General features: G+C 44.7%; 52 protein-coding genes (2 of these 52 cut by a window edge). 34 read left to right on the forward strand and 18 right to left on the reverse strand.

Annotated features, from left to right (window positions below; all coding sequences use genetic code 11):
- Nucleotides 1-472, reverse strand: partial view of a cob(I)yrinic acid a,c-diamide adenosyltransferase gene (gene cobO / locus V1U08_RS17090; RefSeq protein WP_014232502.1) — the 5' portion only. Its footprint begins 134 nt before the window's first position; 472 of the gene's 606 nt are visible here — the first part of the coding sequence; it begins with the start codon at nt 470-472; its stop codon lies off the left edge, out of view.
- A 122-nt stretch (nt 473-594) separates the two neighbouring features.
- Between cobO and V1U08_RS17095 the strand changes: the two genes are divergently transcribed.
- Nucleotides 595-1,044, forward strand: a complete 450-nt coding sequence (locus V1U08_RS17095) for a low molecular weight protein-tyrosine-phosphatase (protein ID WP_330471072.1) — start codon at nt 595-597, stop codon at nt 1,042-1,044.
- Nucleotides 1,045-1,279: 235 nt separating this feature from the next.
- Here V1U08_RS17095 and V1U08_RS17100 read toward each other — a convergent pair whose 3' ends face one another.
- Both V1U08_RS17100 and rne read right to left on the reverse strand, forming a co-directional pair.
- Nucleotides 1,280-2,839, reverse strand: coding sequence for a SulP family inorganic anion transporter (locus V1U08_RS17100; protein WP_014232500.1), 1,560 nt, complete (start codon nt 2,837-2,839; stop codon nt 1,280-1,282).
- Nucleotides 2,840-3,162: 323 nt separating this feature from the next.
- Entirely contained in the window at nt 3,163-6,264 is a 3,102-nt protein-coding gene (rne, locus tag V1U08_RS17105; protein WP_330471073.1) for a ribonuclease E, read from the reverse strand.
- A gap of 640 nt (nt 6,265-6,904) precedes the next feature.
- Between rne and rluC the strand changes: the two genes are divergently transcribed.
- Nucleotides 6,905-7,849, forward strand: a complete 945-nt coding sequence (rluC, locus tag V1U08_RS17110) for a 23S rRNA pseudouridine(955/2504/2580) synthase RluC (RefSeq protein WP_065297085.1) — start codon at nt 6,905-6,907, stop codon at nt 7,847-7,849.
- 56 nt (nt 7,850-7,905) lie between these two features.
- On the opposite strand, the gene V1U08_RS17115 is transcribed toward rluC, so the two are convergent.
- Nucleotides 7,906-8,487: a Maf family protein gene (locus V1U08_RS17115; RefSeq protein ID WP_243974176.1), complete on the reverse strand. Its 582-nt coding sequence runs from the start codon at nt 8,485-8,487 to the stop codon at nt 7,906-7,908.
- Between the two features lie 149 nt (nt 8,488-8,636).
- Here V1U08_RS17115 and yceD point away from each other — a divergent pair, with 149 nt between their 5' ends.
- From yceD to V1U08_RS17200, 17 genes are all read left to right on the forward strand, one after another.
- A complete protein-coding gene (yceD, locus tag V1U08_RS17120) occupies nt 8,637-9,161 on the forward strand; it encodes a 23S rRNA accumulation protein YceD (RefSeq protein WP_014232496.1) in 525 nt (174 codons plus the stop codon).
- Between the two features lie 59 nt (nt 9,162-9,220).
- Nucleotides 9,221-9,391: a 50S ribosomal protein L32 gene (gene rpmF, locus V1U08_RS17125; RefSeq protein ID WP_014232495.1), complete on the forward strand. Its 171-nt coding sequence runs from the start codon at nt 9,221-9,223 to the stop codon at nt 9,389-9,391.
- Between the two features lie 10 nt (nt 9,392-9,401).
- Nucleotides 9,402-10,427 carry a phosphate acyltransferase PlsX gene (plsX, locus tag V1U08_RS17130; RefSeq protein ID WP_329350817.1) on the forward strand — a complete coding sequence of 342 codons (1,026 nt, stop codon included), beginning with the start codon at nt 9,402-9,404 and terminating at the stop codon, nt 10,425-10,427.
- 5 nt (nt 10,428-10,432) lie between these two features.
- On the forward strand, nt 10,433-11,383 hold the full coding sequence (locus tag V1U08_RS17135; protein ID WP_020335643.1) for a beta-ketoacyl-ACP synthase III: 951 nt from the start codon (nt 10,433-10,435) through the stop codon (nt 11,381-11,383).
- A 76-nt stretch (nt 11,384-11,459) separates the two neighbouring features.
- A complete protein-coding gene (gene fabD / locus V1U08_RS17140; RefSeq protein ID WP_020335642.1) occupies nt 11,460-12,383 on the forward strand; it encodes an ACP S-malonyltransferase in 924 nt (307 codons plus the stop codon).
- Nucleotides 12,384-12,424: 41 nt separating this feature from the next.
- A complete protein-coding gene (fabG, locus tag V1U08_RS17145) occupies nt 12,425-13,159 on the forward strand; it encodes a 3-oxoacyl-ACP reductase FabG (RefSeq protein WP_065297672.1) in 735 nt (244 codons plus the stop codon).
- Between the two features lie 247 nt (nt 13,160-13,406).
- On the forward strand, nt 13,407-13,640 hold the full coding sequence (gene acpP / locus V1U08_RS17150; protein WP_004406112.1) for an acyl carrier protein: 234 nt from the start codon (nt 13,407-13,409) through the stop codon (nt 13,638-13,640).
- Nucleotides 13,641-13,733: 93 nt separating this feature from the next.
- Nucleotides 13,734-14,984 carry a beta-ketoacyl-ACP synthase II gene (gene fabF, locus V1U08_RS17155; protein WP_014232490.1) on the forward strand — a complete coding sequence of 417 codons (1,251 nt, stop codon included), beginning with the start codon at nt 13,734-13,736 and terminating at the stop codon, nt 14,982-14,984.
- A gap of 125 nt (nt 14,985-15,109) precedes the next feature.
- Nucleotides 15,110-15,925, forward strand: coding sequence for an aminodeoxychorismate lyase (gene pabC, locus V1U08_RS17160; protein ID WP_330471074.1), 816 nt, complete (start codon nt 15,110-15,112; stop codon nt 15,923-15,925).
- Nucleotides 15,922-16,938 carry an endolytic transglycosylase MltG gene (mltG, locus tag V1U08_RS17165; protein WP_243974174.1) on the forward strand — a complete coding sequence of 339 codons (1,017 nt, stop codon included), beginning with the start codon at nt 15,922-15,924 and terminating at the stop codon, nt 16,936-16,938. The genes pabC and mltG overlap by 4 nt, the downstream gene beginning before the upstream one ends.
- Nucleotides 16,935-17,567, forward strand: coding sequence for a dTMP kinase (tmk, locus tag V1U08_RS17170; RefSeq protein WP_330471075.1), 633 nt, complete (start codon nt 16,935-16,937; stop codon nt 17,565-17,567). The genes mltG and tmk overlap by 4 nt, the downstream gene beginning before the upstream one ends.
- 25 nt (nt 17,568-17,592) lie before the next feature.
- Nucleotides 17,593-18,555 (forward strand): DNA polymerase III subunit delta', encoded by a 963-nt coding sequence (locus V1U08_RS17175; RefSeq protein WP_330471076.1) that lies wholly within the window; start codon nt 17,593-17,595, stop codon nt 18,553-18,555.
- Nucleotides 18,546-19,313 carry a TatD family hydrolase gene (locus V1U08_RS17180; protein ID WP_330471077.1) on the forward strand — a complete coding sequence of 256 codons (768 nt, stop codon included), beginning with the start codon at nt 18,546-18,548 and terminating at the stop codon, nt 19,311-19,313. The genes V1U08_RS17175 and V1U08_RS17180 overlap by 10 nt, the downstream gene beginning before the upstream one ends.
- A 446-nt stretch (nt 19,314-19,759) precedes the next feature.
- On the forward strand, nt 19,760-21,376 hold the full coding sequence (locus tag V1U08_RS17185) for a PTS transporter subunit EIIC (RefSeq protein WP_020335632.1): 1,617 nt from the start codon (nt 19,760-19,762) through the stop codon (nt 21,374-21,376).
- On the forward strand, nt 21,376-21,834 hold the full coding sequence (locus V1U08_RS17190; RefSeq protein ID WP_014232483.1) for a hypothetical protein: 459 nt from the start codon (nt 21,376-21,378) through the stop codon (nt 21,832-21,834). Before V1U08_RS17185 ends, V1U08_RS17190 begins: the two co-directional genes overlap by 1 nt.
- Nucleotides 21,835-22,319: 485 nt before the next feature.
- Nucleotides 22,320-23,750, forward strand: coding sequence for a PTS glucose transporter subunit IIBC (ptsG, locus tag V1U08_RS17195; RefSeq protein WP_020335630.1), 1,431 nt, complete (start codon nt 22,320-22,322; stop codon nt 23,748-23,750).
- 265 nt (nt 23,751-24,015) lie between these two features.
- The gene (locus V1U08_RS17200) at nt 24,016-24,426 is read left to right on the forward strand and encodes a hypothetical protein (RefSeq protein WP_330471078.1); all 411 of its coding nucleotides are present in this window, start codon (nt 24,016-24,018) and stop codon (nt 24,424-24,426) included.
- Nucleotides 24,427-24,497: 71 nt separating this feature from the next.
- Here the strand turns inward: V1U08_RS17200 and V1U08_RS17205 are convergent, their stop codons facing one another.
- From V1U08_RS17205 to V1U08_RS17215, 3 genes are all read right to left on the reverse strand, one after another.
- Nucleotides 24,498-24,593 carry a MetS family NSS transporter small subunit gene (locus tag V1U08_RS17205; RefSeq protein WP_014232480.1) on the reverse strand — a complete coding sequence of 32 codons (96 nt, stop codon included), beginning with the start codon at nt 24,591-24,593 and terminating at the stop codon, nt 24,498-24,500.
- Nucleotides 24,590-26,056 (reverse strand): sodium-dependent transporter, encoded by a 1,467-nt coding sequence (locus V1U08_RS17210; protein ID WP_065302636.1) that lies wholly within the window; start codon nt 26,054-26,056, stop codon nt 24,590-24,592. The genes V1U08_RS17205 and V1U08_RS17210 overlap by 4 nt, the downstream gene beginning before the upstream one ends.
- A 467-nt stretch (nt 26,057-26,523) precedes the next feature.
- The gene (locus V1U08_RS17215) at nt 26,524-27,114 is read right to left on the reverse strand and encodes an outer membrane beta-barrel protein (RefSeq protein ID WP_014232478.1); all 591 of its coding nucleotides are present in this window, start codon (nt 27,112-27,114) and stop codon (nt 26,524-26,526) included.
- 127 nt (nt 27,115-27,241) lie between these two features.
- On the opposite strand from V1U08_RS17215, the gene cydH reads away from it, so the two are divergent.
- Nucleotides 27,242-27,334: a cytochrome bd-I oxidase subunit CydH gene (cydH, locus tag V1U08_RS17220; RefSeq protein ID WP_020335625.1), complete on the forward strand. Its 93-nt coding sequence runs from the start codon at nt 27,242-27,244 to the stop codon at nt 27,332-27,334.
- Between the two features lie 33 nt (nt 27,335-27,367).
- Nucleotides 27,368-28,525 (forward strand): patatin-like phospholipase family protein, encoded by a 1,158-nt coding sequence (locus V1U08_RS17225; RefSeq protein WP_330471079.1) that lies wholly within the window; start codon nt 27,368-27,370, stop codon nt 28,523-28,525.
- 69 nt (nt 28,526-28,594) lie between these two features.
- Here V1U08_RS17225 and pyk read toward each other — a convergent pair whose 3' ends face one another.
- Complete coding sequence (pyk, locus tag V1U08_RS17230; RefSeq protein ID WP_065297075.1) at nt 28,595-30,037, reverse strand: pyruvate kinase; 1,443 nt, start codon at nt 30,035-30,037, stop codon at nt 28,595-28,597.
- 360 nt (nt 30,038-30,397) lie between these two features.
- On the opposite strand from pyk, the gene mlc reads away from it, so the two are divergent.
- The gene (gene mlc / locus V1U08_RS17235) at nt 30,398-31,615 is read left to right on the forward strand and encodes a sugar metabolism global transcriptional regulator Mlc (protein ID WP_014232474.1); all 1,218 of its coding nucleotides are present in this window, start codon (nt 30,398-30,400) and stop codon (nt 31,613-31,615) included.
- Nucleotides 31,616-31,703: 88 nt separating this feature from the next.
- Here the strand turns inward: mlc and V1U08_RS17240 are convergent, their stop codons facing one another.
- From V1U08_RS17240 to V1U08_RS17255, 4 genes are all read right to left on the reverse strand, one after another.
- Nucleotides 31,704-34,778, reverse strand: a complete 3,075-nt coding sequence (locus tag V1U08_RS17240) for an error-prone DNA polymerase (RefSeq protein ID WP_330471080.1) — start codon at nt 34,776-34,778, stop codon at nt 31,704-31,706.
- A gap of 6 nt (nt 34,779-34,784) precedes the next feature.
- Nucleotides 34,785-36,188, reverse strand: coding sequence for a Y-family DNA polymerase (locus tag V1U08_RS17245; protein ID WP_330471081.1), 1,404 nt, complete (start codon nt 36,186-36,188; stop codon nt 34,785-34,787).
- A 7-nt stretch (nt 36,189-36,195) separates the two neighbouring features.
- A complete protein-coding gene (gene imuA / locus V1U08_RS17250; RefSeq protein ID WP_330471082.1) occupies nt 36,196-36,888 on the reverse strand; it encodes a translesion DNA synthesis-associated protein ImuA in 693 nt (230 codons plus the stop codon).
- A gap of 130 nt (nt 36,889-37,018) precedes the next feature.
- The gene (locus V1U08_RS17255) at nt 37,019-37,765 is read right to left on the reverse strand and encodes a YciK family oxidoreductase (RefSeq protein ID WP_065299925.1); all 747 of its coding nucleotides are present in this window, start codon (nt 37,763-37,765) and stop codon (nt 37,019-37,021) included.
- A gap of 255 nt (nt 37,766-38,020) precedes the next feature.
- Between V1U08_RS17255 and sohB the strand changes: the two genes are divergently transcribed.
- From sohB to V1U08_RS17295, 8 genes are all read left to right on the forward strand, one after another.
- A complete protein-coding gene (sohB, locus tag V1U08_RS17260; protein WP_065297071.1) occupies nt 38,021-39,082 on the forward strand; it encodes a protease SohB in 1,062 nt (353 codons plus the stop codon).
- Nucleotides 39,083-39,292: 210 nt separating this feature from the next.
- On the forward strand, nt 39,293-39,973 hold the full coding sequence (gene cmk, locus V1U08_RS17265) for a (d)CMP kinase (protein WP_065302632.1): 681 nt from the start codon (nt 39,293-39,295) through the stop codon (nt 39,971-39,973).
- Between the two features lie 110 nt (nt 39,974-40,083).
- Nucleotides 40,084-41,754 (forward strand): 30S ribosomal protein S1, encoded by a 1,671-nt coding sequence (gene rpsA / locus V1U08_RS17270; protein ID WP_014232467.1) that lies wholly within the window; start codon nt 40,084-40,086, stop codon nt 41,752-41,754.
- 213 nt (nt 41,755-41,967) lie between these two features.
- Nucleotides 41,968-42,249, forward strand: coding sequence for an integration host factor subunit beta (gene ihfB / locus V1U08_RS17275; protein ID WP_014232466.1), 282 nt, complete (start codon nt 41,968-41,970; stop codon nt 42,247-42,249).
- Nucleotides 42,250-42,687: 438 nt separating this feature from the next.
- Nucleotides 42,688-42,981 (forward strand): LapA family protein, encoded by a 294-nt coding sequence (locus V1U08_RS17280; protein WP_014232465.1) that lies wholly within the window; start codon nt 42,688-42,690, stop codon nt 42,979-42,981.
- Between the two features lie 18 nt (nt 42,982-42,999).
- Complete coding sequence (lapB, locus tag V1U08_RS17285; RefSeq protein WP_014232464.1) at nt 43,000-44,175, forward strand: lipopolysaccharide assembly protein LapB; 1,176 nt, start codon at nt 43,000-43,002, stop codon at nt 44,173-44,175.
- Nucleotides 44,176-44,244: 69 nt separating this feature from the next.
- A complete protein-coding gene (gene pyrF / locus V1U08_RS17290; protein ID WP_330471083.1) occupies nt 44,245-44,946 on the forward strand; it encodes an orotidine-5'-phosphate decarboxylase in 702 nt (233 codons plus the stop codon).
- Between the two features lie 462 nt (nt 44,947-45,408).
- The gene (locus V1U08_RS17295; protein WP_243974165.1) at nt 45,409-47,247 is read left to right on the forward strand and encodes an extracellular solute-binding protein; all 1,839 of its coding nucleotides are present in this window, start codon (nt 45,409-45,411) and stop codon (nt 47,245-47,247) included.
- A gap of 71 nt (nt 47,248-47,318) precedes the next feature.
- Here V1U08_RS17295 and V1U08_RS17300 read toward each other — a convergent pair whose 3' ends face one another.
- Nucleotides 47,319-47,558, reverse strand: coding sequence for a hypothetical protein (locus tag V1U08_RS17300; RefSeq protein ID WP_014232461.1), 240 nt, complete (start codon nt 47,556-47,558; stop codon nt 47,319-47,321).
- Between the two features lie 500 nt (nt 47,559-48,058).
- Here V1U08_RS17300 and V1U08_RS17305 point away from each other — a divergent pair, with 500 nt between their 5' ends.
- The 4 genes from V1U08_RS17305 to V1U08_RS17320 are packed head-to-tail and all read left to right on the forward strand — an operon-like array spanning nt 48,059 to nt 52,257.
- Nucleotides 48,059-49,063 carry an NAD-dependent epimerase gene (locus V1U08_RS17305; protein ID WP_330471084.1) on the forward strand — a complete coding sequence of 335 codons (1,005 nt, stop codon included), beginning with the start codon at nt 48,059-48,061 and terminating at the stop codon, nt 49,061-49,063.
- Between the two features lie 58 nt (nt 49,064-49,121).
- Nucleotides 49,122-49,871 (forward strand): glycosyltransferase family 2 protein, encoded by a 750-nt coding sequence (locus tag V1U08_RS17310; RefSeq protein ID WP_014232459.1) that lies wholly within the window; start codon nt 49,122-49,124, stop codon nt 49,869-49,871.
- Nucleotides 49,868-50,536: a TVP38/TMEM64 family protein gene (locus V1U08_RS17315; protein WP_243974163.1), complete on the forward strand. Its 669-nt coding sequence runs from the start codon at nt 49,868-49,870 to the stop codon at nt 50,534-50,536. Before V1U08_RS17310 ends, V1U08_RS17315 begins: the two co-directional genes overlap by 4 nt.
- The gene (locus tag V1U08_RS17320; RefSeq protein ID WP_330471085.1) at nt 50,533-52,257 is read left to right on the forward strand and encodes an ArnT family glycosyltransferase; all 1,725 of its coding nucleotides are present in this window, start codon (nt 50,533-50,535) and stop codon (nt 52,255-52,257) included. The genes V1U08_RS17315 and V1U08_RS17320 overlap by 4 nt, the downstream gene beginning before the upstream one ends.
- A gap of 65 nt (nt 52,258-52,322) precedes the next feature.
- On the opposite strand, the gene V1U08_RS17325 is transcribed toward V1U08_RS17320, so the two are convergent.
- The 5 genes from V1U08_RS17325 to V1U08_RS17345 form a co-directional block, all read right to left on the reverse strand.
- Nucleotides 52,323-52,892, reverse strand: a complete 570-nt coding sequence (locus V1U08_RS17325; protein WP_243974161.1) for a PqiC family protein — start codon at nt 52,890-52,892, stop codon at nt 52,323-52,325.
- A complete protein-coding gene (gene pqiB / locus V1U08_RS17330) occupies nt 52,892-54,538 on the reverse strand; it encodes an intermembrane transport protein PqiB (RefSeq protein ID WP_065297064.1) in 1,647 nt (548 codons plus the stop codon). Before pqiB ends, V1U08_RS17325 begins: the two co-directional genes overlap by 1 nt.
- On the reverse strand, nt 54,531-55,850 hold the full coding sequence (locus V1U08_RS17335) for a paraquat-inducible protein A (protein WP_330471086.1): 1,320 nt from the start codon (nt 55,848-55,850) through the stop codon (nt 54,531-54,533). The genes pqiB and V1U08_RS17335 overlap by 8 nt, the downstream gene beginning before the upstream one ends.
- Nucleotides 55,851-56,135: 285 nt before the next feature.
- Complete coding sequence (locus tag V1U08_RS17340) at nt 56,136-57,188, reverse strand: c-type cytochrome (protein ID WP_330471087.1); 1,053 nt, start codon at nt 57,186-57,188, stop codon at nt 56,136-56,138.
- 8 nt (nt 57,189-57,196) lie between these two features.
- Nucleotides 57,197-57,671: the 3' portion of a c-type cytochrome gene (locus V1U08_RS17345; protein WP_372378677.1), read on the reverse strand. 89 nt of this gene lie beyond the right edge of the window; only the last 475 of its 564 coding nucleotides appear in the window; its start codon lies off the right edge, out of view; it ends in the stop codon at nt 57,197-57,199.

Here is a 57,671-nt window from a genome sequence, read left to right on the forward strand (position 1 = left end):
TTTTAGGGCGATTGTTGAGTGCTTCTACTACCTCGTCTAAATCTATGTAGCCGTAACTCACCATGTAAGTCAGTTCGTCAAACAGAACGACATCGAGCGATTCGTCTTGCAGCATGCGCTTACACTCTTGCCAGACCAATTGCGCAGCTTCAGTGTCTGCCGCTTTGTTTTGCGTTTCCCAGGTAAAGCCTGTCGCCATAACTTGAAATTCAACACCTAATTTCTCAAGCAGGTTACGTTCACCGTTATCCCAAGTGCCTTTAATAAATTGAGCTACAGCGCAATTTAAACCATGCCCTACAGCACGAGCTACCGTGCCAAAGCCAGACGTTGATTTACCCTTGCCATTTCCTGTAATAATCAGGAGCAGGCCTTTTTCTTCCTGGGCGGCCGCGATTTTAGCGTCTACCTGTTCTTTCACTTTCTGTTGGCGAGCCTTGTGACGGGCTTCTTTATTTTCTTCGATAGACATATCAGTACCTCAATTCCTTTTATTACACCCAAGGTTCGGTGTTAACTTGGGCTAGTCGTATTATGTCGCTATGATAGATCAACAAGTGATTCAGAAAAACCACCGATAATTCAGGGAATAAAATGAAGAGAATACTCGTTGTTTGTATGGGAAATATTTGTCGTTCACCGACCGGAGAGGCGGTAATGAGAGCGAAAGCAAAAGAGCTTGGTGTTACGGTAGAGGTTGATTCCGCAGGGACAATTGGTTATCACGCAGGAAATTCACCAGACACGCGCGCGATGGCGGCAGGTAAACTGCGAGGCTACTCTTTTAAAGGCATGAAAGCATGTCAGGTCAAAAGTGAAGACTTCGAGTACTTTGATATGGTATTGGCGGCGGACAAAGCCAATTTAGCTGATCTTTTGGATAGTTGTCCTGTTGAACACCGTCATAAACTCTCGTTGTTTCTCAGCCACTCTGATTCCAGCTATGACGAAATTCCTGACCCATACTACGGTGGAGACGATGGCTTCGAGTTGGTGTTGGATTTAATTGAAGAGGCATCAGAAGTCATTTTGAAGAAGTTGTAACTTCTAATATCAATCACAGTAAGTAAGTGATCAGAAGTAGTGTAGGAAAAATGCTTGAGAACAAGGCAGAATTTTTCGACAAGTAGCTATTCTACAATCAAAAATGATAACGCAGTTATCGAGTATTTTAACACGCTAGAATGACCAGGTATTTACTACGATTGGTATAATATCCAACCAAATAAAAAAGGGATGAGTTCGACTCATCCCTTTTGCTATTTATTTTTCAATGCTATTAGCCCGCTAACAAGTCGGTTGCAACTTTGTAGCTAGGGTCTTCTTTAACATTGATTTCTACCAGACTGCCCGCTTTATCGAGAAGTTTACGGCAGTCCGGGCTTAAGTGGCGCAGATGAAGTGTCTTGCCAAGAACCGCGTAGCGTTCTGCCAGCGTTTCAATCGCTTCTATCGCCGAGTGGTCAGTCACTCGTGAGTCAGCAAAGTCGACAATAATATCTTTCGGGTCGTCTTGCGCGTTGAACAGCTCAAGGAAGTTCGCAGCAGAACCAAAGAAGATAGGGCCGTGGATTTTGTATTCTTTTGAACCTTCTTCGTTCAGGCATGTGTCAGCGTAGATGTGCTTAGCATGCTGCCAGGCAAACATAAGCGCTGAAGCGATAACACCGACGCCTACAGCAACAGCCAGGTCGGTAAGTACGGTCACAACAGTAACCAGTACGATAACGAAGAAGTCCTGTTTTGGTACGCGGCGCGCCAGTTTAAATGTCGCCCATTCGAATGTACCGATGACAACCATAAACATCACACCAACAAGTGCAGCGAGAGGAATCATCTCGATCAACGACGATGCGAACAGAATAAACATCAACAACGCAACTGCGGCAACGATACCAGAAAGACGACCACGACCACCTGAGTTTACGTTGATCATCGATTGACCAATCATCGCACAACCACCCATCGCACCGAATACGGAACAAGTCATGTTAGCCATGCCTTGGCCAATACATTCACGGTTAGACTGGCCGCGTGTGTTTGTCATTTCATCCAATACTGTCAGCGTCAATAGTGACTCGATCAGACCGATTGCAGCCAAAATAATCGCGTAAGGCAAGATGATTTGCAGAGTTTCAAGCGTGAATGGCACCATTGGAATAGAGAATGTTGGCAGAGAGCCCGCTAGGGTTGCTGCTTCATCACCAGACATTGTGCGCAAGAAGTCAACGACGGTACGGGTTTCAAGATCCAAACCAACCACTAGCGCGGTAACCGTTACGATAGCGACCAGCGAAGATGGTACTGCTGTTGTGATTTTAGGTAAGAAATGAATGATCGCCATTGTCAGTGCAACCAAACCAAGCATTAGCATCATCTGGTCTTGTGGTAACCAAGTCAAAATGCCGTTGATGTCAGGCGCTTTAAATTGGCCAAGTTGAGCCAGGAAGATAACGATAGCTAAGCCGTTTACGAAGCCGATCATCACTGGATGAGGAACGATTCGGATAAACTTACCTAACTTGAACAGACCAGCGGCAACCTGAAGAATACCCGCGAGCATAATCGCTGCGAATAGGTATTGGACACCGTGGCTGGCAACAAGAGATACCATTACAACGGCCATTGCGCCTGTTGCACCGGAAATCATGCCTGGGCGACCACCAAAGATAGAAGTGATCAAGCCAACGATAAATGCAGCGTAAAGACCAACCATTGGGTCTACACCAGCAACGAATGCGAATGCGACTGCTTCAGGAACCAATGCTAACGCTACGGTCAAACCTGAGAGCACATCATTTTTTACAGAGTGCTTTGAAAATTGCGGAAATTCGAACATGTTTGTTTTAAGTTCTCGTTGAGATGAGTTTATCCCGACACATATTCTTATTTGCACAAGCCACTGAGAGGTGGGTTTGTCATCCGCTCACTCAGTGTAAATCGGAGTAGTAAAGGAGTGGCATTAGAATGGTGTCGAAAACTTTAGTCGGCGAATGCTACCGAAAAGTGTGATTAAGTTCAAGAATGACACGTATATTGACCCACAATTGTGATCGGTCATTGATATTAAATTGAACAATGAAAGTTGATTCAGCGGAAAGTAAAAAAGGCTGCCATTTGGCAGCCTTTTTAGTTTCTTTTCAGCTAATTACTAACTCAAAACTAGTTGAAGTTTGGTTTAGTCATCGCTGCAGAAGCTCGGTTTTTCGCTACTTGACTACCAGCGCCTTTAGGCTGGTAGCGGTCAGCTTTAAATGGCGCCGCAGCAACTTCAATTTCACGCAGCTCTTGAGGACCCGGAGCTTTTGTCATTGGTGCACTTGCGTTTGGCTTAGCGACCGCTTTGGTCACGTCCACGACAATTTCTTGAACTTCAGCAGGAGCTGGTGCTTTCACCTCTTCTACTTCTACCGTTTCAGTGGTTTCGGCAACAGTTTCAACTACTGGTTCTACAGGTTGCTCTGTTGTCGTTTCTGCCACTGGTTGAGTTACTTCAACAACAGGTGCCTTTTCTTCAACGATTGGTGTCGCAGGTGCTTGCTCAACAACAGCAGGTTCAGTAACCACTGGTTCAACAACAGGTGCTTCAACTTTAACCGCTTCTTGAGCTTTAGGCTCTGCAACGACTGGCAGTTCGCGGCGGATAATCACTTTACCCATTGCCATTTCAGGACAAGCGAAACCACCTTGCATTGCCGGTACTGCAGCGACTACTGCTTCTTCCTTAACTTGCTCTTCCTTCTTAGGCGCTGGTTTTGGAATGTAACGTGGCATCACTTTACCCATTGCCATCTCTGGAGAGGCAACACCACCTTTGCGTAGGCGGAATGGGTTAGGACGACGATCGCGACCACGACGACGGCGTTGACCACTTGCACGCAGGTGACGCGGTGAACGACGATTACGACGTTGCTTTGACTCGGCTTGCTTGTTTTCTTGCTGAGTTTCTACTGCTTCTACTACTGGTTTCTCTACTGGTGCTTCAACAGATTCAGTAGCTTTAACTAGTGTTTCTTCAGCTTGCTCAGCAGCCTGCTGATCTTTAACGCGAACAGATTTGTTTAGTTTACGACGTTGGCGACGTTCTTTAACTTTTTCTGCTTTAGCGCTAGCGTTTGGCTTCGCTTTGCTGCTTTCTGGTTTTGTTTCAGAACGAGCTTCGGCTGCAAGTTGAAGGCCTTTTTCCGCTACTTTTGCATTCGCTTTTTGCTCTTGAGCATTTTCTGCTTGTTGAGCTTTAGGCTTACGCTTCTGGTTACGGTTTTGCGGTTTATTGCCGGTTGCTTGGCCAGCTGCTTGTTGCTGCTGAGTATCATTCTGCTCAGTAGCTTGCTCGTCGCGAGGCTTACGACGGCGACGGTTATCGCGGTTATCTCGATTATCTCGATTATCGCGGTTATCGCGGTTATCACGTTGATTACCACGACGGCGATCGTTGCGATCTCGCTTGTTACGCTTGTTGTCGCGACTAGGCTTTTTCTCTTCTTGTTGCTTAGGCTCTTCTTTTACTTCTTGAGAACCGCCGAATAAGAAGCTACCAAGCGCTTTGAATAAACGGCTAAACAGACCAGGTGAAGCTTCTTTCTTCACTTCTTCGCTTTCCTTCTTCTTCGCCACAGGTGCTGGCTTAGAAGCTGGAGCAGGTGCAGATTGTGAAGGTGCAGCAAAGCCCTTAAGTACTGGTTCTTCTAATCGTTTAGGTTTGATGTCCGTTTCTACAGGATCTTTACCTTCTGCTTCTTTCAACGCTTCCAGTTTCTTAGGAAGTAGGTAAGAAATCAGATCAAATTCTTCGCCTTCACGGACACGAATCACTTCGAAGTGCGGTGTTTCCATATCAGAGTTAGGAACAACCGTGATTTTCACTTCTTGAATGCGTTCGATGTGGTTAACCGAACGACGTTTTTCGTTCAACAGGTAAGAGGCGATTGGCACTGGGACGACAGCCAATACTTGCGCAGTATTGTCTTTTAGTGCTTCCTCTTCGATTAGACGAAGAACAGAAAGCGCTAGAGATTCGTTGTCACGAACAACACCCGTACCACTACAACGTGGACAAATGTGGTGGCTCGCTTCTGCAAGAGAAGGGCTCAAACGTTGACGAGACATCTCCAACAAACCGAAACGAGAGATACGACCAATTTGTACGCGAGCACGGTCTAAACGAACAGCTTCACGTAGACGGTTTTCTACTTCACGCTGGTGGCGAACAGGTGTCATGTCGATAAAGTCGATAACAACCAGACCACCTAGGTCACGTAGACGTAGCTGACGAGCGATCTCATCGGCTGCTTCTAAGTTAGTGTTCAGTGCTGTCTCTTCGATATCTCCGCCTTTAGTTGCGCGAGCAGAGTTGATATCGATAGAAGTCAATGCTTCTGTTGGGTCGATAACAATTGAACCACCAGATGGCAGGCGCACTTCACGTTGGAAAGCAGATTCAATCTGGCTTTCGATTTGGTAGTGGCTGAACAGTGGCACTTCGCCGTCGTATTTCTTAACTCGGTTAATAAAATCAGGGCGAACCAATTGAATGTGCGCTTTTGCACGCTCATAAATGGTGTTGCTATCGATGAGGATTTCACCAATATCACGACGTAGATAGTCACGAATTGCGCGAACAATAACGTTACTTTCCTGGTGGATCAGGAATGGAGCAGGGTTAGAGTCTGATGCATCTTTGATCGCTCCCCAGTGGTTTAGTAGTACGTTCAAATCCCATTCAAGTTCTTCTGCACTCTTACCAACACCTGCGGTACGCACGATCAGACCCATGCCTTGTGGCAGTTCTAATGTGCTTAATGCAGCTTTTAGTTGAGTACGCTCGTCACCTTCGATACGGCGAGAGATACCGCCAGCTCGAGGGTTATTAGGCATAAGAACAAGGTAGCTACCTGCTAGAGAAATGAAAGTAGTCAGAGCTGCGCCCTTGCTACCACGTTCCTCTTTTTCCACTTGTACAATTACTTCCTGGCCTTCGGTCAGCACTTCTTTAATGCTTGGACGGCCTTGGTAGGTGTAACCTTCTGGAAAATATTCGCGGGCAATTTCTTTGAGAGGGAGGAAACCGTGACGCTCAGCACCGTAATCGACGAATGCGGCCTCTAAGCTTGGTTCAATACGTGTGATACGTCCTTTGTAGATATTCGCTTTTTTTGATTCATGTCCTGGACTCTCGATATCAAGATCGAAAAGTCGCTGGCCATCAACCAGAGCGACACGCAACTCTTCTTTTTGAGTTGCGTTAATTAACATTCTTTTCATTGAAAATTCTCGTTGTCTTTTCTTTTATATCTTTCTTGTCGACTTGCCACTGTTTGGTCGCTTTTCCACGGTGCCTGATCCCATGACTTATATTTTGCAGCCTCCCGGCTGGAAGGGGATGCTCTAGGACACTTCAGTTATCACAAATCTCTTTAGGTTTCTGTCGGAAACGCAGACTTGTGACCCGCTATTAGGGCGGTAGGTACTCAACGTGAATATGCGAGGAGTAGGGTGGCAAGTGTGTTGAATTCAACGTGTCTTACGCCAATTGCAGCACCTGACTTTCAACGTTCTACTCACACTGCTTGAGGAGTAATGAATGGTAGTGAATAAAATGTAACCAAACCTTCCTTAGCAGCTGTGAACTATAGCAGTGCACGTCGCTATCAGCAATCTGCTTTGGTGCAAACGATAGAAAAATTGCCACAAAATTCAAATTTTGTAATTTATAACTGGCTGTTTCCTAAACAATTGAATCGTGTAAAGTGATGAAGACACAAAACAAACCTAAATCTTGACAGAGAGTTTTAATAATTTAAACAAAAGCTTGGGCGATTTCAGACCAGTCTGCGCTGGCAAGTGTTTCTTTTGCAGAAAGAATAATGTGAAGTCACGAGTATTTGCGTTTACAATAGCGCGCATGAGCGAAATAAGAACTAAAGTCCAGTTTGTCGACATCGATGAAGACATGGCGGGTCAGCGCATTGATAACTTTTTGCGCAACCAATTAAAAGACATTCCGAAAAGCATGATTTATAGAATCGTGCGAAAGGGAGAGGTACGCGTTAATAAAAAGCGTATTAAAGCAGAGTACAAACTAAAAGCGGGCGATCTGGTTCGTATTCCTCCGGTTACTATGGAGAAGAAAGAAGACGACGTAGCGCCGAGCACGAAACTTAATCGCGTTGCTGAGCTTGAAGATATGATCATTTTTGAAGATGACCATATGCTAATTCTCAACAAACCATCCGGGACCGCAGTTCATGGCGGTAGTGGATTGAAGTTTGGTGCGATAGAAGCGCTGCGTGCTTTACGTCCTGACGCACGTTTTCTTGAGCTTGTGCATCGTATTGACCGTGATACCTCTGGCATTTTACTTGTGGCTAAAAAGCGTTCAGCGCTTCGCCACCTACAAGCACAGTTCCGAGCTAAAACAGTGAAGAAGTTTTACTTTGCACTGGTGATGGGGCAGTGGAAAAGCAGTTGTAAAGTGGTTAACGCGCCATTGTTGAAAAATGAAGTAAACAGCATCGTTCGTGTTAATCCAAACGGTAAGCCATCTGAGACACGCTTTAAGATCTTGGAGAAGTTCGAACAGGCGACCTTGATTCAAGCGAGCCCGATCACCGGGCGTACACACCAAATTCGTGTCCATACGCAGTACGCCGGACACCCAATCGCTTGGGATGACCGTTATGGTGACCGCCGTTTTGATGCTTACACTGGTCAGTATGGTCTGGATAGGTTGTTCCTTCATGCGGCGAATATTAAGTTCCAGCACCCTTCAAATGATGAATGGATGGAAATTAACGCGAAGATGGAACCTAAGTTAGAGAAAGTGCTGGCTGGTTTAAGAAAAGCTTAACGGTATTTTTCTCGCTTAAACTAAGGGAGCCATTGGCTCCCTTAGTTCTATTTGAGTTAAAGGACATCAAACCCTTGAACACGCAACATATCAATCAAGTCAATGAGTGGTAGCCCGACAAGCGTGTTCGGGTCTTTCCCTACAAGCTTGTTGAACAAGCAAATCCCCATTCCTTCACTTTTGAAACTGCCTGCGCAGTAAAATGGCTCTTCTCTGTCTACATATCGTTCGATTTGTTCACGAGTTAAATCCCGGAAGTGAACTTCGAAAGTATCGTAACCAACTTCGGTATGGTTAGTTGCAGTATTATGTACGGCAAGGCCAGTATAAAAAGTAATCACGTTTCCACTTTGCGCAAGTAGCTGCTCGATGGCATTTTCACGATTGAGTGGTTTCCCAACGATCTTATCGTTAATCACACAAACTTGATCGCTACCGACGATTAGGCTTGGTTGATCTGTTGTACAAGACGTCGCTTTATTCGCGGCTAACCGCATCACAAGTTCTACAGGTTTTTCGTCGTCTAACGGAGTTTCATCGCAATCAGGTGACAGGCAAATAAACGGTACTGAGAGTTTTTCCATCAGTTGTCGGCGAAAAGGGGAAGTTGAGGCTAAAACCAGTTGGTAATTTTTCATTTTGAATTACAATTTGCAGGAGCATTTCCGATAGGATAATCGATCAAAAATGATTCTGGCTAATGCTCTGTATGTTAAGCGTAAAAAAGTACAACTTTTTTGCCTTTTTCTTTGACTAATTTTGATTTGGAAGATAAGATTCGCGCCCTATGCAAAAGGTAAAAATACCGCGAACGGTTGATCCGGCGAAGGCGGCACAGAAACGATTGGATTACGATGGCATCATCCAAGCTAGTCTTTTCAAACGCTTAGCGGAAGCAACTGAAGGCGTAAAACGCGACGCAGAAGTCTCATTGTCATTTGAGATAGATGAACAGCGACTTGTTGTTATCTCTGGTAAAGCTAACATCGAAGTCGAATTAGAGTGTCAGCGTTGTAATGAGGTATTCACACATCAGTGTGAAGTTGAATTCCTTTACACTCCTTACTACGGTGAGAAGACAGAAGAGGAAGCACCGGAAATTTATGATTTGGTAGATCTAAATGAGTACGGTGAATTAGACCTTATACAACTGGTTGAAGATGAGTTCATCTTAGCATTACCTCAAATTGCGATGCACGATGAAGCGGATTGTAGCGTTGATTCAAATAACATGGTTTTTGGTGAGCTTCCTGAAGAAATTGAGGAAAAGAAACCGAATCCATTCGACGTTTTGAAAAGTCTGAAAAAGTAATAGGTGTGGTAGCCGATTCTTCTTCAGGTTTTTAACCCAATAGTATAGGAGTAGGGTCAATGGCCGTACAGAAAAACCGTAAAACTCGTTCTAAGCGCGGTATGCGTCGTTCACACGATGCGCTAACTACAGCTGCTCTATCTGTAGACGCGACTTCTGGTGAAACTCACCTACGCCACAACGTAACTGCTGAAGGTTACTACCGTGGCAAGAAGGTTATCAACAAGTAAGGTTGAACCTTTGCAAACTATTACCGTTGCACTTGATGCAATGGGCGGGGATTTCGGTCCTCGCGTAACAGTGCCTGCCGCCGTGCAGGCACTGTCTCATTTCCCAGAGCTAAAAGTGATCCTTATTGGTGATCAATCCTTGATCACGTCTGAATTATCTCAATTTGGTGCTTCTACCCAATCTCGTTTGACTATTCTCCATACGGAGAAAGTAATTTCTAACTCAGAAAAGCCCTCTTTAGCACTACGAAATAGCCAAAATAGCTCGATGCGTAAAGCCATCGATCTTGTTTCCGAGCAAAAAGCCGATGCTTGTGTCAGTGGTGGTAACACTGGTGCTTTGATGGCGCTGTCACGTTTTATTCTCAAATTGTTACCTGGCATTGATCGTCCTGCTTTAGTGTCTGCATTGCCGACAATCAGCGGAAAGCGCACTTGGATGTTGGATCTGGGAGCGAATGTATCTTGCGATGCCGATAGCCTGTTCCAGTTTGCCGTGATGGGCAGCGCGTTGGCTGAACAGCACCTGGGTCATCCCGCTCGCGTAGCGGTTCTTAATATCGGTGCAGAAGAGATAAAAGGGAATGATCTCGTTAAGCGCTGTGCAGAAATGCTTTCTCAAACCGACGCAATTAATTTTGTTGGTTATATTGAAGGTAATCAAATATTGCATGACGTTGCCGATGTCATCGTTTGTGATGGATTTGTTGGTAACGTATGCTTAAAGGCCAGCGAGGGAACAGCACAACTTTTTATCGAAAAAATTAAAACCAGTATGATGGCGTCTACGATAAAGGGTTGGATTGCTAGAAAGTTGTTTTCTCGGCTATTTAATGAACTAAAAACACTGAACCCCGACCAGTATAACGGCGCAAGTTTGCTAGGATTGCGCGGCATTGTCATTAAAAGCCATGGAAGTGCTGATGTATCTGCAATTGTCAATGCACTTGGAGAGGCAGTACACGAGGTCAAACGACAAGTACCAGGCCGTATTAGCGATCGTTTGGAAGCGGTTTTACTCGAGAGGCATTATTAGTCTTCATGTATAGCAAAATTTTAGGTACTGGCAGCTACCTGCCATCTCAGGTGCGTACTAACGCAGATCTAGAGAAAATGGTAGATACAAGTGATGAGTGGATTGTTGCTCGCACGGGTATTAAAGAGCGTCGAATCGCAGCAGAAGATGAAACTGTCGCTGACATGGCATTCTACGCAGCTGAAAACGCTATCGATATGGCAGGTATAGATAAGAACGACATCGATCTTATCATTGTAGCTACTACCAGCAGTAGCCATACTTTCCCTTCATCTGCGTGTCAGGTGCAGGGAAAGCTTGGCATTAAAGGATGTCCGGCTTTTGACTTAGCCGCTGCTTGTTCTGGCTTTGTTTATGCTCTATCTGTAGCTGACCAGCACATCAAAACAGGTATGTGTAAAAACGTATTGGTGATTGGTGCAGACGCATTGTCAAAAACATGTGACCCTACTGACCGTTCTACCATTATTCTGTTTGGTGACGGCGCGGGTGCCGTTGTTGTTGGAGCAAGTGAAGAACCTGGCATCATCTCTACTCACATATACTCGGATGGTCAATTCGGTGAGCTTTTGAGCTTACCAGTGCCTGAGCGTGGTAAAGATGCTGACAAATGGCTTCACATGGCTGGCAACGAAGTATTCAAGGTTGCAGTAACTCAATTGTCTAAATTGGTTAAAGACACTCTTGAAGCCAACAACATGCACAAGTCTGAGCTAGACTGGCTAGTACCGCACCAAGCGAACTACCGAATTATCTCAGCGACAGCTAAGAAACTATCAATGTCTTTGGATCAAGTTGTATTGACCTTAGACAAGCATGGTAATACATCGGCAGCGACCGTTCCGACAGCGTTGGATGAAGCGGTGCGCGATGGCCGCATCAAGCGTGGACAAACTTTGCTACTAGAGGCATTTGGTGGCGGTTTTACTTGGGGCTCTGCTCTGGTGAAGTTCTAAGTTTCACGAGTATTCAAAATTTAAGGTGCACTTAAGTGCATCTTATTTCTTTTTACATTGCTTAAAGGAAAACAACATGAGCAAGTTTGCTATCGTATTTCCAGGCCAAGGTTCTCAAGCAGTAGGTATGCTGGCTGAGCTTGGCGAACAATATGACGTAGTAAAACAAACATTTGCAGAAGCATCTGACGCACTAGGTTACGATCTATGGGCGCTTGTTCAAAATGGCCCTGCTGAAGACCTCAATCAAACGTTCCGTACACAGCCTGCATTGTTAGCGTCGTCTGTGGCTATTTGGCGTGTATGGCAAGAACTTGGTCTTGAGCAACCTGCAAACCTAGCAGGTCACAGCTTGGGTGAGTATTCAGCACTAGTATGTGCAGGTGTGATTGACTTTAAAGAAGCAATCAAACTGGTTGAGCTTCGTGGTCAGCTAATGCAAGAAGCTGTACCAGCAGGCACTGGCGCAATGTACGCAATCATTGGCCTAGATGATGAATCTATCGCAAAAGCGTGTGAAGAAGCAGCGCAAGGCGAAGTGGTATCTCCGGTTAACTTCAACTCTCCTGGTCAAGTTGTTATCGCTGGTAGCAAAGATGCAGTAGAGCGTGCTGGTGCATTATGTAAAGAAGCTGGTGCGAAGCGTGCGCTTCCTCTTCCTGTTTCAGTGCCTTCTCACTGTGCTCTAATGAAACCTGCGGCAGAAAAACTGGCTGTTGCTCTAGAGTCTATTGAGTTTAATGCGCCACAGCTTCCAGTGATCAACAACGTTGATGTGGCGGCTGAAACTGATCCGGCAAAAATTAAAGACGCGCTTGTTCGTCAGCTACATAGCCCAGTTCGTTGGACTGAGAGCGTACAGCTGATGAGTGAGCAAGGCGTAGAGAATCTTCTTGAGCTTGGTCCTGGCAAAGTGTTGACAGGTCTAACAAAACGTATCGTGAAGACACTAAGTGCAGCGGCTGTTAACGACGTAGCGTCGTTAGAAGCGGCTAAATAATTTAGCGTTAAGACACGATAACAAAAGGAAAACACAACATGATGAATCTAGAAGGTAAGATCGCTCTAGTGACTGGCGCAAGCCGTGGCATTGGCCGTGCGATTGCTGAACTTCTTGTTGAACGTGGTGCAACAGTTATTGGTACTGCGACGTCTGAAAGTGGCGCAGCTGCTATCAGCGAATACCTAGGCGAAAACGGCAAAGGTTTGACACTTAACGTTACTGACGTTGAGTCTATCGAAGCGACACTAAAAACCATCAATGATGAGTTTGGTGTAATCGATATTCTAGTAAACAACGCAGGTATCACTCGTGATAACCTACTAATGCGTATGAAAGATGATGAGTGGAATGACATCATCGATACTAACCTGACACCAATTTTCCGTATGTCTAAAGCGGTATTGCGTGGCATGATGAAAAAGCGTGCGGGTCGTATCATCAACGTAGGCTCTGTAGTGGGTACTATGGGTAATGCAGGCCAAGCTAACTACGCAGCAGCAAAAGCAGGTGTGATCGGTTTCACTAAATCGATGGCTCGTGAAGTTGCTTCTCGTGGTGTAACAGTAAACACTGTTGCTCCAGGTTTCATCGAAACTGACATGACTAAGGCATTAAATGACGAGCAACGTGCGGCAACTTTGTCTAACGTTCCTGCAGGTCGTTTGGGTGATCCTCGCGAAATTGCATCAGCAGTAGCTTTCCTTGCTTCACCTGAAGCAGCGTACATTACTGGTGAAACTTTGCATGTAAATGGTGGCATGTACATGGTTTAATACGACAGTTTCGGCAAAATAAGCTATTTTACATTGTGAAGAATAGCTTATAGTTGCACTTTACTGTCATGAACTTGTCATGCTTATGCGCAAGATTTGTGCATGATTTAAGTCAAAAATGTATTGAAATTCGGTTAAATTCGCTAATTTTGTGGTTTGACCAGCAAGGACCCCCTTGCAACTTTCAATAGTTCGAATAAACTACGGAATCATCGCATTAGGCGAAATCTGTAAAGGAAAAGAAAAAATGAGCAACATCGAAGAACGCGTAAAGAAAATCATTGTTGAACAGCTAGGTGTAGACGAAGCAGAAGTTAAAAACGAAGCTTCTTTCGTTGACGATCTAGGTGCTGATTCTCTAGACACTGTAGAACTAGTTATGGCTCTAGAAGAGGAATTCGACACTGAGATTCCTGACGAAGAAGCTGAGAAGATCACTACTGTTCAAGCTGCAATCGACTACGTAAACAGCGCTCAGTAATTATCTCTCCCAGGCGGTCTCCTAGACCGCCTGTGTTCTTTCTAACTTCTTCTATCCTCTCATAGAAATATTCAATTCCCGGAGAATTATATCGTGTCCAAGCGTCGTGTAGTTGTCACTGGCATGGGTATGTTGTCACCGGTAGGCAACACAGTAGAATCATCTTGGAAAGCCCTGCTAGAAGGTCAAAGTGGTATTGTGAATATCGAGCACTTTGATGCTACGAACTTCTCAACTCGTTTTGCAGGTCTTGTGAAAGATTTCGATTGCACAGAGTACATGTCTAAGAAAGATGCTCGTAAAATGGATTTGTTTATCCAGTACGGCGTCGCAGCAGGTATGCAAGCAATTGATGACTCTGGCTTACAAATTACCGAAGAAAACGCGGCTCGAGTTGGTGTTGCCATCGGCTCAGGTATTGGTGGTCTGGAACTGATTGAATCAGGTCACACTGCGTTAGTAGACAAAGGCCCTCGCAAAGTTAGCCCATTTTTTGTTCCTTCGACCATCGTAAACATGGTTGCAGGTAACCTATCTATCATGCGTGGTCTTCGTGGTCCAAACATCGCGATTTCTACTGCATGTACTACTGGTCTGCATAACATCGGCCATGCTGCTCGCATGATCGCTTATGGCGATGCTGATGCTATGGTTGCTGGTGGTTCTGAAAAAGCGTCAACACCGTTAGGTATGGCAGGCTTTGGTGCTGCTAAAGCGCTATCTACTCGTAACGACGAACCTCAAAAAGCGTCTCGTCCATGGGACAAAGGCCGTGATGGCTTCGTTCTTGGTGACGGCGCTGGCATTATGGTACTTGAAGAGTACGAACATGCTAAGGCTCGCGGTGCTAAGATCTACGCAGAGCTAGTTGGCTTTGGTATGTCGGGCGATGCTTACCACATGACCTCTCCAAGTGAAGATGGTTCAGGTGGTGCATTGGCGATGGAAGCTGCAATGCGCGATGCTAAAATCGAAGGTACACAGGTGGGTTACGTAAACGCACATGGTACTTCGACTCCTGCTGGTGATGTGGCTGAAATCAAGGGTGTGAAACGTGCTCTTGGTGAAGAAGGCGCTAAGCAAGTTCTAGTCTCTTCGACGAAGTCTATGACAGGTCACCTACTGGGTGCTGCTGGCTCTGTAGAAGCAATCATCACGGTTATGTCTTTGGTTGATCAAATTGTTCCGCCAACCATTAACCTGGATGATCCTGAAGAAGGCCTGGATATCGACCTTGTGCCGCATACAGCGCGCAAAGTTGAAGGTATGGAATACGCAATCTGTAACTCGTTTGGCTTCGGCGGTACAAACGGTTCTTTGGTATTCAAAAAGTTCGCTGAGTAACATTTGTTTTCAGAGTAACACTGTCTAACTCAATTTAGATAAGTGGAACTTGTATTCTAACGGCTCGATGCTTAGCATTGAGCCGTTTTGTTTTATTTGATAGCCACAAATTTTAAGGTAGCCGAATGTTTTGGGTAAATGGAATTCCACAAACACATGTCTCATTGAGCGATCGTTCCTTTCAATATGGTGATGGGTGCTTCTCGACAATCCTGACTAAGAAGGGACAGTTGGTATATTGGCCTGAGCATGTTGCGAGGATGGAAGCCTGTCTTAAAGCGTTACACATTCCTTTCCCCGATTGGCAAGTCGTTTTTGAATGGGCCACTAATGCGGCTTTGTCAGATGATGATGCGGGTGTGAAAATTCATATCAGTCGTGGCGCAGGTGGGCGCGGATACAGCCCGTATGGCATTGAAGGGCCAACCGTGACCATTTCTAATTTTCCTTTCCCTAGTCATTACGCTGTCTGGCAATCAAATGGTGTAAGCCTTGGCGTGTGTGAAACTCGCTTAGGTATTCAGCCGCTACTTGCTGGTCACAAGCATAATAACCGCTTAGAACAGGTGCTCGCGAAATCTGAAATTGACGGGACCGAGTTTGCCGATGCAGTAACGTTAAATGTGCAAAATCATGTCATTGAAACTACAATGGCCAACCTTTTTTGGGTTAAAGATAATTATGTTTACACACCTGATTTAAGTTTGTCTGGTGTTGCCGGTGTCATGCGTCGTAAGGTGCTTGAATTTTGCTCGGCGAATAGCATCAATGTGAAGGTAGACGCCTTCTATCTTTCTGATGTGCTCAATGCCGACGAAGTCTGGATGTGTAACTCATTATTAAGTGTGGCTCCTGTAACGAGCATTACAACACAAAATAAGAAAAACGTATTTCCGATTGGAAAACTGACTCAACGACTGCAAGGGAAGTTAACTACGTGATTAAAAAACTATTGGCTGTTGTTGTACTGATTGCTTTGATTGGTGCAGCAGGTGTTTTTTACGTTGTTTCACAGGCGAAGCAATACGTAAATAAGCCAATTCTACTTGAGCAACCACAGCTATTTACGGTAGAAAATGGTACAAGCTTTAACCAAATAATACGTAACTTGGTGAAAGCAGAAGTTATCGAGTCTTCTGAATATACTCGTTTTATTCCGCGTCTTTATCCGGAACTGTTACAAGTCAGGGCAGGGACGTATCAACTCGAGCCTAACATGTCGCTTTATCAAGCGTTAGAGCACCTCAACACAGGCAAAGAATATCAGTTCGCGATTACTTTTGTAGAAGGCAGCCGTTTTTCTGAATGGTTGGCCTTGCTAAAAGAAGCACCTTACGTACAGCATGATTTGACGGCACTCTCTGAAAAGGAGATGGCGGCTAAGCTGGGTATTGAACGTGAAAAGCTGGAAGGGCTATTCCTAGCAGAAACATACCATTACACTGCTGGTACCACAGAAAGCCAGCTACTAAAGCGTGCGCATCAGAAATTAAATAGCATACTTGATGCTCAATGGGCGTCACGTCAGGAAAAACTGCCTCTTGAAGATAAATACCAAGCTTTGATTTTGGCTTCAATTATCGAAAAAGAGACCGCGATTGATTCAGAGCGTGAGCGTGTTGCATCGGTGTTTGTTAACCGTTTGAACAAGCGTATGCGTTTGCAAACGGATCCGACAGTGATTTACGGAATGGGCGATGAGTATGACGGCAATATTCGTAAAAAAGATCTGCGCACGCCAACTCCATACAATACGTATGTCATTAGTGGGTTGCCGCCAACGCCAATTGCCATGGCGGGAGAAGCGTCAATCGTTGCGGCGTTGAACCCTGAAGAGAGCGCCTACTTATACTTTGTCGCAAGCGGAAAGGGCGGACATGTGTTCAGCAAATCCCTTGCGGAGCATAATCGTGCCGTAAGAGCCTATTTAAGAGAACTAAGAAAGAATAAATGATGAAAGCGAATTTTATTGTCATAGAGGGCCTGGAAGGCGCGGGTAAAAGTACTGCGATTCAAACTGTGTTAGATACTCTTAAAACTGCAGGTATCGAAAATATTGTCAATACTCGTGAACCCGGTGGCACACCGCTCGCAGAGAAGATGCGCGCGCTAGTCAAAGAAGAACACGAGGGTGAAGAGCTTCAGGATATGACGGAATTGCTGCTGCTTTACGCAGCACGTGTTCAGCTTGTAGAGAACGTCATCAAGCCAGCTCTAGCTAGCGGGCAGTGGGTCGTGGGTGACCGTCATGATATGTCTTCTCAGGCGTATCAGGGTGGTGGTCGTCAGATCGATGCATCACTTATGAAAAACCTTCGTGACACAACTCTTGGTGATTTTAAACCGGCTCTGACGCTTTATATGGATATCGACCCTCGAATTGGTCTGGAGCGTGCTCGTGGTCGCGGTGAGCTTGACCGTATCGAAAAGATGGACATCAGCTTCTTTGAGCGCACACGTGAACGTTACTTGGATATTGCCAATAGTGATCCATCGGTGGTCGTGATCAATGCTGAGCAGTCGATTGAGAAAGTGTCTCATGATATTCAAGAGGCGTTGAATGAGTGGTTATCGCGTCAATAAGCGCGAACGAGGATTTAAATGACTCATGTTTAATGATTTTCCATGGCTCAACCCTATTTGGGATAATCTAAAAGCGGGTTTAGACTCAGACCGAATTCCCGGCGCTTTATTGATACAAAGTGAGCCTGGTTTGGCCGTTGAACAACTCGTTGAGCGTTTTAGTCACGCGCTTCTGTGTCAGAACTACAGTAGCGAAGCTTGTGGCTTTTGCCATAGCTGTCAGCTTGTTCAATCGCAAAGTCATCCAGACTTGCACTGGGTTAAACCAGAGAAAGAGGGCAAAGCAATAACGGTTGATCAGATCCGTGCTTGTAATCGCCTTGCACATGAGTCATCACAACTCAACGGTTATCGTTTATTTGTTATTGAACCTGCGGACATGATGAATGAGTCGGCGTCTAATGCGTTGTTAAAGACGCTTGAAGAGCCAGGAGAGAAGTGCTTGTTCTTGCTTGTCACGCATAATCAAGAGCGCTTACTTCCGACGATACGTAGCCGCTGTCAGCATTGGGTCGTTACCCCACCGTCGACTGAGCAAGCCATGCAGTGGCTAAGAGAAAACGGAGCATCCGATTTTCCTGCTTATGCGTTGAAGCTTAATATGGGGTCACCAATAAAAACGCTAGCGGCAAAAAGTAGTGGTGAATTGGATGAGTATTTGACATTCGAACACGACTTCATCGAAGCGATGACATCTGTTGTTGCAGACTTATCACGATGCGCGTCTTACATGGCGAAGAATCCTGACAACGCTATAAACTGGGCCTGGTATTTGCTCACCGATGCACAAAAGCTTCAATTTGGTGTTTCCGAAAGCGATCTTTTACCGGGAGCTCACCAGCTTCAGCAAACAAACTACAACGGTTTATATTCATCAGCGAACAAGTTGATGGAACTCAAGGCTCAACTGCAAGCATTTCCGGGCTTAAACGTTGAGCTATTATCTATGAATTGGTTAATTGAATCACGAGAGGCATTATGTTCGTAGATTCGCATTGTCATTTGGACAAACTGAATTACGACGATCTCCACACTAGCGTGGAAGACGTTATTAACAAAGCCAAACAGGCTAATGTGACAGAGTTGCTCTCTGTAGGGGTGACTTTAGACTCGTTTCCTAACATGTTGGAAATGATTACGCCACACGAGAATGTTTACGCTTCTTGTGGCGTTCACCCTCTGGATGTAGAAAGTGCATTTTCTCTGGATACACTTCATCAGCACGCTTCACACAATAAGGTGGTGGCGATTGGTGAAACGGGTCTCGATTATCACTACAAGCCAGAAACGGCGGCGTTACAAAAAGAACGTTTTGAGCAGCATGTTGAACTTGCGGTTGAACTTAATAAGCCACTGATTATCCACACGAGAAACGCTCGTGCAGATACATTAGATATTCTGCGCAACGGTGGAGCAGAGAAGTGTGGTGGAGTGATTCACTGCTTTACGGAAGATCTCGCTTTTGCTGAAGCCGCGTTAGATTTAGGCTTTTACATCTCTATTTCAGGGATCGTCACTTTCCGTCAAGCAACGGAACTCAAAGAAGTGGTGAAGACACTTCCTTTGGACAAGCTACTTATTGAAACTGACTCACCTTATTTAGCACCCGTTCCTCATCGAGGCAAAGAGAATCAACCAGCCTATGTTGTCGAGGTGGCAGCTTACATCGCGCAGCTTAAAGGGGCTTCTCTTTCAGAGGTTGCACAAAAAACTACCGAAAACTTTAGAAATCTTTTTTTACGATAGATATAAAGATTTTGATAAAAAAGGGGCATTTGCCCCTTTTTTTTATATCAAATTACCGTCTTATATATATAAACCTGATGAGTTAACTGATTTTGTTGATTTTGCGGTGTCAAATTAATCGGGCTTTATTTTGTGATAAAAAGTAACAATGATGGCTATTTTATTTACTCTTTAAAATTAATGTTGTTAATTAATAAATTCAAATAAATCAGCGTCTTATATTAGATGTAATGCATTGCTTAGAGGCTTTTGGATTGTGATCTGCATATTACTTTGAAACTAATCTCAAGCATCCGCTAGAAACCGGTACCAGTTACGAGATATATTTAGAGCCGGAAAATATATCGCGTCCGCGGTTATATATTCCATAGAGGCTAGCATTCAGGCTGCGGGGGTGTGCCGCTAGCCCTCTAACTATTCTAAAAATTCTATCAGGAGCAAAACTAATGAAAGGTTTCTTTAGTAAACTTTCGCAATCCATTATGCTGCCCATCGCTTTGCTACCAGCTGCGGGTATCATGTTGGGTATCGGGGGTAGTTTTACTAACCCAACAATGATCGAAGCATACAACATCGATGTGCTTCAAGACGGAAGTCTGTTAAACAGCTTCCTACAAGTTATGACTGCTGCTGGCGGTATTGTATTTGCAAACCTTCCAGTAATGTTTGCTCTAGCGATTGCTGTTGGCTTCGCTCGTGCAGAAAAAGGTGCTGCAGCACTAGCGGCTCTTATCTCTTACTTGGTTATGAACGTAGCTATCGCTAAAACGCTAGTCGTTGCAAACATGATCAACGCTGACGCAAACACTGTTATCCTTATGGGTAGTGAATACGCGGGTGTCTTGGCTGATACGCTAGGTATTGCTAATACGCTAAGTATGGGTGTGTTTGGTGGTTTGATCGCTGGTGCAATCACTGTTGTTCTTCATAACAAATACCACGATGCAAAACTGCCTGATTACCTAGGTTTCTTCGGCGGTGCTCGCTTTGTTCCTATTATCAGTGCTTTCGCAGCGCTGTTCTACGGTATCGTTCTGACTTTCATCTGGCCATTCTTTGGTGCTGCGTTCGGCGCTATCGGTGCGGCACTAGGTGAAATGACAGCATCTGGCCACGGCTACATTGCTTCTTTCATCTTCGGTGTTATCGAGCGTTCTCTAATTCCTGTAGGTCTGCACCACGTATTCTACTTGCCACTTTGGCAGACAGAAATCGGCGCGACAGCAGAAGTTGCTGGTGAAGTGATCAAAGGTACACAAAACGTCTTCTTCGCATCTCTAGCGTCTGGCGATTTCTCTCAGTTTACTTCTACTAACTTCATGACTGGTAAGTTCCCGTTCATGATGTTTGGTTTGCCAGCTGCGGCATACGCGATGTACACACTAGCGGATGACGAAAACAAGAAAGCAGCAGGTGGTCTACTGTTCTCTGTAGCTCTAACTGCATTCCTAACGGGTATCACAGAGCCAATCGAATTTACATTCCTATTCCTATCTCCAGCGCTTTACTACGCGATCCACGTGCCATTGGCTGGTGTATCGTTCATGCTGATGGATATGCTGAATGTTAAAGTAGGTATGACGTTCAGTGGTGGTTTCATTGACTTCTCACTATTCGGTATCCTTCCTGGTGTAACTGGTGTTGAAAACCACTGGTACTACATTCCTCTAGTGGGTATCGCATACGCGTTCGTTTACTTCTTTGTTTTCCGTTGGTTTATCGTTAAGTTCGACATTAAAACTCCGGGTCGCAAAGGCAGCGCAGTAGCGGTTGTATCTAAGAAAGACTACCACGCAGCGAAAGGCGGTGCTGGTGACAACCAAAAAGCAAAAGACATGATCGAAGCACTTGGTGGTGCTGAGAACATCGTTGACGTTGATGCTTGTATCACTCGTCTACGTATCACTGTGAAAAGTGGTGCTGAAGTTAAAGATAACGATTACTGGACTCAGGAGCTTGGTGCTCGTGGTCTAGTTAAAGTTGGCGACACTGGTATTCAGGCTATTTACGGTGCTGAAGCTGCTGGTTACAAAGCTCAAATTAACTCGCTACTTGGTAAATAATGAGTATTGGTGACAAATTTCGTAGAACAGGCGCATTCGTTGTCGACCTGATGATAGCTAAGATGTTTACTCAGGTCGTCTTGTCTGTTCTCGCACTTCTCGTGTCTAGTTTATGGAGCGATAAGGTTTCGGGCTTATCACTCAACGATGATATGGCTCTGCCGGTTTTATTGGCAACGGTAGTGATTATGCTGTTGACCTATATCGGCATCTACCTAGGATACTGCGCGGTTTGTTTTAAAATGATAAACAAGTCGCTAGGTAAGTATCTGCTTCAAGTAGAGAACAGTCGCGGGATTGCGCAACTTGATTTGTCATCATATTTATCTCGTGAAAGAGAGAAGATTGTATATTTTCTTGCAACGCTAGGGCTTTATGCAGCGTACTCAGCGATACAGTTTTACATGTATGACAGAGAACCTTTGCATGAGGTCCACGCCCAGCAAGCTCAGAAGTAACATTTCTTTCTAGTAAAAGCCCGCGATAAGTCAGCGGGCTTTTTTATATTCTAAAAAGCCTAAACTCATCATCCCTTCATTTTTAATTTATTCTCGATTTCAGCATCCTAAGTGCTATTTATCGCCTATGCTTCTGATAGATTTTTTCGTCAATTTATAGATCTGGTGTTTATTGAACTCATAATTGACGCTGCGATTTTGTCTACTTTATTCTTTTAGTGATATTCGCCGTATTTATATTTACCAATAAGGCATTGATAGGCGGTATGAGTCGCATTTTTTAGAGTAATTTGCCAATCAATTTGTTGTTTTCGTGATCTTGAAAGGATTATTGTCATCGAACTTTGAGGGTTATCAATAATATATTTTGAGCCATAAAATATACTCAATTTGTGGTTACATCTTAATTGGGTGCTAACATTTAGGCTACGGGGGGTGGCCGTTAGTACCCAAATAATACTTATATACTTATCAGGAGCTTGAACATGTTCAAAAACCTTTTTGCTAACCTGCAAAAAGTCGGTAAATCACTGATGCTTCCAGTATCGGTATTGCCGGTTGCAGGTATTCTTCTGGGTGTTGGTGCTGCCCATCTGAGTTTCATTCCAGAGATTGTTTCTAACCTAATGGAACAAGCTGGTGGTTCTGTATTTGGCCAAATGGCCTTGCTATTTGCTGTCGGTGTTGCTCTAGGCTTCACAAATAACGATGGTGTAGCAGGTCTGGCTGCAATCGTTGGTTACGGTATTATGACAGCGACGCTTGGTGTAATGGCTGGCGTCATGGGTGTTGAAAAAATCGATACTGGTGTACTAGGCGGTATCTTAAGTGGTGGTTTGGCTGCTTGGGCATTCAACCGTTTCTTCAAGATTCAGCTACCTGAATACCTTGGCTTCTTCGCGGGTAAACGTGCAGTGCCAATCATCACAGGCTTTGGTGCGATCATTCTTGGTGTTATCCTTTCTGTAATCTGGCCACCAATTGGTAGCGGTATCAGTGCGTTCTCTCACTGGGCGGCGGATCAAAACCCACAGCTAGCATTTGGTATCTACGGTATTGTTGAGCGTTCACTGATTCCATTCGGTCTACACCATGTATGGAACGTACCTTTCTTCTTCGAAGCAGGTAAATGTGTTAACGCTGCAGGCCAAGCTCAAAACGGCGTGTTAACTTGTTACCTTGTTGCTGATGAAGCATCACGTGCTGCTGGTAATGGCTTCGGTCAGCTAGCGGGTGGTTACATGTTCAAAATGTTCGGTCTACCAGCGGCAGCTATTGCTATTGCTCATTGTGCTAAGCCTGAAAACCGCGCGAAGGTAATGGGTATCATGGCGTCAGCTGCGTTAACATCATTCCTTACTGGTATTACTGAGCCAATCGAGTTCTCGTTCCTATTCGTTGCTCCGCTACTATACGGAATCCACGCGCTACTAGCTGGTTCTGCATACGTTGTTTCGAACACGCTAGGCTTTGTTCACGGTACTTCTTTCTCTCACGGTCTTATCGACTTCTTAGTGTTGTCTGGTAATGCTCAGAAGATGGTTCTGATGATTGGTGTAGGTCTGGTTTACGCGGTCATCTACTACGTTGTGTTCCGTGCAGTAATCACTGCTCTTGACCTAAAAACACCGGGCCGTGAAGATGAAGCTGAAGCAGCTGCAACAACTTCTGGCTCAGACATGGGCGGTGAACTCGTAGCAGCATTCGGTGGCAAAGCGAACATCACAGGTTTAGATGCATGTATTACTCGTCTGCGTGTTGCAGTAGCTGATACTGCAGCTGTCGACCAAGACAAACTAAAACAGCTAGGCGCAGCAGGTGTTGTTGTTGTAGCTGGTGGTGTTCAGGCTATCTTCGGTACTAAGTCTGATAACCTGAAAACAGAAATGGATGAGTGGATTCGTAACCACGGCTAATCTCAGTTATCCATTACTTATGTGAAAGGGGGGCTTCGGCCTCCTTTTTAATGTCTGCGTGCTCTAACCTCATACGTTAATCACCTCATAGTTGTACAAACTTCCTATATCGACACTTCTTCCTTAAAGTGCTTTGCCGTATTCATGTGACAATAAACTCATCTTTACTTTTTTGAGCGTATCCCTACATCCTTCTTACCCTTCATTGACATTATAAAATCCAGTCGTGTTTGAATTATGCACGATGTTTTTTTAAGAATTGATAATGGTTATGAAGAAGAAACTAATAATACTGGCAGCAGGACTGACGTCTGGCGCTGCAATGGCGGCTAATGGAACATCTGATTTAGCTGTTGGTATGGCAGTCGATCAGCAATTGAGCGTTGTTGTTGAGATAGATAATACGTACCGTGGGATTATCGGTAACGACGGCATGGCTTTTGACTACATTGCTAAACGTGGTACGTTCGACCAAAACGTGCCAGTGACTTGGTATGTCGGTGTTGGTGGTTGGTATGAGTGGGACGATGAATTTGGTGTGCGCGTACCACTAGGTGTCAATTGGGACCTATCTCAGGGCTGGGATGTGTATGCACAGCTACATCCAGAGCTTGACCTGTACAAAGGTGTAGACTTACAGGTTGGTGGTGCAGTGGGCGTGAAATACAGCTTCTAATACCAATTTGATTAACGTCCAATAAAAAATGCCGGCTAAGTAAGCCGGCATTTTTATTGTTAACGTTACGGTTATTGTTTATTCATCGCTCGTTTGATACAAACGGCGGCACCACCCCAAGTAATACCTAAACCAAGAACCATCATGATGATTGCACTGATTGTCATTTTGTTTTCTCCTTGCGGTTTACTGCGTTAATTAATAGCCCGAAGATAAAGAGTGCTGCGATCAATGCCCAGCCCAATGTCAAATCGTAACCACCGTAGCCGTCGGTAAATAGAGCATAAAGCTTGGTCGCTAAGATTACAGCTAGCATAATTGGTGTTACGAAACGCAAGCAGATTTCAAACCATTGGCCGATTGAGAAGTCCGAACGCTCGTTAACGTAGCCACGAACTTCTGATACACGGTTTAGTAGCCATGCCATCAATACGATTTCTACTAAGCCACCAACCATGATACCGACGTTGTTTGCAAAATGATCGACTAGGTCGAGCAATAGCAGACCACCATTGGTTGCGAATGCCATGGATACAACGAAACCAGTACCGATAACCACGTTTGCGGCTTTCTTACGACTCCAGTTTAATTTGTCGATAATTGCTGAGGTTACTGCTTCCATGATTGAGATATGAGAGCTTAAGCCCGCTACAACTAGAGCAAAGAAGAACAGTGGACCAAGAATGTAAGGTGCTGGCAATAAGTTAATTGCCGCTGGTAACGTTACAAACGCAAGACCAACACCCGCAGAAACCACCTCTGTTAAAGGTTTACCTTGCTCCTGAGCCATGTAGCCCAATACTGAGAAGATCATGATGCCGGATAGGATAGAGAAACCACAGTTAATCAATACCGTCATGAACGCATTGTTTGTGATGTCTGATTTCTCTGGCAAGTAGCTAGAGTAGGCCAGCATGATGGCAAAACCAATACTTAGGGTAAAGAAGATCTGACCATAAGCGGCTGCCCATACTTTAACGTCCCAAATTTTGCTGAAGTCTGGTTCGAACATGTAGTTCACGCCGTTCAGTGCACCTGGTAAGAACACCATGCGCCCGATAAGGAACAGCACCATCAAGAAAAGAATTGGCATCATGATTTTAGATGCACGCTCGATTCCTGACTTCACGCCGCTTGCAATCGCAACATAAGTAATGGCCCAAGCAATGACCATAGACAACGCAATCTTCCATTGGATACTACCTAGATTCGTTGGTGAATTATCACCTAACTTCAGGTATTCACTGAAGAAAAACGCGTTTGTATCTGCTCCCCAACCTTGGCTGAACGACAGACCAAAGTAAGAAATAGACCAGCCGATCACGGCTACATAGTAAACGGCGATGACTGCTGCGACACCCACCTGAAACCAACCAAGCCACTCAAATTTTGAATGAATCTTTGCTAGTGTCTTTGGTGCTGAGCCACGGTATTTTTGACCCATACTGAACTCTAGGATCATGAATGGAATACCTGCAGTGATCATGGCAAAAAGGTAAGGAATAAAAAATGCGCCGCCACCGTTTTCGTAGGCCATGTATGGGAAACGCCAAATGTTACCCAGACCGATCGCTGAACCTACTGCTGCTAAGATGAACCCTGCGCGGGATCCCCATTGTTCTCGCTTCATATTTGACTCCTGTACAACTCCCTAAGGAATGAAGCTCTTTCTGTAAAGCAGGGCAATTTATTAAAAGTTAGGGAAACTGCTATCCATCAGTTTTTATGGCCTAAATTCTAAGTAGTTATTGATTTGCCGTTTTTTATTCTGCTTCACATGAAAGAATTTAGAGTTTAACTCTTAAATTTATGATGTGTGTTTGATAAAACTGAAATATTTATCTGTTTTCGCTATTCAGACTAACTTCTAATAATTACAAGCGCAACAGATTCTAAATGTTAATAATAGTATTTTGTCTGGTTATAATATGGTTAATATTCGTTTTTCTGGAGTTTATTTGAGTTGTGTAAGCTTGATCTCAAAACAAATGACTGCAATGAGGTCGATTACATGGTTATAAGGACTATTTTGATTATTTAGGGTGTACGTCTAGCTTTTGTACACCATCTAGACGATGTTTCGTCATTGTGTTGCAGTTAAAAGCGAAAACTAATTCCGACATTAGATTGAAATTGGTTCATCCAATCGGTGTCATACTTGATGATGCAGTTGGAACCATCAGACGGCAGTGTGCATGAACCTGAAGTGTCATTGTCGACGACTGTGCCTAGCCAACGTAGTTGCGCCGTTAAAGCAATTGCTTGAGAGTATTCATATTCAATACCGGCAAACGCACTCGCAGAAAAACCCACTTTTTTATCCGCCCAGTTCACATCAGTATAAGAGCCGCCTAACCCCAAGCCGGCGTATGTCTGCCAACCCTGTGCAATGGGATAGGCGAGGCTACTTTGAAACTGCAGGTAATGAATGTCTGCTGAGTTGGACAGTGATTTTAGTTCTGTCGGTTGATAGGAATAAAAAAGACCGACTCGCCCCTGAAGAAAAGGTGTTTCGATTGCCAACGCGTAACTGGTCGCTGCATCAATGTCGTAGGTATTGGCATTCGTGTCTTCCACTTTGCCGCCAGCGGTATATCCAATAAATGGTGTGACGATTACATTCGCTTGGACGTTGAAAGCAACGCTCATCAAAATAGTTCCAATCAAATAGCCGACGTTATTCTTCATGCCCTATCTCCTTATTATGCCTAAGCTAATTGTGATGGCTTAGTCAAAATCGTGCGAACAAATTAAGCAAATCTTGAACATGTTTCACGCTGGTGTTATTAATTTGTTACAGTTCAAGGAGGTGTTTATGGAACACGATCTCAAATCCGCACTAATCATCGTTGCCGCTGTTTTCGCAGTTCTTTTGTCATACGGAATTATTGCGATTACTTCGGCTTAATCTAAGTTTAGCTTTATTAGAAGGCTTAAGCCGATGATACGTAACAGCGGTATAATCACCGATAGCCATACTGAACTCGATATCAATGTTTACGAACATTTCAGGCATGGCAAAACTGCTCTTGTCACGCAAGGAGGAGGGCAGCGAGGAATTTTTACCGCTGGAGTGCTTGATGCATTTTTGCTTTCCAACTTTGATCCCTTCGATGAATTCTATGGTACCTCAGCAGGTGCACTAAACCTTTGCCCTTATCTATGCCGTCAGCATGGGATGGGTAAGGCGTTTATTACCGAATTGACCACCTCGCCTGAGTTTTTTAACCTTTTTCGTTACATTCGTAAGCAGCAATATTTGGGGCTGGAGTGGGCGCTGGAAAGAATTCAGGATTTCCCCTACAAACTGGACCTCGACATGGGGCGCAAAGCACTGGGCACTAGAGGGGCTTTTGCTGCCGTGACTGATGTAGAGACGCTTTCCGATCTGTACCTTCCTATGCTGGGCGATTCCTGGTTCCAAACCATGTTGGCAACGTGTGCGATTCCCAAATTATACCTTGGGCCAGTCGATGTTGGCGGGCGTAAGTTTGTCGATGGTGGCGTTTCCGCCTCAATCCCTGCGCAGGAAGCGTGGAGACAGAATGCGCGCAATATTATTGTTATCCGAACGGAGCCTTACTCAGAAATCGACGCAAGAGTACAAAGTGAAGTCGGGGATAAGTCTGTCCAGTGGTATCGAGAGTCGATAAACTCCGTGCAGCAATCGTGGCAACAGAAAGTGAGCCAGTGGAAGTCAGACTGGGCATCCTTTTTTCAGCAGAAGATTAACACGGCCCATCAATCTAAGCTGGCTGGCGAAATGCTTTTGAATGGCGGGCGATGGCTGTTTGGGGCGGATAACTTGTATCGATTGAGTCATCTTATCGGGGAAAACTTCGACTCCGGTTTGGCTGATATGTTGATGATCCATTATCAAACATTCGAGCTGACACAAGCGTTTCTCTCTACGCCACCAGATGATACTTTTATTCTACAGATTGCACCCAGAGAAGTGCTTCGGTCCTCTTCTTTGTTAAGCGACCCTGAAGATTTAGAACATGACTATCAGTTAGGTTTGCAGGCTGGCTATAACTTCGTTCAGCTTTATGACCAACTGAATATTGATCTTGACTTAGATGGGCGTGAAAGCGCGTAGTGTTTTCATTCGCTTCAGATGAAAGTTAAAAGGGCTCCGATTGGAGCCCTCGACTTTTGTACTGATATATTATGCAGGCATAATACGCATACAGTTGGTTGAACCAACGACATCCATTACGTCACCTTGAGTAATGATGACCAAATCTCCGTCGTTTAAAAATCCTTGTTCTTTTAAACAGCTAATCGCATCCTGCGCGGTTGGCAATCCTGCATCGCCTTTGGAGTTAAAATAGACTGGTGTGACGCCTCGGTATAACGCAGCACGATTCAGTGTCGATTCATTTCTTGATAAGGCAAAAATAGGCAACCCTGAGCTCAGACGAGACATCATTAAAGCGGTTCTGCCAGACTCGGTTAAGGAGATCATGGCCTTAATACCTTCCATATGGTTGGCAGAATACATGGTTGCCATCGCAATGGTTTCTTCTGCGGTTTCGAAGGAACGTTCAAGGCGATAGGTCGACAGACTGGCTTCAGACATTTTCTCTGCGCCCATACAGACTTCAGCCATCGATTTAACGGTTTCAACGGGGTATTCACCTGCCGCGGTTTCTCCTGACAGCATGACCGCATCGGTACCATCTAAAACAGCATTTGCCACGTCCATGACTTCAGCACGGGTAGGCATTGGGCTTGTAATCATCGATTCCATCATCTGGGTTGCCGTAATGACGATTCGGTTTAAGCTGCGTGCACGACGAATGAGCTTCTTCTGAACACCAATAAGCTCTGGGTCACCGATCTCTACCCCTAAGTCTCCGCGAGCGACCATGACCACATCAGAGGCCATAATGATATCGTCAATTGACTCACTACTCTCTACCGTTTCGGCGCGTTCTACTTTGGCGACCAATTTTGCTTCCAGGCCTGCATCTCGCGCTAAGCGTCGCGCATAGTGCATATCTTCGCCATTACGTGGGAAAGAAATCGCTAAATAATCGACTTTGATTTCTGCGGCAGTAAGAATGTCTGCCTTATCTTTTTCCGTTAACGCTTCTGCAGATAATCCGCCGCCTTTTTTGTTAATGCCTTTGTTGTTCGACAGGGCACCACCAACCGTGACGCGAGTATGTACTTTATTACCTTCTACGCTGGTGACTTGTAACTGAACACGGCCATCGTCGAGTAACAGGACATCATTAGGTGCGACGTCTTGTGGCAATTCTTTGTAGTCTAAACCGACAGTTTCTTGGTTGCCTTCACCTTTTGGCAAGTCGCTATCTAAGGTGAATTTGTCACCGACTTTGAGCATCACTTTGCCATCTTTGAATGTAGATACGCGGATTTTCGGACCCTGCAAGTCGCCTAAGATAGCAACCTGTCGTCCTAGTTTTGCGGCAATTGCACGGACTTTGTTTGCACGTTGAATATGATCTTCGCTGCTACCGTGTGAAAAGTTCAGCCGCACAACGTTAGCGCCAGCTTTGATGATCTCCTCAAGTACATTGTCTTTATCAGTTGAAGGCCCAAGTGTGGTAACGATTTTTGTTCTTCTCAATTTGGATGTCATAGATTCTCCGAAGAATGCTAGTGTGGGACAAGGTAACTCGAATTGTATTTAAGTATATGCACAGAATGCTTTGGTTAAGATGAACACGAGCAAAAAGTTCTCCATCTTTATAAAAAACCAACTGCATAGATTCGCTTGATGTTTTTAGTGATAGCCACTCGCGTGGAGTGGATGACTAATTTGGTCAAAAAATTAAGTTATTTTTTACACAATTTAACAGGTGTAAATTTTCCGTTATTTGACTAAATACACAAACAAACAGGTTTCTGCGTGATGCTTGTCACGGGGATCTATTAATTCACTTCACAATTAGTTCGCAAAGTAAAAAAATTGCCGTGTTATAGAATTTTGGAGTGCACAATGTACATGGCTCAACCGGGCCATATTGATCATATCAAACAGATCAATGCTGGTCGGGTATACAAACTAATTGACTTAAAGGGTCCAATATCTCGAATTGATTTGTCCAAGCAAAGTGAGCTTGCACCTGCAAGTATTACTAAAATCACTCGAGAATTAATTGAAGCACACTTGATTCATGAAACAACCGTTCAAGAGGCCACCAGTCGTGGTCGTCCCGCTGTCGGTTTGCAGGTTAATAATGAAGGTTGGCAGTTCCTGTCGATGCGTTTAGGCCGTGGTTATTTAACAATCGCGCTCCATGAGCTCGGCGGCGATGTATTAATTGATACTAAAATCGAAATTCATGAGCTGGACCAAGACGATGTTCTTGAGCGCCTGCTTTATGAAATTGATGAGTTTTTTCAAACCTATGCTGATCAGCTAGATCGTGTTACCAGTATCGCAATTACGCTGCCTGGCCTCGTTAACTCAGAGCAAGGCATCGTGTTACAAATGCCGCATTACAACGTAGAAAATTTAGCTCTGGGGCCTGAAATATATAAGGCAACCGGCTTACCCGTCTTTGTGGCTAATGACACGCGAGCTTGGGCATTAGCGGAGAAACTGTTTGGTCACTCTAAAGAGAATGAAAACTCAGTTCTGATTTCGATTCACCATGGTTTAGGTGCCGGTATTATTCTCGATGGTCGCGTGTTGTTAGGCCGTCACGGTAATATCGGTGAATTAGGTCATATTCAAATCGATCCAAATGGTAAACGCTGCCACTGTGGCAATATTGGCTGTTTGGAAACGGTAGCAAGCTCACAGGCTATTCGTGAAGAAGTCGTCAGACGGATTGCTGATGGTGAGGCGTCCAGCCTTGCTGAGCAAGAAGAGATGAGTATCGAGAGCATCTGTGAAGCAGCCGCTAATGGTGATCCCCTTGCTGTGGATGTGATTGAAAAACTAGGCCGTTACCTAGGTTCTGCGATTGCGATTGTGATTAACCTGTTTAACCCAGAAAAGATCTTGATTGGTGGCGTCATCAACCAAGCGAAAGACATTCTTTACCCAGCTATTCGTCGTTGTATCGAAGAGCAAAGTTTGCCTGTTTATCACCAGGATCTGGAACTGGTAGAGTCTCGTTTCTACAAACAAGCGACAATGCCGGGTGCAGCACTTGTAAAACAAGCGTTGTATGACGGACAACTGTTGATGAAAGTGGTAGAGGGTTAATCTCTTTTACTGACTTTATTACCGACCTATTAAAGGGATGAGACTTGGGTTCTCATCCCTTTTTGTTATTGACTGCGCTTCCTAAACACTAGTGAAAGTCTCGTGATTTGCTTTGTAACGCCGCTAAGTGATGAGTGCAATCAATCAGTTTGCCTGCGATCACGTGTGTCACATCTCCCTCTCTCTCTAAAATTCCTTTTACCATCATCACTTTGGATGTGAGATAAGCTTGCTTTTGGGCTCGGGCCGTCGCACTCCAAACCACGACATTAATATTCCCGGTATCGTCTTCTAAAGTGATAAAGGTAACACCCGCAGCGGTACCGGGAGACTGACGTCCGGTGACGAGCCCGACAACGGTCACCAGTGATTTATGTTCTTTCTCGACTAACTGTTGCATGCGAGTAAAGCGAGGCAGCTTACCTGCTTGATCTAATAAAGTAATCGGATGACGATTGAGAGAAAGTCCGGTACTGGCATAATCTTCAATCAGGTTTTCATACTCAGAAGGTTGTGTTTGATAACCAGCAACAGGCTCTTGTACATCCTGAAACAGAGGTAAGTCCGATAGGGAGTCCATGGCTGCCCAACGAGCTCGATAGCGGTTACCCGATAATATCTGTAACGCATTCGCGGATGCCAACAGCTCGATATCACGGCGGCTTCTCAACACCTGCTTTACCTCCTGAATTGAGCGATAGCCGTTTTGAGGGCGGCGCTTAAGGAGTTGGTTCGCGCTCTCTTCACTGAGCCCTTTGACTAAGCGAAAGCCAAGCTGCACGGCTAACCGACCGTTAGGGCGCTGGATCAGATGATGCTGATAGCGCGAAAGATTGACACAGACAGGCAAGACTTCAATGCCATGGCGGCGAGCATCCTGCACCAATTGCGAAGGGCTGTAAAACCCCATGGGTTGACTGTTCAGTAGCGCGGTATAAAACTCAGCAGGATAATAGTATTTCAACCAGGATGAACAATAGGCCAGGACCGCAAATGAAGCGGAATGACTTTCCGGGAAGCCATATTCACCAAAGCCACAAATTTGCTCGAAGATACGCTCAGCAAACGCTAAATCGTAGCCTCTCTCACGCATGCCATCGATAAGCTTAGGTCTGAACTTGGCCAGATCGCCATTCTTTTTCCAGGCGGCCATCGCCCGGCGTAGTTGATCGGCTTCACCGCCGCTAAAGCCAGCTGCAACCATGGCGAGCTTGATGACCTGCTCCTGAAAAATCGGAACGCCCATGGTGCGGGCTAAAACGCTTTTCACGGCTTCTGAAGGGTAGCTGACCGGTTCTTCGCCATTGCGTCTTTTGAGGAAGGGGTGAACCATATCACCCTGAATAGGTCCCGGACGTACAATCGCAATTTGAATCACCAAGTCGTAGTAACAGGCCGGTTTTAAGCGAGGAAGCATGCTCATTTGTGCTCGGGATTCGATCTGAAATACCCCGACGGTGTCTGCTTTCTGGATCATGCGATACACATTGGGATCATCCTGAAGTCGGGTGATCTCAGCAATGGACAGTGATCGCTGGTGGTGCTTTTCGACCAGCTGAAAGCACTTTCTGATCGCATTCAGCATGCCTAATGCGAGCACATCGACCTTGAGCAGTTTTAAGCTTTCTAAATCATCTTTATCCCACTGTATGATAGTACGATCTTCCATCGCCGCGTTTTCCACCGGAACTAACTCGTATAACGGTCCGGAAGAAATCACAAAGCCACCGACGTGTTGAGACAAGTGGCGAGGAAAGCCGATGATCTCGTTCACCAGTTGAATAAATTGTTGCCCCTTGAGCGATTCCGGATGCAATCCGAGTTCGACAATCTGTGCTTGCCAGCCTTGGCTACGATCGCGGCGATTCACGTTTTTAATGAAAAAGTCGAGCTGGGTTTCTTCAATCCCCAGTGCTTTCCCGACTTCTCTGACTGCACTTTTGAAGCGATAGCTGATCACGGTTGCAGCCAGAGCTGCTCGCTCACGACCATATTTCTTATAGATGTATTGAATGACTTCTTCCCGGCGCTCGTGCTCAAAGTCGACATCAATATCTGGCGGCTCATCTCGTTCTTTGCTGATAAAACGTTCGAACAGTACCGCGATTTGCCTTGGATCCACGGAGGTGATTTCCAGGCAATAGCACACGACAGAGTTTGCCGCAGAGCCGCGTCCCTGATAGAGAATGCCTTGCTTTTTTGCAAACATCACAATGTCGTGAATAGTTAAAAAGTAATAGTGGTATTTCAGCTCTTTGATTAATGCGAGCTCATTCTCGATCGTTTGCTGGATGGTTTCTGGAACACCTTCAGGAAAACGTCTTTTCTTGCCGCGTTCAACCAGCATACGTAGGTAAGAATCGGGTGTGTAACCGTCGGGGATTAACTCGGCAGGGTATTCGTATTTCAGGTCACTCAGCTTAAATTCACACAAATTAGCGATGTGCTGGCTTTCTGCAAGCCATTTTGGTTTGTAGACTCGGGCTATTTTGCTTAGTGGGCGTAGTGCACGCTCTGCGTTGGATAGTCGTTCAAACCCCAGCTTATCGACGCTGCAACCGTGTTTCACTGCCGTAAGTACGTGCTGTAATGGCAGGCGTTCGACCGAGTGCATGAGTACACCACCACACGCTGTGATAGGTAACTGAAGTTCATGGGCGAGCTTTTCACAATGGTTGGTATATGCCGAATCATCGCCACCAAGGTGACGCTGGATGGCAACCCATAAGCGGTTTGGATGATGTTGGTTTAACCAGCGTCCCCAGTAATGATCGCTGTTTTGGTGGGTTGGGAGCCATAAAACAAAACAGTGACGAATCGACATCAAATCCCATTCAGAGAGTTGATAGCTGCCTTTTTCACTGCGCCGTCTTGCGTTGGTGATGATACGGCACAATTCTGCATAAGCTTTACGGCATGGACACAATAAGACCACTTGGCATTCATCATTGAGCCAAAACATGCTCCCTACGATTTGTTTGATATCGAGCTTATGTTGCTGGATCGTGGAATAGGCTTTTACAACACCTGCGACGGAACATTCATCGGTGATCGCAATGGCTTGATAGCGGTAAAAAGCGGCTTGCAGAACCAGCTCTTCTGCATGAGAAGCTCCGGTAAGAAAAGAGAAATTGGACTGACAAAACAGCTCTGCGTAATTCATAACGACTTAACAAAAAAATCCATGAAGAAACCAATGTTTGTATTGATCGCGGAACACCCATAACCAGCGACCTTGCTTGGTGTGTGCAATGTAGTAATCACGCATGATTTCATCGCCATCCCACCACCCTGAAACAATTCGTTCTGGTCCGTGTACCAGAGAAACCTGTTCTTGGAGCGGCACTGGTCTCGGTAACTGCATTGCCGGACGCAGCAACTGAGGAATCGAAGAAAGCGCGACATCGGGTTCATCGGCCGAACGGTATTGGCAGGCTTTTTCTGGCCTTGGGTCGTAGGCAATATCAGGCTTGAGTACGGAGTGTTTTCCCATTTTTGCTTGCAACAAAGAGAGCAGCTCTAACGGATGCATTTGGCCTTTCTGCCCCGCAAAGAGGTCGCAAGCGCTGCTGATTGGTTCGCCTTGGCGATTGACCTGCAAAGTCAGGCCAATCACAGGGCCATTGAGTGCCAGAGACTCCAGGCTCAAACTGGCGAGTTGTTGCCAGCGGTGGCATAAGTAATCGCCTTGTGCTGAGGTAAGCGGCACCGACTGTGTGTGTTTATCTCGCTGGTGGAGCGTTAAGCAAAGCTCAAAAGCAACTTTGTCTCTTAATTTTAGAAAGGTTTCGAGTTGCTTCAGCAGTTTGGCCAAGGGCTTCTCAATCCACTGAACATTTTCTAGCTCAAACAGCAACTCCAAATACACTCTGAATGATTCTGTTGGATGATAAAAATCGACAGGGTGTTTAAATTGGCCAGTCAGACGACCTACGTAGTTCACTAAATCAATATCAAAACGGCGAGCGATATCCTGCAGCGGTAACTCAAGCAGGTCTTGTAAAGTACTTACGCCAACACGCTGCAATTTATCCACCGTCACAGTGGATAAATCTGTCAGTGTGAGTGGCAAAGAGGAGAGTGATTGTTGAATAGACGCTTTGTCTTCAATCAACTGGTTACTTCCAGACAGTGCCATGAGTTTGGCTGATAATGGAGAAAACCCACAGCCAAACTGCACACTCAGTTTTAGTGTGGCGAGGTGGGCTGAGACTTTGTGCCAGTAGTTTTGCAACCCATCATAGAGGCTGAGCATGGGTGTTGCGCGTAGCAGGAGCCCCTGATTTGGCATCAGAACCACATCAGACGTGATCAGATATAGCCACTGGGCAACCTCCTGCAATTTCTTCAGTTCAGTTTGGGGATGGTGAGGGTGGACTTGTAAGTCTCGACATAAAGACGCAGCGCTGCCCAATCCCATATTTAGCTTGATGCCTTGCTGCTCAGCAACATCGTTGTATTGAATGATGCGACAACGCTGGCTTTCGACTATCACCACAGGCTGTTCTTGGTTGCCACTAAAAAGTGTATCCAATTGCAGACGAGGGAAGTGTAAGTAGATCCATAAAGACATGTTGTTATTACCCTTGATTTAACATCGGGAAATTCACGACTGTCGATGGAGTATGAGTCTTAAGCGGCATGACCAGTTGTGGGTAATGATGCTGGTAGTTAATCTCGACCTGACCTTTGCTCCAGCCACCTTTACGTTTTAATACCTCAACGCTGACGCCTTGCTCACTCCCTTGTACTTTGAGGCTGAGTGAGACAGGCAGGGATAGACGGTTTGCTCTTACTGGCTTCAACATAAACAGAGGGCAAGAGCCCTGCTCACTGGCGACCTGTAGACGTTTGACTTGATGGATTTCAAGCTCGTCTTGCCACAATAATACATTGCTACACACACTACTTTTTAGGCACTGCTCTGCAGCCCAGAGTGCATCACGCTGATGCTCCGGTGTGATGATCCAGACTTGATTGATATCCAAGCCGATACTGTGCAGAAAGAGTGGATTCATTAACGCTGGCGGTTGAATAAACGCAGTAACGCCTTTAGTTAGCGATGATTTCAAATAAGGCGCTAATAAACGCAATTCACCGACACTGCCCACAGACTCCATTTCGATCACGCCGTGAGGTGGAAAACCTCCGCCCAGTAGAGCGTCCAGCTCAGGAAAAGCAGAGCTGTTGAGGAACTGATGTGAGTCCGCTTTGGTTAAATTTGCCTGCCAAACAAGGTGTTGGCTTTTTAAGTGCTGAATAATATCTTGCATAACTAAATACCTGTATATATGTACAGTATATTTCTGTGGTGAAAAGTAGCAAGATTTTTGTGGCGAGAAAAATAAAAAAGGCAGCGTTGGCTGCCTTTTCAATCAGTTATGCGAAGGAGTGAGAACAGAATCACTTACGCTTTGGTTGTGCGTCGATACACTGGCCATTCACGTCAGTCACACTCGGATCCATCAGATGCAGGTACAGTGGCATCAGATCTTGTGGTGTTTTTAGTTTGTTAGAATCTTCACCCGGGTATGCTTTTTCACGCATGCGAGTACGTGTGGCACCTGGGTTGATGGCATTAACACGCATTGTTGTATCACTTAGCTCATCAGCCAGCGTTTGCATCATGCCTTCTACTGCGAACTTAGAGATCGCGTATGGACCCCAGAAAGCACGACCAGAGTGACCAACAGTAGAAGAGGTAAAGATAATACGACCCGCTTCAGATTTACGCATCACAGGTAGCAGCGCCTGAGTCATCAGAACTTCGGCTTTCACGTTAATTTGCATGATGTCGTCGAAGTCATCTTCTTTGATTTGTTCAAATGGACAAAGTGTGCTTAGAACGCCAGCGTTGTGCAACAGGCCGTCAAGGCGACCAAACTGGCCTTCGATTGTCTCTGCCATGTCGATGTAGTTCTGTTTTGTCGCCCCTTTTAAATCAAGAGGAATAATGGCAGCTTGCGGGTAACCAGCGGCTTCGATTTCATCGTAAATGGATTCAAGGTTTTGAACGTTTCTGCCCAATAAAATCACCGTTGCACCGTGCTTTGCATATGAAAGTGCGGCTTGACGGCCAATGCCATTACCTGCGCCGGTAACAAGAATGACTTTATCTTTTAAGGCATCTGCTGAAACGGAGTAGTCCACGGTGTTTAATCCTTATTATTGTAAGAGGGTCCATGATAGTTAATTGGCGCAAATTACGCCGCTTTCTTAATGGAAAATCTTGGTAATCGTGACAAGATGGTTACAATACACCAATTCATGTGTTATACCAATTCCAGAACGTTGGTTAGGTATGCTATCAATCAGAACAAGTGGTTACAAACCACGTTGCCTTCTCTCTGATTTTTCGGTGTAGCATAGCAACATATTCTCTGGAGTGAGATAAAGGAGCTCTCATTGGAATTTTTATTAGATTACGGTTTATTCTTGGCCAAGATTGTCACAGTCGTTGCTGCGATCATTGTCATTCTAATCCTGGTTAAATCGGTAGGTGGTAAATCAGGTGCTGCAAAAGGTGAACTTGAGATCACCAACCTTTCTGAGCAGCATAAACAGTCGGTTGAGCAATTAGAGCATCATTTACACGATGAGGCTTTCCTCAAGGCTCGTGACAAAGCCATCAAGAAAGAAGAAAAAGAAAAGAACAAATCCCGCGAGAAAGAGATCAAACAAGCCAGTAAAGAAGGTGAGCTAGATAGCAAGCGCGAACCACACCTGTTTGTTCTTGACTTCAAAGGCAGCATTGATGCGAAAGAAGTGAATTCATTACGTGAAGAGATCACCGCCATTTTGGCTGTGGCTCGTGAAGGCGATGAAATCTTACTGCGTTTAGAGTCAGGTGGTGGCATGGTTCATGGCTACGGCTTGGCATCTTCTCAGCTTGATCGCATTAAAGCCGCTGGTTTGCCATTAACTATCGCCGTGGATAAAGTTGCGGCAAGTGGTGGTTATATGATGGCGTGTGTGGCAGACAAAATTGTCTCTGCACCATTTGCAATTGTTGGCTCAATTGGCGTGATCGCACAAATTCCAAACTTCAATAAGTTACTGAAGAAGCATGATATCGAGTACGAACAACTCACCGCAGGTGAGTACAAGCGTACCCTGACGATGTTTGGCGAAAACACCGACAAAGCTCGTGATAAATTCAAACAAGAACTAGAAGAAACTCACGTACTGTTCAAAGACTTTATTCGTGAGCGCCGCCCAAGCTTAGAGCTAGAGAAAGTAGCGACTGGCGAACACTGGTTTGGTACTCAGGCAAAAGAGCGTGGTCTGGTCGATGAAATCTGCACGTCTGATGATCTCGTTGTTGCCGCATGCAAAGACAAGACAGTATTAGCCGTTCACTACGTACCGAAGAAAAAACTGGCTGATAAGCTAGCGGGTGTAGCGAGCAAAGTGGCAGACAGTGTTATCTTAAAATTGGCTGAGCGTGGTCAAAAGCCAATCGTGTAATCACGAAAACTGATATCCAATTTGAACATGGCGAGGGTGAGAGCTCTCGCCATTTTTATTTGAGTTTTTAAATTTACTTATAAATCAGGCTGCTCATGCAGTGTGATGCATGGAATGACATTTTTCCTCGCCCGAAAGGGCAATTTCCCTTATAATGCGCGCCTCGAAAACCGAGCAATTTGCTAAAAGAAATAAAAGGTGGAGAAGAACATGTCCTCTCAAACTCCGGTTGTAACCGTAGATGGACCGAGTGGTGCAGGTAAAGGCACTTTGTGTATGTTGCTGGCGAAAAAGTTGGGTTTCCAACTCTTAGACTCTGGCGCGATTTATCGAGTACTTGCACTGGCTGCTATTCACCATGGTGTTGATACTGAGTCTGAGGACGCACTTGTCCCATTGGCTACACACCTAGATGTTCAATTTATCGCTGAAGGTGACTTGGTCAAGGTTATCTTAGAAGGCGAAGATGTCTCCGGTGAGCTTCGTAAAGAAGAAACGGGTATGGCTGCATCTAAAGTCGCTGCGCTACCACGTGTTCGTGAAGCATTATTGCGTCGTCAGCGTGCCTTTGAAACAGCACCAGGTTTGGTTGCTGATGGCCGTGATATGGGAACCGTTGTATTCCCACAAGCACAAGCGAAAATTTTCCTTGATGCGAGCGCAGAAGAGCGTGCAAATAGACGCCTTAAACAGTTGCAAGATAAAGGGTTAGATGTTAGATTTGCTGACCTTTTAAGCGAGATCCAAGAGCGTGACGATCGCGATCGTAACCGCCCAGTGGCGCCACTACGCCCTGCAGAGGATGCGCTTGTGCTAGATTCTACGTCGATGACTATCGACGAAGTGGTAGAAAAGGCACTACAATATATCGAATCGAAGCGAGTTGAGTAACGATACTCAACTTGGCTAAGAGCGTTGGTCGCAAGGATGATGACTGGCGAATTTAATAACCCCATGCGGTAGGATACCCGTGGACGTTTAATTTATTGAAGATTAAATAAATGACTGAATCTTTTGCTCAACTCTTTGAAGAGTTTCTAAACGAAACAGAATTCCAACAAGGCAGCATCGTTAAAGGTACTGTAGTAGCTATCGAGAACGGTTTCGTTCTTGTTGACGCTGGTCTTAAGTCTGAATCTGCTATCCCTGCTGAACAGTTCAAGAACGCTGCTGGCGAACTTGAAGTTGAAGTTGGCGCTGAAGTAGACGTAGCTCTAGACGCTGTTGAAGATGGTTTCGGTGAAACTCAACTTTCTCGTGAGAAAGCTAAGCGTCACGAAGCTTGGATCGTACTTGAGAAAGCTTACGAAGAAGCTGAAACTGTTGTTGGTATCATCAACGGTAAAGTTAAAGGCGGTTTCACTGTTGAACTAAACGGTATCCGTGCTTTCCTTCCTGGCTCACTAGTAGACGTACGTCCAATCCGCGACACTGCTCACCTAGAAAACAAAGAGCTAGAGTTCAAAGTTATCAAACTTGACCAAAAACGTAACAACGTAGTTGTTTCACGTCGTGCAGTTATCGAATCTGAGAACAGCGTTGAGCGTGACGAGCTTCTAGAAACTCTACAAGAAGGTTCTGAAGTTAAAGGTATCGTTAAGAACCTTACTGACTACGGTGCGTTCGTTGACCTAGGTGGCGTTGACGGTCTTCTACATATCACAGATATGGCTTGGAAGCGCGTTAAGCACCCATCTGAAATCGTTAACGTTGGTGACGAGATCCAAGTTAAAGTTCTTAAGTTCGACCGTGAGCGTACTCGCGTATCACTAGGTCTTAAGCAACTAGGCGAAGATCCATGGGTAGCAATCGCTAAGCGTTACCCAGAAGGTCACAAACTAACTGGTCGCGTAACTAACCTAACTGACTACGGCTGCTTCGTTGAAATCGAAGAAGGCGTTGAAGGTCTAGTTCACGTTTCAGAAATGGATTGGACTAACAAGAACATCCACCCATCTAAAGTTGTTAATGTTGGCGACGAAGTTGAGGTTATGGTTCTTGAAATCGACGAAGAGCGTCGTCGTATCTCTCTAGGTCTGAAACAGTGTAAAGCTAACCCATGGCAGTCATTCGCTGAAGCACAAGCTAAAGGCGACAAAGTTACTGGTAAGATCAAGTCTATCACTGACTTCGGTATCTTCATCGGTCTAGAAGGCGGCATCGACGGTCTAGTTCACCTATCTGACATTTCTTGGAATGTTGCTGGCGAAGAAGCTGTACGTGAGTACAAGAAAGGCGACGAGATCTCTGCAGTTGTTCTAGCAGTAGACGCAGAGCGTGAGCGTATCTCTCTAGGCGTTAAGCAAATGGAAAATGACCCATTCAATGCTTACGTTGCAGACAACAAGAAAGGTACTCTAGTTAACGCTACTGTAACTGCTGTTGACGCTAAAGGTGCTACTGTTGAAATCGCAGAAGGCGTTGAAGGTTACATCCGTGCTTCTGAAGTATCTCGCGATCGCGTAGAAGATGCTTCTCTAATCCTAAGCGCTGGTGATGTTGTTGAAGCTAAGTTCACAGGTGTAGACCGTAAGAACCGCGTAATCAACCTATCTATCAAAGCTAAAGACGAAGCTGAAGAGCAAGAAGCAATGGCATCTATCAACAAGCAAGATGACAATGCATTCGGTAACGCAATGGCTGACGCTTTCAAAGCAGCTAAAGGCGAATAATATACTCGCTTAAGCAAAAAAGGAGCCGCAAGGCTCCTTTTTTATATTTATTGCAATAAAAGTAGTAATACTAATATCGGTAAACTATCTTAATAAAAGACATTTCTTCAATGCATACTTTGCGTAAAAATTGTCTAGAATTACGAGCAAGTGTTTGTTGGAATTAGTATTACTTACTATAATGAGTGAGAAAGATACTCAAAGAGGGCAACTATGACTAAGTCTGAACTGATTGAAAGACTCTGCGCTGAGCAAACGCATTTATCAGCGAAAGAGGTAGAGGATGCTGTAAAAGATATTCTAGAGCACATGGCCTCTACATTAGAGAGTGGTGACCGTATCGAGATCCGCGGCTTTGGTAGTTTTTCTCTTCATTACCGTGAGCCTCGCGTAGGTCGCAACCCTAAAACTGGTGATAAAGTGGAACTAGACGGTAAATTCGTCCCACACTTCAAACCAGGTAAAGAACTTCGTGAGCGCGTAAATATTGGCTAATGCTCTCTGATTAGTTTGAAAAAGCGGCATACTTTTGTGTATGCCGCTTTTTTATAATATGTCCAGTAAGACCAATTCCAGTCATTATCTCATCGTTATTGCTGGTTCAAATCGCTGACAACTGCATTAGAACTTTTGTCATTAACACCGCTGGTTACTGCAAGTTCTTCCTTGTTCTAAGCGATTTCTCCTGCACAACTTTCTGATAATTAAATTATTGGTATTAGTGTCAATTATCTCAACTTGCCTTACTCTGGACGGTTTTATCGTGCCATAAGTTGAATGTTTATCTATCCAGATTGCTATTAACTTCAATTGTGTGTCTACAAACCGGGTTTCTTGAGGTTACTTGGGTATAGATTATTGCTAATATACGTGGTCTGAAGAAACATTTTACTGCATAATCTGACCTACTTACTCCTCTAAGGGTGATGTAATATGAAAATTATAAAAATCGTTGCTATTTTCGCTCTCTTTTTAATTGCACTAGCATTAGGCTCACAAAACCAAGAGGTTGTGACCTTTAACTATCTTTTAGCAAAAGGAGAGTTCCATCTATCAACGCTATTAGGCGTGGTATTTGTTGTTGGATTTGGCTTGGCTTGGGTTATCTTCGCTAGCATCCAACTAAAGACTCAACTTCAAGTTCGACGTCTTAAGAAGAAACTGAAAAAGTACGAGCCAGCTAACGCAGAAACTGCTGCTAAGCCTGCTATCGACAAACAGGCATAAGGATAAGGCTTCACTTTAATGCTTGAACTACTCTTCTTGTTATTGCCTATAGCTGCTGCGTATGGCTGGTATATGGGGCATCGCAGCGCTCAACAAGACAAGCAGAAGCAATCACATCAAATTTCTCGTCAATATATGACGGGTCTGAACTTACTGCTTTCTGATCAATCAGATAAAGCAGTAGACCACTTTATTGAATTGCTCCAAGTAGATAACGAAACCATAGATACCCACCTTGCGTTGGGTAATCTTTTTCGTTCTCGTGGAGAAGTCGACCGCGCAATTCGTATTCACCAAAATCTTATTTCCCGCTCGGGTCTGACTCTTGACCAGAAAAATCTCGCCCTTCAGCAACTTGCTAAAGACTACATGGTTTCTGGTTTTCTGGATCGTGCGGAAAAGATATTTGAACAGTTAGTCGAAGAGCCAGAACATCGAGAAGGTGCACTGCAACAGCTTGTGACCATTTACCAGCAAACGCGTGAATGGGAAAAAGCGATTCACTACGCTAACCAGCTAGCAAAAATGAGTAATAAGCGCTCTCGAATGCGAGCGAATATTGCTCACTATTGGTGTGAAATTGCCATGCTAGATCAAGCTGATGGCAATAAGAGCAAAGCGGTTCAGCATTTCAAAAAAGCACTCTCGGAAGACCCAAAATGTGTGCGGGCCAGTATTGCTTTGGGCCGTATGTATTTAGAGTCGGAAGATTACAAACAAACCATTAAATATTTAACTTCAATCCTGGAGCAAGACAAAGACTTTATTAGCGATGTTTTGCCTACGATTGCAGAGTGCTACCACCACTTAGGGCAAGAAGATGAGCTGGTGGAATTCCTTCGGGCTTGTATCGATAAGAAAGCCGGAGTGTCAGCAGAATTAATGCTGGCACAGTTGGTTGCGCATCACGAAAGTGTGGGCGCAGCACAGGAGCTGTTGACCAAGCAGCTACTGAAAAATCCGACCATGAAAGGTTTCTACCGTCTGATTGATTACCATATTGCAGAGGCGGAAGACGGTCGTGCAAAAGACAGTCTTTCAACCTTACAAGCCATGGTTGGTGAACAGCTAAAAGTGAAACCTCATTATCGATGCAGAAAATGTGGTTTTTCTACTCATTCCCTGTATTGGCATTGCCCGTCTTGTAAGGGGTGGGGAACGATCAAACCAATCCGTGGATTGGATGGTGAGTAATTTTAGTGCAGCTGGCAGGTTTTCTGTCCGCTGCATTTTTTTAGAAAAAAGAAAATTTTAGGAGATGAAATGATCGACCAAAAAGTTATTGTCGCACTGGATTATGATAACCAAGCTGATGCGCTTGCGTTTGTAGATCGCATTGATCCTGCGTCATGCCGTTTAAAAGTCGGCAAAGAGATGTTTACACTATTTGGTCCTAATTTCGTACGTGAGCTACACAAACGTGGTTTCTCTGTATTTTTGGATTTAAAATTTCACGATATCCCAAATACTTGTTCGAAAGCCGTGCGTGCGGCCGCGGAACTGGGTGTTTGGATGGTGAATGTTCATGCAAGCGGTGGTGAACGTATGATGACAGCATCTCGTGAGATTCTGGAACCATATGGTAAAGATCGTCCGTTGCTGATTGGTGTAACGGTACTAACCAGCATGGAACAGAGTGATTTGGCAGGTATAGGTTTGAATGTCGCTCCTCAAGAGCAAGTGATCCGCCTTGCGACACTAACGAAAAACTCGGGTCTTGATGGCGTAGTATGTTCTGCGCAAGAAGCTTCAATGCTGAAAGGCGAGCTAGGCAAAGAGTTTAAGCTGGTGACACCTGGTATTCGACCTGCTGGTTCTGAGCAAGGTGACCAGCGTCGTATCATGACACCAGTAGACGCGATTCAAGCGGGATCTGACTACTTAGTTATTGGCCGCCCTATTACTCAAGCTAGTGATCCTGCTGCGGTATTGAAGTCAATCAATGACAGCCTAGCGACCATGTAATTACTAAACTCAATGATTGTATTATTGATTCCAAAGGTGGGGCAGTGATGTCCCACCTTTTTCTATTTACTCGATTGGTATTGGATCTGCTAGCCTAAGTTGGAGTGTTTAGGTTTAATGCTCTACGGTCAATCGACTTTGGGCTAGGGCATAACACTATGTCGGTCACAATTTCATAACATAAAGCGCTGTGATAAACAGAAAATGCAAGCGGGTGTTATTGATGGGTTGCGTTACAAATAGGTTACGAATACTATGACGGAGATGCATTTACTGCGTTGTAAGGTCTAGGATGACCTGGTGAATCTCTTTGAAATTAATGCAGAAGTTGGCAGGACGTCGCTTCGTATTATACTTTTTTACTTTCCTGTCTGCGTAGGGCTATTCTCGCAGATCTTGTGAGCTTCACTCACGGTCTTCCTTGTATCTACCTTAGATCGCAAATCATAACAAGGAAGAAAAATGACCAAGAAACTGCCATTTTCAGTATTAGCAATACTAACGGCGACCAGTTTTCAGCTGAATGCGGCTGAATTGCCAGCCAATATTGAATGGACTTCAAACAACAATGAGCCTCTGTTCGCTTCAGAAGAAGCGGTTCATGGCGGCACTTATCGCACTTATATTCAAAGCTTCCCACAAACATTACGTAGTGTTGGCCCTGATGCAAACTCAGGCTTACGCCAATACCTGATGGATGGTACGCCAAAAATGGCGCAACGCCATCCAAATACGGGCAAATGGATTCCGCAACTGGCTAAATCATGGGCGTTTGGTGAAGACAATAAAACGGTTTATTTTCAGCTGGATGAAACCGCAAAATGGTCTGATGGTGAGAAGATTACTGCCGACGATTACGTCTTTATGATGCAGTACTACACATCGAAAGACATCATTGACCCTTGGTACAATGACTTCTTTACCAACAGTATCGTGAGTGTCGAAAAGATTGATGACTACACCATCCGAGTGAACCTTGCAGTTGCTCAAAGCCATGACTCCCTGATGGTGATGATCAATATGCCTAGTAATGGCTTCCAGCCTCGTCCGAAACATTTCTTCGAAGGTGAAAAAGACGAAAATAACGATGGCATGCCAGACAACTTCGTACGCAAATACAACTTCAAAGCGGAACCAACCGCAGCCCCTTACTATTTGGATCAAATCAAAAAAGGTAAAAGCGTTACCTTTAAACATGTTGGTGAAGACTGGTGGGGTTACAACAACCGTTACTACAAGAACCGTTACAACGTAGACAAGGTACGCATTACCGTCATTCGTGACCCAGATATCGCGCTTAAGCATTTTGAAAAAGGAAATCTAGATTACTTTGAAATGGTGCTACCTAACTATTGGCACGATAAGACCAACACCGATGTTTATAAAAACGGTTATATCGAGAAATATTGGGGCTTCAACCAAGCACCACAAGGTGCTGGTGGTGTTTGGATGAACACAGCAATGCCATTGCTTGATAACCTTGAAGTGCGTAAAGGCATCATGGTTGCGACCGATTTTGACGGTATGATTGAGAATATCATGCGCGGTGACTACTCGCGTAAGCCACATGGCCTTGGTTTTGGCCATGGTGAGTATGACGATCCGAATAATGCACCACCGAAGTTTGATGTGGCTGCAGCCGTGAAACATTTTGAGAAAGCCGGGTTTGATACTGTTGGGGCGGATGGTATTCGTGTGAACGACAAGGGCCAGCGCCTGAGCTTTGCGATTACTTATGGCTACAACTCTTGGACGCCACGAATTGCTTACCTCAAGGAGCAAGCGAAGTTGGCAGGTCTGGAATTTACCTTAAACTTGGTAGACGGTTCATCTGCGTTTAAATATATTCTGGAGAAGAAACATCAACTGGCTTTCTTGAACATGGGGTCGGGTGAGATTCCAGCATACTGGGAATACCTCCACTCAGATAATGCGAACAAACCTCAGACGAACGCACACACTAACTTCAGCAGCCCAGAGCTGGATAAGTTGATTGAGGCGTATGACTCAGAGTTTGATCAGCAAAAACGTTATGAACTGTCCCACCAGATTCAAGACTATGTGACCAAAGCAAATATTATTGTCCCTGGTTACATGGTGCCTTATTCACGTGTGGCTCATTGGCGTTGGGTGAAAATTCCAAAAGATGGCATGACAAAAGCGACAGAATGGGTCCTTCATCCAATGGATATTGGTAACTTCTGGATTGATCCTGACGTGAAAAAAGAAACGGAAAAGGCGATGAACGACGGAAAAACATTCCCTGAAGTTAGCGTTGTTGATGACCGTTACAAGTTGTAGTTTTAGCTTCAACTAAAATGTAAGCCCTGTCTCAAAGAGATAGGGCTTTTTACTTTTCGCTATGCGTCTTGTTATCTAACCAAATAAGAAGCTTCGAGAAGATAGGTTTTTACATCGCCTAAAGAAGAAAATGCTTGGTCGATGGCTTTGAAACGTTCATCGATAGAATCACTAGAGATGATGTTAACAAACGTTGTAATCGAGAAAGCTTCATTGGCTTTAAAAAAACGGTGCACATTTTCTAGCTGAACTTTATGAATATGCTCAACCTTATTTAGTGCATTGGTTAGGTCTGAGATTGTGATTGACATTGCTACTCTAATTCTTATTCGTGGTCGAAAATCAACCCGTTGTTGGCGGTCTACATTTTCCGCTAGAGTAGCATCAGCATGCTGAAGATGGACTGACGAAGATCAATGTGTTCTGTTCACCACGGTGTATTTAGTTAGATAATAATATTTATTCTTATTCCATACATTTGCTATTTAAATGAGTAAATAGACATTTAATCTATCTTTCATATTAATTCCAGTTACTAATGTCATCCCCATTTTTACTATATTTTTTCAACTCGATTTAATGTTGCGTCTACATGAAAAAAATATGAATCTTGGCAAGATTGTGGTCTTGGTTAGGATATTTCTACGTCACACATTTAATTTTGTTTTGTTACTAACTATTTCAGAATAACCTAGAGTAATATCACAACATAAAGTATTTAATCTGTCTCATAAGTTATATTTTGTTAATAAACTTTACATATCAATAGATTATGACTAATTTTTAAAGATGGATTTTTGGGTTTGATTTTATGAAGTACTTAGTTACTGGAGCCGCCGGTTTTATTGGTAGCGCAACGGTGAAAAAACTCAATGCTCAGGGACATGAAGTCGTCGGTATTGATAACATCAATGATTACTACGATGTAGAGCTAAAACACGCAAGGTTAAGTTTTATCAAGAATCCGTCATTTCGATTCTTACAAATTGATATTTCAAATAGGGCGGAAATGGAAGCTTTATTTGAGAAGGAGAACTTTGATCGGGTCATTCATCTTGCTGCACAGGCTGGCGTTAGATACTCACTTGAAAACCCTCACTGTTACGTTGAATCAAATGTAACCGGCTACCTAAATATACTTGAGGGTTGTCGTCAGAATAGTGTTCAGCACCTGGTGTACGCCTCTTCTAGCTCCGTTTATGGCTTGAATAGTAAAGTCCCTTTTGCAACGTCTGATAGTGTCGACCATCCCGTATCTCTATATGCCGCGACGAAAAAATCGAATGAGTTAATGGCGCATTGCTATTCTCATTTGTATCAAATTCCTACTACTGGATTACGATTTTTTACTGTCTATGGCTCTTGGGGACGTCCCGACATGGCGCCATTTATCTTCACCAAAAAGATACTTGAAGGGGAATCGATAGACATTAACAACAACGGTGAGTTGTGGAGAGACTTTACACATATTATCGACATCGTTGAAGGTATCGTTCGCATAGCCGATGTCATTCCTGTCCAAAATGCTCAATGGAAAGTAGAGACAGGCTCGCCAGCGAGTAGCTCTGCGCCGTTTGCGGTTTACAATATCGGTCACGGGTCACCTATCAACCTGATGGACTTTATATATGGGATAGAAAATGAACTCGGCATTGAAGCGAAAAAGAATTTTCGAGATATGCAGCCCGGTGATGTTTATCAAACGTACGCAGATACCGAAGATCTTTATGCAGTAACGGGGTACAGACCTGTGGTATCGATACAAGAAGGTATTGCAGAGTTTGTTTCTTGGTACCGAGAGTTTTATAACAAGTAAAAATAAAGTAAGGCTATAGGGCTTGTCTTTATAGCTTGCTATGACAAGGTTAGAGTGAATGTTGCCGAGTATATCAGTCGTTATTCCTGCTAAAAATGAACAAGGGAATATCGGGAAGTTAGTAAAAGAAATTCATGATAGCTTGAAGGCTTATCCAGAAGTAGAAATTGTGATTACTGACGACGGAAGCACAGATAACACAGTGCAGGAAGCCCTTGATGCTGCGCAGGAGTGTGGTTGTAATCTCCAAGTTGTTAGTCACGAGCAAAGTTGCGGACAAAGCACCGCAGTTTTGACGGCGGTTAAACACGCAAAAGGTGAGTGGATTATTACCTCTGACGCAGATGGTCAGAACGACCCGTCTGACATGCCAAGCATGTTAGAACTCGCAGCTAAAGTGACTAATCCGCATTTTTGTATCGCGGGTTACCGGGCGAAACGCTTGGATACGGCTTGGGTTCGCTTTCAGTCCAAAGTCGCTAATAAAGTGCGTCATACGCTACTGGGTGATGGTGTGCCTGATTCCGGTTGTGGTCTCAAAGTTATTCCCAAAGCGACTTACTTACGTCTACCTTACTTTGATCACATGCATCGTTTTCTCCCTGCATTGATTAAGTCGCTTAATGGTGAAATTGTGGTTCATCAAGTCGCGCACCGAGACCGAGAAGCAGGGACGTCAAACTATAACGCCTGGAATAGAGCGTGGGTTGGTATCGTTGATTTGTTTGGTGTGATTTGGTTACAAAGACGCACTAAAAATCCATTGGTTAAAGCGGTGAGTGTTGCAGGTACAGAACAACAAGAATGAAGTGGTTGAAGCTTTTTTTATTAATTGCTGTCGGGGTTCTGATTGCGAATCAGCTTGATAATCCCGTCTTGGTGCATTTAACGGATAAAAACTGGCTAGTTGGTTATATCCAACAAAATGGTATGACAGGAGAGGTGGTGGTATTCACCTTCAGCGTTATATTTTTATCTTTAAGTGGGCCTAAGCAAGCAATCGCACTCGTGTTTGGGTATTTATATAATATAAACTTAGGCGTGGTTCTGACATTATTAGCTTGTGTTGTCGGTGCCACTTTTAATTATTATTGCGCTCGGTTTATCTTCGCCAACTGGTTATATCGTCATTTCCCTAAAAAGATGATCAAATTCAATTCATTCGCCAGCCGAAAACCCTTTTATAAAATCTTGCTGTTACGTTTGTTCCCTATCGGAAATAATGTTGTCACTAACGTTTTATCGGGTAGTGTTCGAGTTCCTTTTTTTGCTTTTCTTTCTGCAAGCGTACTTGGCTATCTCCCACAAGTGATTATATTTGCCTTAATGGGAGCAGGTATTCAGTCATCAAGTAATACAATGATATATCTCAGTATTTTCTTTGGTGTGGTCAGTGCTTTACTGACTGGTTTTCTGTATAGAGATCATATTAAAAGCCGCGTTGAACTATTAAATATGGAAGAGGAACTATGAATCCTGTTATTGCGAAGTCCAGGCAAGTTTGGCAAAACGAAGACTATTACCAAACGCTCTGCTTCTTATTGATCCTCGCTATTATCATTATTTTTTCTGGAATTGGCCTACGTGATCCTTGGCCTGCAGATGAACCTCGTTTTGTCGAAGTTGCTCGTGAAATGGTTCAATCAGGTAACTGGTTTTTCCCGATGCGAGGAGGAGAGCTTTATCCGGATAAACCGCCAGTATTTATGTGGTCAATGGCGGCCTTTTATTGGCTGACTGGCAGTATAAAAGCGACCTTCATGTTGCCCAATGCGATTGTTAGCCTGGTCGCATTAATTTGTTGTTATGACATTTCGGCAAAACTGTGGAATGTGAAAACTGCTCGTAGTGTCGGTTTTTTATTGCTGCTGGCTCCGCAATTTATTATCCAGTCTAAAGCGGCTCAGATTGATGCTATGGTCGCGGCTTGGATTACTATTGCGATGTATGGGTTGTTGCGACATTTCTTTGTAAAGACCAGTTGGGGATGGTACGGCGTTGCGTGGGTTTTCATGGGGCTGGGCATTATAACGAAAGGCGTTGGTTTCCTGCCTGCCTTGTTCTTAGTGCCAGTTTTGTTGCTTCATTTGACGGGCAAACATCGATTCGATGATGCAGTCTCCTGGAAACTGCTGCTTGGTCCCGTGTTTATGTTAGCAACCATTGCATGCTGGCTGTTACCAATGATTTCGATTGTTGAGATAAGCCACAACCCGGATTTTGCAGCATATAAAGATAATATCTTGTTTAAGCAAACGGGAGAGCGCTACGCAAATTCTTGGGGGCATATTAAGCCTTGGCACTATTTCGTCGTCAGTGTCATTCCGGTTATGTGGTTCCCGCTTTACTTTATCTTCTTTAACAAGAACTTCTGGAAGCAGTTACGTTTGTCGCCTGCACTTATCAGTGTGCTGTCGTGGATTGTACTGGTTATCGTATTCTTTAGTATCAGCCCAGGGAAACGAGGTGTATACATCTTGCCAGCACTACCAATGATGGCGATTTTAGCTGGCTATGCCTTTAGCCATCAGTTTTGGCCTTCATGGACGAGTAAAGTGCTAAAAGCTTTGACACTAGTTCTTGGTGTGGTTCTTTTTGTGGGTGCAGTGCTGGTAGCGCTGGAGGTGAAAGCAATCACCAAACATTTAGACGATTACGATTCGGCATTACCTTTCGCGGCATTCTTTTTAGTCGCGGCGATAATATGGGGAATAGCTTTCTTCAAATCTCGTGCGGTTCCTGCCATTGGCGCGTTTTGGGTAGCGCTGTCACTAACATGGGTTTGGTACAGCTTTGCGGGTTACATGCTGCTCAATCCAATCCGTACGCCAGCAAAAGAAATAATGGTGCAAGCTCATAAGGCGATTGGTGAGGATGGGGAGTTGGGGCTGACTCAGTTTAAAGAGCAGTTCTTGTTATTTTCGCCAGTATCTTTGACACATTTCAGTTACTTGTCAGATAGTAAAGAGCAAGAACGTAATGCGTGGCTATGGATAAAAGAGAAACCAAAGCGTTATATTTTGACTCAAAGTGAACGTGAGAAGGATTGCTTTGATATCAGTAATGCTAAAAAGTTAGGCGAAGCGCATCGCAGAGACTGGATCTTACTTGATGAAACAAGCGTACTTGATACTTGTGAGCCACCTAAAACCATCAAACGTTATGAGTTACATGTCGTCGAGCCTTACTCATGATAGGTAGTCGGTATATATAGGAAAGGGGAGCAATATGCTCCCCTTTTTTGGCTTTAACTGAACTCTTATAGTTGTTGCGCGATGTTATCGGTAAGGTTTTCCAGTCCTGCCGAAAGTGCTCCAACCAGAGCATCGTAACCTTCATCCTGTAACGGCATTAGGATTTTAACTGGAGAGCGATGTTGCACTTTGCCATTAGCATTAATCAACATCCATTCGCCTTCAAGCTCAGCGTTACCTTGGTAATTTCCATTGAACTTACTCAAACTCAGCTGGAGCTTATTTTCGCTACTTTGATCTATGAGGCTATGTACTTGAACTGGCCAATAATGGCTTTGCTTGTGGCGCAGGTCGTCAATGATTCGCTGAGTTATTTGCTCTGAAATGCTTTGCGCCCATTGGTTGTGTTTAGCCTGAATAATTTGTGATTCAGAAGTACGATACACAATGCCACTGTTATTGAGATAGCTGGCCAGCTCAACTGGGCGAACAATCAAAAGAGGGCGTTCAGCCACTGCCGCGCTACTCAACGTTTGAGACTCTACTTTCGGTAACAGGTACATCGAACTGGTTGGTTCTGGTGCGCTGCTACAACCTGCTAATAGTGCAGAAACTAAAAGAAATACACGCTTCATTATTTTTGTCCTCTGACAGGTACCGGATCACTGGTTTCTTCTTCTCCAAACACGAGTGAGTTTGGTTTTTCATTAAGTTGTTTGAGTACCGGTTTAAACTCGGTCATTACGCTTTCAAGTTCTTTGAGCGTAGATTCCATTTCGCTGTACATGGTTGAGTTAGGACCGTAACCATCGAGTGTTTTTTGTAGCTGCTGCAGGCTCTGACGAATATCCGCAGGGATCTGCTGAGTATCGTTCTGGCTTAACAATTTATCGATACTGTTTGCCACACGCTCCGCCGAAGCCAAAGTACGTTCTGAAGTCTTCAGCGTTTCATTTAACGAGTTTAGCGTGTCTTCCATTGGTAACTTGTTGAGCTTATCCAGGAAATCATTCACTTGCTTTTGAACCTGGGCAAATCCGCCACGCATGGTAGGGAAAACCTCTAAGCCCAAAAACTCGTCTGGTACGTATTTCTCGGCATCTGGATAGAAGTCGGTATCAATGTATAAAGCTCCAGTAATTAAGCTACCGGTTTTCAACGTGCCACGAAGGCCTTTGGCAAACTCAAGTTTCAATTTCTCGCTGTAGTCAGACATCGAATCCGTGTGGAAGTGCTCGAACAGACGGCCTAATTCGATACGCACCAATACCGGAATTCTTTTGACTGAAAAACTTTCTTCTTGAGTCGGGAAGCGCAGTGGCACTCTCATGACGGTACCAATTCGCAGACCTCGGTACTCGACAGGTGCTTTTGCTTTTAGACCACGGACGGATTCATCAAACAACATAACAAATTCAATGTACTCGTCGTACATGCCTTCACGAAGCTGTTTAGCATCATCGTATAAGCGGAAACTCGCCATTTCTTCCGTGAGTGGTTCACCTGAGTCCATGCCGGGAATGGAGTCGAACGTTACGCCACCTGTCAGTAAGCTTTCAAGAGAGCCGAATTTTAATTCAAAGCCCTCGGTATTGAGTTGTAAATCTACGCCGGAATTGAGCCAAAACTTGGTGCGCGTACGAACTAGATTGTCATACGGCTTAAAGATAAAGAGTTGATAAAGCGCCTGACGGGAATCAACATCAAAACTGGTTTTCTCTACGCGGCCAACGGTAAAACCTTTAAAGATAACCGGATCGCCAACTCCCAGCTTTCCTGCTTCACGGTGAGTTAAGACCAGTCTCAACCCTTCGGCATCGGGAGCTGCAACGGGCGGAACATCTAGTACGGTGAACTTTTCTTTCTCTTCATCTGACTTACCAGGCTGCAGCTGAATGTAAGCGCCAGAAAGTAAGGTTTCTAGTCCAGAAACGCCTTCACGGCCAATGCGAGGTTTGACGACCCAAAACATGGTGTCGTCTCTCAGCATACGCGCCGCGTCTTTGTTCATCTGTGCTTTAGCGATGATGTGATCATAATCTTCGCTGAGTGTGACTTCGGTAATGACACCGACTTTTACGTTAAGCGCTCTTATCTCCGTCTTGCCTGCTTCAATGCCATCGGCTGTCGGTAGCTGCAATGTGATTTGTGGGCCGGTACTGTTGATGTATTGAAACAGCATCCACGCCCCCATAACTAGCGCAAGGATTGGAACAATCCAAATAGCAGAAACCTGCTTTTGCGGTTTTATTTGAGCGGTTGTGTTGTTCTCATCACTCATATTTGGCTTTCTCTTTTAAGTCAGGCATCGGCTCTTGCACATCATTCTGTGGCGATTGCCACAATAAGCGTGAGTCAAAAATCATGGCAGAGAGCATGGTGAAAATAACCACTGCAGCAAATGACAACGCAGCAGGGCCAGGATAAATCGCCATCAGGTTTTGCAACTGAACCAGTGCAACCAAAATAGCGACGACAAAAATATCAATCATTGACCAGCGGCCAATAAATTCAGTTAAGCGATAAATCTTTAAGCGTGAAATACTTTCTTCCGGTGGAAGGTATCGCGCTTTTTGAGCTTGAATGTACAACCACGCCAGAGCGAACATTTTCGCCATTGGAATGAAAACACTGGCAAAGAAAATCACCATAGCAATTGGGTAGGAGCCCAAGTGCCAGAGCAAAATTACCCCTTCCATAATGGTAGAGCCTTCTGAATGCCCAAGGCTAACGGTGTACATCATCGGGTAGAGGTTCGCTGGGATATAAAAAACTATCGACGCAAAAAGTAGAGCCCACGCTTTTTGTAAGTTTTCTGTAGGGTTGTATCGGTGAAGCGGGCTTTTGCAGCGAATACAGGCTTTATCTTCGATGCGGTTTATCTGATGACAAGTATGGCAGCCAATATGATTGTGATTGTGGTGGGTATCACCTTCTGCTACTCCAGGCACCTCTACGGCAGGAATAAAGTGACCCCATAGCCAGCTTCTATCGACCATCGAAATGCACTTTACGACTAAAACGGTGTAAACGCAGAAAGCCCAGAAAGAGGTTCCCATACCGATATCGGCGAGAGAAGCAATTTTGATCAAGCTGACCAGTACACCAATCAAAAAGACATCCACCATCAGCCAGGGCTCGACCTTAAACAGAATACGGCACAAGACTTTTGTCATCCTCTGCTGTTTTTTAGAGGGTGAGTGTTTGAGTGTTTTCAGTGCTTCAAGATGGAGGAAAAGAATCAAGCCCACGTAGATGGTTGGCAGAACAACAACCGTTGCTAATAGCAGTACGCCAAGTAGGACATTTTTGAATTCGGCCAGCATTTTGGCTGCGTGCAGTAACGTGATCTCTTGAGATAAGCCTTGCACACTGAAAGACATAAATGGAAACGAAACGCTGAGTACCAACATAATCAAACATGCCGACGAGATAGCAATGACACTTTGATACGGTTTCGCATTCACTTTGGTAAGTGAGTGTGAACAGCGTGGACACTGTGCTTTTTGCCCCTGTTCTATCTCAGGAATACGGACAACAAGACCACATTCTTCACATGCTATTAACTGACTTGAGTTTGGTTGAGTGCTCATGGAATAGGATTGTAAATCATTTGCCCGAAAGAATACTCTGTTTTACAGCAGATACTTATATAAGGCAAAGATTTTAACACAAATTCTACTTGCATTTTAGTGACTAATTGGTGTAGATGATTTCTAGGATGGCATTTATTTTGTGCGCAAATAAATTGAGCGCAAAATAGAGGGTGTGTTCAAGGTTAACCTTTTTATGAAAGGGGTTACCTGTCGAATGGCTAACCCTATCTCAGTTGGTGGAATAGAAATCCTGCTCCAAATTAAGGAGCAGGTATTGTTACCTTATTTAACAGTAGTGCTTTCAAACGCATTAGCGCCGATTTGCTTACCATTCAGCGTTTTCCCGTAGTAGCCTTGGTGCTGGTGGTACTTTTCAGCGTTCGCGGCAACACTGCCTTTAAAACGAGGATCTTGAGGACGCTCGTGACTATTGACGTACGCGGCCACATCCCATGCTTCTTGCTCTGTCAACTGCACACTTTTGCCAAGCGGCATATTCTCGTAAATAAAGTAAGCCGCGGTGTTGATACGGTGCATACCAGCGCCCCAGTTGTACGCGTTTGCCCCCCAAAGTGGTGGGATGTAAGAGTGACCATCGCTGCCTTTGATGCCAGAGCCATCAACGCTGTGGCAAGTTTCACAGTTCTTTGCGTAAACCAATGCGCCTCGCTCTGGTGACGGTGTTTGCTCTGGTGCCGGTATTTTCGGGTAACCGCGTCCGGCAAGGTTGCCGCGTTCTTCCACAGGTAACGCCTGAGCAATGGTTTCTGGCAGAGGGAAATCTGGCGCTTTCCCGCCCGTTTGCAATGTTTTAGCGTCTATCTCAGGAATTGGTTCATTGCTCATGCCATACTGGTCCAGCAAGCCACCCATGGCAAGCCAGTAGGCGTAAGAACTCAGCGCGATAATCTCTGGTGAATCATAAGCGGGTGCTTTACCGTTCATGGAATATTCGAAGCAGCCTTGAATGCGGTCGGCGTAACTGTTGACGCGATCGTTTTTCTTACGATAAGCAGGGTAAGCCATGTAAGCTGCCCACAAAGGTGCCGCATTGGCTTTGCGTCCGGCTTCCATATGACAGTTCACACAGTTTTGCTCATTGCCTACGTACGTTCCGCGCATCTGTTGTGAGTTCACAAACAACGAATAGCCACGTTTTACTTGCTCGCCAAACTCTGTGTTGGCAATGGTGCTGAGATCGCGTGGCTTGAGGTATTTATTGTGGCTTTCTTTTTCAACCGCTGGCAGTTCTTTTTGGCGATCGGGCAGTTGGTCATTTGCTATTGCAGCAGCAGAAACCACAGGCAACACGAATAAAGAATAGAAAAGTTTCATGTTTGCTCCTAATAACGCAGTGAGGCAAAGTAGTAGGAAAGGTTTTCGATCTCTTTATCGGTGAGATTCTTCGCGATGGTGCTCATCATATTGAGCGGGTCACCACTGCGAGTTCCGTTTTTCCAAGCCATTAATTGTGCTTTTAAATAATCGGCGTGCTGACTGGCGAGACGAGGGAACTTATCGACTCCCATACCGCTGGCACCATGGCAAGTTGCACAGGCTGGAATGTTGCGGTCCCAGTCTCCCTGGAAAATTAACTTGCGATAAGGGCTGAGAATGTTGGCTTGGTCGCCGCGTTTCTCTGGGTTTGTGAACTCATAGCTTGGTAAGTTTGCGTAGTATTCGAGTACTTCTTTGCGAATGCTCGGATCGCTCACTTCTTGAGCCATACCTTGCATGACCGCATTTTGTCGCTCACCGCTAAGGAACAGCTCTATTTGAGAATTGAGGTAATTAGCATTTAAACCGGCAATCATAGGG

Source organism: Vibrio sp. YYF0003, assembly GCF_036350715.1.
GTDB classification, from domain to species: domain Bacteria; phylum Pseudomonadota; class Gammaproteobacteria; order Enterobacterales; family Vibrionaceae; genus Vibrio; species Vibrio natriegens.

What these genes read in the sequence shown, in the direction of transcription:
- rluC (WP_065297085.1), top strand. Translation starts at nt 6,905, where the DNA reads ATGAGCGAAATAAGAACTAAAGTCCAGTTTGTCGACATCGATGAAGAC.
- V1U08_RS17175 (WP_330471076.1), top strand. Translation starts at nt 17,593, where the DNA reads ATGTTTAATGATTTTCCATGGCTCAACCCTATTTGGGATAATCTAAAA.
- V1U08_RS17185 (WP_020335632.1), top strand. Translation starts at nt 19,760, where the DNA reads ATGAAAGGTTTCTTTAGTAAACTTTCGCAATCCATTATGCTGCCCATC.
- V1U08_RS17225 (WP_330471079.1), top strand. Translation starts at nt 27,368, where the DNA reads ATGATACGTAACAGCGGTATAATCACCGATAGCCATACTGAACTCGAT.
- ihfB (WP_014232466.1), top strand. Translation starts at nt 41,968, where the DNA reads ATGACTAAGTCTGAACTGATTGAAAGACTCTGCGCTGAGCAAACGCAT.
- V1U08_RS17205 (WP_014232480.1), bottom strand. Translation starts at nt 24,593, where the DNA reads ATGACAATCAGTGCAATCATCATGATGGTTCTTGGTTTAGGTATTACT.
- rpmF (WP_014232495.1), top strand. Translation starts at nt 9,221, where the DNA reads ATGGCCGTACAGAAAAACCGTAAAACTCGTTCTAAGCGCGGTATGCGT.
- cydH (WP_020335625.1), top strand. Translation starts at nt 27,242, where the DNA reads ATGGAACACGATCTCAAATCCGCACTAATCATCGTTGCCGCTGTTTTC.
- fabG (WP_065297672.1), top strand. Translation starts at nt 12,425, where the DNA reads ATGAATCTAGAAGGTAAGATCGCTCTAGTGACTGGCGCAAGCCGTGGC.
- V1U08_RS17190 (WP_014232483.1), top strand. Translation starts at nt 21,376, where the DNA reads ATGAGTATTGGTGACAAATTTCGTAGAACAGGCGCATTCGTTGTCGAC.
- V1U08_RS17320 (WP_330471085.1), top strand. Translation starts at nt 50,533, where the DNA reads ATGAATCCTGTTATTGCGAAGTCCAGGCAAGTTTGGCAAAACGAAGAC.
- V1U08_RS17115 (WP_243974176.1), bottom strand. Translation starts at nt 8,487, where the DNA reads ATGAAAAATTACCAACTGGTTTTAGCCTCAACTTCCCCTTTTCGCCGA.
- V1U08_RS17305 (WP_330471084.1), top strand. Translation starts at nt 48,059, where the DNA reads ATGAAGTACTTAGTTACTGGAGCCGCCGGTTTTATTGGTAGCGCAACG.
- rne (WP_330471073.1), bottom strand. Translation starts at nt 6,264, where the DNA reads ATGAAAAGAATGTTAATTAACGCAACTCAAAAAGAAGAGTTGCGTGTC.
- V1U08_RS17095 (WP_330471072.1), top strand. Translation starts at nt 595, where the DNA reads ATGAAGAGAATACTCGTTGTTTGTATGGGAAATATTTGTCGTTCACCG.
- V1U08_RS17325 (WP_243974161.1), bottom strand. Translation starts at nt 52,892, where the DNA reads ATGAAGCGTGTATTTCTTTTAGTTTCTGCACTATTAGCAGGTTGTAGC.
- pqiB (WP_065297064.1), bottom strand. Translation starts at nt 54,538, where the DNA reads ATGAGTGATGAGAACAACACAACCGCTCAAATAAAACCGCAAAAGCAG.
- pabC (WP_330471074.1), top strand. Translation starts at nt 15,110, where the DNA reads ATGTTTTGGGTAAATGGAATTCCACAAACACATGTCTCATTGAGCGAT.
- V1U08_RS17215 (WP_014232478.1), bottom strand. Translation starts at nt 27,114, where the DNA reads ATGAAGAATAACGTCGGCTATTTGATTGGAACTATTTTGATGAGCGTT.
- ptsG (WP_020335630.1), top strand. Translation starts at nt 22,320, where the DNA reads ATGTTCAAAAACCTTTTTGCTAACCTGCAAAAAGTCGGTAAATCACTG.
- yceD (WP_014232496.1), top strand. Translation starts at nt 8,637, where the DNA reads ATGCAAAAGGTAAAAATACCGCGAACGGTTGATCCGGCGAAGGCGGCA.
- pyk (WP_065297075.1), bottom strand. Translation starts at nt 30,037, where the DNA reads ATGACATCCAAATTGAGAAGAACAAAAATCGTTACCACACTTGGGCCT.
- V1U08_RS17245 (WP_330471081.1), bottom strand. Translation starts at nt 36,188, where the DNA reads ATGTCTTTATGGATCTACTTACACTTCCCTCGTCTGCAATTGGATACA.
- lapB (WP_014232464.1), top strand. Translation starts at nt 43,000, where the DNA reads ATGCTTGAACTACTCTTCTTGTTATTGCCTATAGCTGCTGCGTATGGC.
- V1U08_RS17200 (WP_330471078.1), top strand. Translation starts at nt 24,016, where the DNA reads ATGGTTATGAAGAAGAAACTAATAATACTGGCAGCAGGACTGACGTCT.
- V1U08_RS17335 (WP_330471086.1), bottom strand. Translation starts at nt 55,850, where the DNA reads ATGAGCACTCAACCAAACTCAAGTCAGTTAATAGCATGTGAAGAATGT.
- V1U08_RS17340 (WP_330471087.1), bottom strand. Translation starts at nt 57,188, where the DNA reads ATGAAACTTTTCTATTCTTTATTCGTGTTGCCTGTGGTTTCTGCTGCT.
- acpP (WP_004406112.1), top strand. Translation starts at nt 13,407, where the DNA reads ATGAGCAACATCGAAGAACGCGTAAAGAAAATCATTGTTGAACAGCTA.
- V1U08_RS17180 (WP_330471077.1), top strand. Translation starts at nt 18,546, where the DNA reads ATGTTCGTAGATTCGCATTGTCATTTGGACAAACTGAATTACGACGAT.
- fabD (WP_020335642.1), top strand. Translation starts at nt 11,460, where the DNA reads ATGAGCAAGTTTGCTATCGTATTTCCAGGCCAAGGTTCTCAAGCAGTA.
- V1U08_RS17280 (WP_014232465.1), top strand. Translation starts at nt 42,688, where the DNA reads ATGAAAATTATAAAAATCGTTGCTATTTTCGCTCTCTTTTTAATTGCA.
- tmk (WP_330471075.1), top strand. Translation starts at nt 16,935, where the DNA reads ATGATGAAAGCGAATTTTATTGTCATAGAGGGCCTGGAAGGCGCGGGT.
- V1U08_RS17135 (WP_020335643.1), top strand. Translation starts at nt 10,433, where the DNA reads ATGTATAGCAAAATTTTAGGTACTGGCAGCTACCTGCCATCTCAGGTG.
- V1U08_RS17240 (WP_330471080.1), bottom strand. Translation starts at nt 34,778, where the DNA reads ATGAATTACGCAGAGCTGTTTTGTCAGTCCAATTTCTCTTTTCTTACC.
- mlc (WP_014232474.1), top strand. Translation starts at nt 30,398, where the DNA reads ATGTACATGGCTCAACCGGGCCATATTGATCATATCAAACAGATCAAT.
- V1U08_RS17210 (WP_065302636.1), bottom strand. Translation starts at nt 26,056, where the DNA reads ATGAAGCGAGAACAATGGGGATCCCGCGCAGGGTTCATCTTAGCAGCA.
- V1U08_RS17100 (WP_014232500.1), bottom strand. Translation starts at nt 2,839, where the DNA reads ATGTTCGAATTTCCGCAATTTTCAAAGCACTCTGTAAAAAATGATGTG.
- cmk (WP_065302632.1), top strand. Translation starts at nt 39,293, where the DNA reads ATGTCCTCTCAAACTCCGGTTGTAACCGTAGATGGACCGAGTGGTGCA.
- rpsA (WP_014232467.1), top strand. Translation starts at nt 40,084, where the DNA reads ATGACTGAATCTTTTGCTCAACTCTTTGAAGAGTTTCTAAACGAAACA.
- pyrF (WP_330471083.1), top strand. Translation starts at nt 44,245, where the DNA reads ATGATCGACCAAAAAGTTATTGTCGCACTGGATTATGATAACCAAGCT.
- V1U08_RS17300 (WP_014232461.1), bottom strand. Translation starts at nt 47,558, where the DNA reads ATGTCAATCACAATCTCAGACCTAACCAATGCACTAAATAAGGTTGAG.
- V1U08_RS17310 (WP_014232459.1), top strand. Translation starts at nt 49,122, where the DNA reads ATGTTGCCGAGTATATCAGTCGTTATTCCTGCTAAAAATGAACAAGGG.
- V1U08_RS17295 (WP_243974165.1), top strand. Translation starts at nt 45,409, where the DNA reads ATGACCAAGAAACTGCCATTTTCAGTATTAGCAATACTAACGGCGACC.
- V1U08_RS17315 (WP_243974163.1), top strand. Translation starts at nt 49,868, where the DNA reads ATGAAGTGGTTGAAGCTTTTTTTATTAATTGCTGTCGGGGTTCTGATT.
- imuA (WP_330471082.1), bottom strand. Translation starts at nt 36,888, where the DNA reads ATGCAAGATATTATTCAGCACTTAAAAAGCCAACACCTTGTTTGGCAG.